At 62.0% G+C, this 57,671-nt stretch carries 41 protein-coding genes and 1 pseudogene (2 of these 42 running past the window's edge); 29 read left to right on the top strand and 13 right to left on the bottom strand.

Translation table 11 applies throughout. The annotated features are described in order from the left end of the window. The 15 genes from HAHE_RS16885 to HAHE_RS16815 form a co-directional block, all read left to right on the top strand. Positions 1 to 325 carry the 3' portion of a sigma-70 family RNA polymerase sigma factor gene (locus tag HAHE_RS16885; protein WP_338686065.1) on the top strand. The gene continues 218 nt to the left of window position 1, outside the view, so 325 of the gene's 543 nt are visible here — the last part of the coding sequence; the start codon falls outside the window, past its left edge; its stop codon occupies positions 323 to 325. Between the two features lie 4 nt (positions 326 to 329). Then, complete coding sequence (locus tag HAHE_RS16880) at positions 330 to 1,724, top strand: hypothetical protein (RefSeq protein ID WP_338686063.1); 1,395 nt, start codon at positions 330 to 332, stop codon at positions 1,722 to 1,724. Positions 1,725 to 1,853: 129 nt separating this feature from the next. Further along, the gene (locus tag HAHE_RS16875) at positions 1,854 to 6,848 is read left to right on the top strand and encodes a sulfatase-like hydrolase/transferase (protein WP_338686062.1); all 4,995 of its coding nucleotides are present in this window, start codon (positions 1,854 to 1,856) and stop codon (positions 6,846 to 6,848) included. 55 nt (positions 6,849 to 6,903) lie between these two features. Further along, positions 6,904 to 8,313 (top strand): sulfatase, encoded by a 1,410-nt coding sequence (locus HAHE_RS16870; protein WP_338686061.1) that lies wholly within the window; start codon positions 6,904 to 6,906, stop codon positions 8,311 to 8,313. Continuing rightward, positions 8,310 to 9,668, top strand: a complete 1,359-nt coding sequence (locus HAHE_RS16865) for a sulfatase (protein WP_338686060.1) — start codon at positions 8,310 to 8,312, stop codon at positions 9,666 to 9,668. Before HAHE_RS16870 ends, HAHE_RS16865 begins: the two co-directional genes overlap by 4 nt. 17 nt (positions 9,669 to 9,685) lie before the next feature. Continuing rightward, positions 9,686 to 11,305 carry an arylsulfatase gene (locus HAHE_RS16860; protein ID WP_338686059.1) on the top strand — a complete coding sequence of 540 codons (1,620 nt, stop codon included), beginning with the start codon at positions 9,686 to 9,688 and terminating at the stop codon, positions 11,303 to 11,305. A gap of 14 nt (positions 11,306 to 11,319) precedes the next feature. After that, entirely contained in the window at positions 11,320 to 12,297 is a 978-nt protein-coding gene (locus HAHE_RS16855; RefSeq protein ID WP_338686058.1) for a hypothetical protein, read from the top strand. 76 nt (positions 12,298 to 12,373) lie between these two features. After that, positions 12,374 to 13,375 (top strand): family 43 glycosylhydrolase, encoded by a 1,002-nt coding sequence (locus HAHE_RS16850; RefSeq protein WP_338686057.1) that lies wholly within the window; start codon positions 12,374 to 12,376, stop codon positions 13,373 to 13,375. A 272-nt stretch (positions 13,376 to 13,647) separates the two neighbouring features. Next, a complete protein-coding gene (locus HAHE_RS16845; RefSeq protein WP_338686056.1) occupies positions 13,648 to 18,801 on the top strand; it encodes a beta strand repeat-containing protein in 5,154 nt (1,717 codons plus the stop codon). 228 nt (positions 18,802 to 19,029) lie between these two features. Continuing rightward, on the top strand, positions 19,030 to 22,677 hold the full coding sequence (locus tag HAHE_RS16840; protein WP_338686055.1) for a hypothetical protein: 3,648 nt from the start codon (positions 19,030 to 19,032) through the stop codon (positions 22,675 to 22,677). A gap of 8 nt (positions 22,678 to 22,685) precedes the next feature. Beyond that, positions 22,686 to 23,339, top strand: a complete 654-nt coding sequence (locus HAHE_RS16835) for a hypothetical protein (RefSeq protein ID WP_338686054.1) — start codon at positions 22,686 to 22,688, stop codon at positions 23,337 to 23,339. A 118-nt stretch (positions 23,340 to 23,457) separates the two neighbouring features. Then, positions 23,458 to 25,059 carry an arylsulfatase gene (locus tag HAHE_RS16830; protein ID WP_338686052.1) on the top strand — a complete coding sequence of 534 codons (1,602 nt, stop codon included), beginning with the start codon at positions 23,458 to 23,460 and terminating at the stop codon, positions 25,057 to 25,059. 56 nt (positions 25,060 to 25,115) lie between these two features. Continuing rightward, positions 25,116 to 26,498: an arylsulfatase gene (locus HAHE_RS16825; RefSeq protein ID WP_338686050.1), complete on the top strand. Its 1,383-nt coding sequence runs from the start codon at positions 25,116 to 25,118 to the stop codon at positions 26,496 to 26,498. Continuing rightward, complete coding sequence (locus HAHE_RS16820; protein ID WP_338686048.1) at positions 26,495 to 28,564, top strand: beta-L-arabinofuranosidase domain-containing protein; 2,070 nt, start codon at positions 26,495 to 26,497, stop codon at positions 28,562 to 28,564. Before HAHE_RS16825 ends, HAHE_RS16820 begins: the two co-directional genes overlap by 4 nt. Before the next feature lie 8 nt (positions 28,565 to 28,572). Further along, positions 28,573 to 30,000: a sulfatase gene (locus HAHE_RS16815; RefSeq protein ID WP_338686046.1), complete on the top strand. Its 1,428-nt coding sequence runs from the start codon at positions 28,573 to 28,575 to the stop codon at positions 29,998 to 30,000. Positions 30,001 to 30,032: 32 nt separating this feature from the next. Here HAHE_RS16815 and HAHE_RS16810 read toward each other — a convergent pair whose 3' ends face one another. The 5 genes from HAHE_RS16810 to HAHE_RS16790 form a co-directional block, all read right to left on the bottom strand. Continuing rightward, positions 30,033 to 32,552 (bottom strand): ATP-dependent Clp protease ATP-binding subunit, encoded by a 2,520-nt coding sequence (locus HAHE_RS16810; protein WP_338686044.1) that lies wholly within the window; start codon positions 32,550 to 32,552, stop codon positions 30,033 to 30,035. Next, positions 32,549 to 33,655: a protein arginine kinase gene (locus HAHE_RS16805; RefSeq protein ID WP_338686043.1), complete on the bottom strand. Its 1,107-nt coding sequence runs from the start codon at positions 33,653 to 33,655 to the stop codon at positions 32,549 to 32,551. Before HAHE_RS16805 ends, HAHE_RS16810 begins: the two co-directional genes overlap by 4 nt. 17 nt (positions 33,656 to 33,672) lie before the next feature. Next, positions 33,673 to 34,191 (bottom strand): UvrB/UvrC motif-containing protein, encoded by a 519-nt coding sequence (locus HAHE_RS16800; RefSeq protein WP_338686041.1) that lies wholly within the window; start codon positions 34,189 to 34,191, stop codon positions 33,673 to 33,675. Between the two features lie 68 nt (positions 34,192 to 34,259). Beyond that, positions 34,260 to 35,129 carry a branched-chain-amino-acid transaminase gene (gene ilvE / locus HAHE_RS16795; protein WP_338686040.1) on the bottom strand — a complete coding sequence of 290 codons (870 nt, stop codon included), beginning with the start codon at positions 35,127 to 35,129 and terminating at the stop codon, positions 34,260 to 34,262. A gap of 60 nt (positions 35,130 to 35,189) precedes the next feature. Further along, on the bottom strand, positions 35,190 to 35,783 hold the full coding sequence (locus tag HAHE_RS16790; RefSeq protein WP_338686038.1) for a hypothetical protein: 594 nt from the start codon (positions 35,781 to 35,783) through the stop codon (positions 35,190 to 35,192). 31 nt (positions 35,784 to 35,814) lie between these two features. Here HAHE_RS16790 and HAHE_RS16785 point away from each other — a divergent pair, with 31 nt between their 5' ends. Further along, entirely contained in the window at positions 35,815 to 36,390 is a 576-nt protein-coding gene (locus HAHE_RS16785) for a 5-formyltetrahydrofolate cyclo-ligase (RefSeq protein WP_338686037.1), read from the top strand. A 4-nt stretch (positions 36,391 to 36,394) separates the two neighbouring features. On the opposite strand, the gene HAHE_RS16780 is transcribed toward HAHE_RS16785, so the two are convergent. Next, positions 36,395 to 36,766 carry an ApaG domain gene (locus tag HAHE_RS16780; protein ID WP_338686036.1) on the bottom strand — a complete coding sequence of 124 codons (372 nt, stop codon included), beginning with the start codon at positions 36,764 to 36,766 and terminating at the stop codon, positions 36,395 to 36,397. A gap of 86 nt (positions 36,767 to 36,852) precedes the next feature. Here HAHE_RS16780 and thiD point away from each other — a divergent pair, with 86 nt between their 5' ends. The 5 genes from thiD (at position 36,853) to pheT (ending at position 42,047) form a co-directional block, all read left to right on the top strand. Next, positions 36,853 to 37,650 carry a bifunctional hydroxymethylpyrimidine kinase/phosphomethylpyrimidine kinase gene (gene thiD / locus HAHE_RS16775; RefSeq protein WP_338686035.1) on the top strand — a complete coding sequence of 266 codons (798 nt, stop codon included), beginning with the start codon at positions 36,853 to 36,855 and terminating at the stop codon, positions 37,648 to 37,650. A 109-nt stretch (positions 37,651 to 37,759) separates the two neighbouring features. Next, positions 37,760 to 37,969 (top strand): 50S ribosomal protein L35, encoded by a 210-nt coding sequence (gene rpmI, locus HAHE_RS16770; protein ID WP_338686034.1) that lies wholly within the window; start codon positions 37,760 to 37,762, stop codon positions 37,967 to 37,969. 144 nt (positions 37,970 to 38,113) lie between these two features. Next, entirely contained in the window at positions 38,114 to 38,494 is a 381-nt protein-coding gene (gene rplT, locus HAHE_RS16765) for a 50S ribosomal protein L20 (RefSeq protein WP_338686033.1), read from the top strand. A 136-nt stretch (positions 38,495 to 38,630) separates the two neighbouring features. Next, positions 38,631 to 39,647, top strand: a complete 1,017-nt coding sequence (pheS, locus tag HAHE_RS16760; RefSeq protein ID WP_338686032.1) for a phenylalanine--tRNA ligase subunit alpha — start codon at positions 38,631 to 38,633, stop codon at positions 39,645 to 39,647. Positions 39,648 to 39,671: 24 nt separating this feature from the next. After that, entirely contained in the window at positions 39,672 to 42,047 is a 2,376-nt protein-coding gene (gene pheT, locus HAHE_RS16755) for a phenylalanine--tRNA ligase subunit beta (RefSeq protein ID WP_338686031.1), read from the top strand. 27 nt (positions 42,048 to 42,074) lie between these two features. Here the strand turns inward: pheT and HAHE_RS16750 are convergent, their stop codons facing one another. The 4 genes from HAHE_RS16750 to HAHE_RS16735 form a co-directional block, all read right to left on the bottom strand. Continuing rightward, positions 42,075 to 42,308 carry a hypothetical protein gene (locus HAHE_RS16750; RefSeq protein WP_338686030.1) on the bottom strand — a complete coding sequence of 78 codons (234 nt, stop codon included), beginning with the start codon at positions 42,306 to 42,308 and terminating at the stop codon, positions 42,075 to 42,077. A 75-nt stretch (positions 42,309 to 42,383) separates the two neighbouring features. After that, entirely contained in the window at positions 42,384 to 42,647 is a 264-nt protein-coding gene (gene rpsT, locus HAHE_RS16745) for a 30S ribosomal protein S20 (RefSeq protein ID WP_338686029.1), read from the bottom strand. 96 nt (positions 42,648 to 42,743) lie between these two features. Continuing rightward, the gene (locus HAHE_RS16740) at positions 42,744 to 43,373 is read right to left on the bottom strand and encodes a L,D-transpeptidase (RefSeq protein WP_338686028.1); all 630 of its coding nucleotides are present in this window, start codon (positions 43,371 to 43,373) and stop codon (positions 42,744 to 42,746) included. Between the two features lie 8 nt (positions 43,374 to 43,381). Further along, complete coding sequence (locus HAHE_RS16735) at positions 43,382 to 44,890, bottom strand: cellulose synthase family protein (RefSeq protein WP_338686027.1); 1,509 nt, start codon at positions 44,888 to 44,890, stop codon at positions 43,382 to 43,384. Between the two features lie 235 nt (positions 44,891 to 45,125). Here HAHE_RS16735 and HAHE_RS16730 point away from each other — a divergent pair, with 235 nt between their 5' ends. The 3 genes from HAHE_RS16730 to HAHE_RS16720 are packed head-to-tail and all read left to right on the top strand — an operon-like array spanning position 45,126 to position 47,616. Further along, positions 45,126 to 45,968, top strand: coding sequence for a hypothetical protein (locus HAHE_RS16730; RefSeq protein WP_338686026.1), 843 nt, complete (start codon positions 45,126 to 45,128; stop codon positions 45,966 to 45,968). After that, positions 45,965 to 46,795, top strand: a complete 831-nt coding sequence (locus tag HAHE_RS16725) for an NAD(P)-dependent oxidoreductase (protein ID WP_338686024.1) — start codon at positions 45,965 to 45,967, stop codon at positions 46,793 to 46,795. The genes HAHE_RS16730 and HAHE_RS16725 overlap by 4 nt, the downstream gene beginning before the upstream one ends. Further along, a complete protein-coding gene (locus tag HAHE_RS16720; protein WP_338686023.1) occupies positions 46,792 to 47,616 on the top strand; it encodes a hypothetical protein in 825 nt (274 codons plus the stop codon). Before HAHE_RS16725 ends, HAHE_RS16720 begins: the two co-directional genes overlap by 4 nt. Positions 47,617 to 47,665: 49 nt before the next feature. On the opposite strand, the gene bamA is transcribed toward HAHE_RS16720, so the two are convergent. Continuing rightward, a complete protein-coding gene (gene bamA, locus HAHE_RS16715) occupies positions 47,666 to 50,017 on the bottom strand; it encodes an outer membrane protein assembly factor BamA (RefSeq protein WP_338686021.1) in 2,352 nt (783 codons plus the stop codon). Between the two features lie 241 nt (positions 50,018 to 50,258). On the opposite strand from bamA, the gene tig reads away from it, so the two are divergent. The 3 genes from tig to clpX all read left to right on the top strand — a co-directional run bounded on the left by tig (position 50,259) and on the right by clpX (position 53,647). After that, the gene (gene tig / locus HAHE_RS16710) at positions 50,259 to 51,593 is read left to right on the top strand and encodes a trigger factor (protein WP_338686020.1); all 1,335 of its coding nucleotides are present in this window, start codon (positions 50,259 to 50,261) and stop codon (positions 51,591 to 51,593) included. Between the two features lie 2 nt (positions 51,594 to 51,595). Beyond that, entirely contained in the window at positions 51,596 to 52,291 is a 696-nt protein-coding gene (locus HAHE_RS16705) for an ATP-dependent Clp protease proteolytic subunit (RefSeq protein WP_338686019.1), read from the top strand. A gap of 78 nt (positions 52,292 to 52,369) precedes the next feature. Continuing rightward, complete coding sequence (gene clpX / locus HAHE_RS16700; protein ID WP_338686018.1) at positions 52,370 to 53,647, top strand: ATP-dependent Clp protease ATP-binding subunit ClpX; 1,278 nt, start codon at positions 52,370 to 52,372, stop codon at positions 53,645 to 53,647. Between the two features lie 19 nt (positions 53,648 to 53,666). On the opposite strand, the gene HAHE_RS16695 is transcribed toward clpX, so the two are convergent. Next, positions 53,667 to 55,655, bottom strand: coding sequence for a hypothetical protein (locus HAHE_RS16695; protein ID WP_338686017.1), 1,989 nt, complete (start codon positions 55,653 to 55,655; stop codon positions 53,667 to 53,669). Between the two features lie 207 nt (positions 55,656 to 55,862). On the opposite strand from HAHE_RS16695, the pseudogene HAHE_RS16690 reads away from it, so the two are divergent. Together HAHE_RS16690 and HAHE_RS16685 are read left to right on the top strand one after the other, a co-directional pair. Beyond that, positions 55,863 to 56,150: pseudogene (locus tag HAHE_RS16690) on the top strand (DUF4339 domain-containing protein); the annotation flags it as partial. A 54-nt stretch (positions 56,151 to 56,204) separates the two neighbouring features. Then, positions 56,205 to 57,014, top strand: a complete 810-nt coding sequence (locus HAHE_RS16685; RefSeq protein ID WP_338690829.1) for a TIGR00266 family protein — start codon at positions 56,205 to 56,207, stop codon at positions 57,012 to 57,014. Here HAHE_RS16685 and HAHE_RS16680 read toward each other — a convergent pair whose 3' ends face one another. After that, a protein-coding gene (locus HAHE_RS16680) for a TMEM43 family protein (protein WP_338686015.1) crosses the window boundary here: on the bottom strand, positions 57,015 to 57,671 show its 3' portion. The gene runs 504 nt beyond the window's last position; the window shows 657 of its 1,161 coding nt (coding positions 505-1,161); its start codon lies beyond the right edge, outside the window; its stop codon occupies positions 57,015 to 57,017.

Genomic DNA, 57,671 nt, shown 5'->3' with positions numbered 1-57,671 from the left:
GAACGAGCTCAACAAATCCGGGAGGCGCCAACGGCTTCTCGATGAGAATCTGACCACCCTGCTGATCGACTCGACCCCGACCGAAGTTGCTCCCGGCTCCCTTCAGGATGCCGACCTTCGCCACACGGCCCTGCGCGCCTGCCTCGAGAAATTGACCGACCGCGCCCGCAAAGTGGTCGATGCCCGATACTTCAAAGATCGCAACGCCACCGAGATCGGCGAGGAGCTTGAAATGAGTTCGGTCGCGGTGCGCAAGGTGCTATTCAACGCAAGACAGGCTCTCGCCACCTGCCTCCACGCCCACAAGGTCCACGACGCCACCTGAAGCCATGGAAACGAATCCCACGGAACCGACTTTCGAGGACCTGTGCTGCGAACTGCTGGACGGCTCGCTTGATGAGGCCGGTCGCGCCCGACTCACCGAACTCGTCAGCGAAGATCCGGAACTCCGGGCCAAGCTACAGGAGCAATTGGTGGTGTCCGGCGCATTGAGCCGGACCAATCCTGAGTTCAGCGACGAGCGATTCTCCCACGCCGTCTCGAACCACCTGCGGGCCGTGGGCGACGAGCCGGTCGCCCGCTTCCCGGAACGGATCACCCGCAAGATCCGGCGAGACCGCTTCCGCAAGCAGGCGGTGCTCGCACTGGCAGCCTGTGTCGCACTCGCGACCGTCCCCCTTGTCCTACTCAACCGGAAACCCGTGGAAAGCGTCGCGGTCGCCGTCCACCTGCCCGGCACCAGCGATGAGCTCGCGAGATCGGAGATCATCAAGGCCGGCCAGAAGATCGAGTTGGAAGTCGGCCGCATGATGCGCCTCGACTTCGGGAACGGTGCCGTCGTCGCCGTCGAAGGCCCCGCGGAATTCACGGTCCGCTCGCCGATGGAAATCGGGCTCAAGTCCGGCAACCTGAACGCGTGGTGCCCAGAGACCGCGCACGGCTTCCGGGTGGACACGAAGTCCGCGACCCTTACCGACCTCGGAACCTCTTTCGGGGTGTCCGCATCACCCGACGGCTCGGCGGACTTCATGGTCCTCGACGGCGAAGTGACCGTGTCTTCCGGCAAGGACCAACGCAACCTGCTCGAAGGAGGAGCGGTCCGGGCAACCCGAGGCGCCGGCCTGAGCGATCTCGCCTTCGAACCGTCTGCATTCTCCCGCACCTGGCCGATCGCCTCGGGCATCCAATCAACCGAAGGAGAAGTCATCCCGGCGCCGCCCAACACACCGGAAGCCGTGGCCAACCACGAGGATGACAACCACGTGATCGTCATCCCCGAAAAGCGGTCCTTCGTCCTTCCCGAGCGCCTGCCGGTGGACATCACCGAACCCGGTAGCCATGGCGGCAAAGCCGGCGCTCCGATCCACAGCCCGTCGACTCTCGAAAGCAAGGCAGGCACCCGCGCTCGAAGCTACCTGCTCCGCTACAACCCGGTCGGGATCCTCGACTTCATGGTCTTCAAAAGCTTCGAGGGCTCGGTCACCTTCGACCGGCCGGTGCTCGGCATCATCACTTCGACCGGCAAGCTTTTCGAGACCGACAAAATCACCACCAATGCCCCGCTGCCTCTGACCAAGGAGAATCCGGGGATGCGGGGCCCTGAAGCCGGCATCCGCACCATGCCCGACACCGTCACGCTCTCGTCGGACCGCAAAACCGTTTCGGTGATCTTCAATGCCGGCGAGTCGATCGACGAGATCCGCGTGATCACGGCCGCGGACTGATCCCGGCTCGATGACCGAATCGGCGTCATTGGATGGGAACAGCGGGCCGTGACCCGAAATACCCTTCCGAACGGCACACAGGCCGCCCATGCTGCCCATGGGCGACCCATTCCTCAACCCAGACCAATCATGAAACCCTTTGCCCTACTCGCGGCGGCCTTGCTGGCCGTGACCGCGGATGCCGCAGATCGGCCGAACGTCCTTGTCATCCTCGCCGACGACCTCGGCTTCTCCGACCTCTCTTGCTACGGATCGGAAATCGCGACTCCGAACCTCGACCGCCTCGCCTCGGGAGGAGCCAAATTCTCCGCGTTTTACAATTCGGCCCGTTGCTGTCCGTCCAGAGCATCCCTCGTGACCGGTCTTCATCCGCATGAAGCCGGCATCGGTTCGTTCACCACCCGGGAGCCTCGGAAAAACTCCAGCCCGGCCTACACCGGCCACCTGTTGCCCAACACCGCAACAGTTGCCGAAATCCTCGGAGATGCCGGCTACTCGACCTGGATGGTCGGCAAGTGGCACATGGGTGACCCCGGACCGATCGAGCGGGGTTTCCAGAACTACTATGGATACAAGAATTTCCAGGCGCACTCCGAGAACCAATGGGATCCGGATCTCTACGTCCGTCTTCCCCAAGGCACCAAGCCGGAAGTCTTGGTTCCCGGTGACGAGTTCTACGTGACCGATGTCTTCTCCGACTACGCCCTCGAGTTCCTTCGCCAGGCTCGGACCGGTGAGAACAAGGAGAAACCATGGCTGCTCTATCTCGCCCACTCGTCACCCCACTTCCCCATCCAGGCCCCGAAGGAGAGCATCGACCGCCATGTCGACACCTACCGCCGCGGTTGGGACGCTCTGCGCTCCGAACGTTTCGAGCGCCAGAAGAAACTCGGACTGGTGTCGGCCGATGCGGAGCTTCCTCCGCGCGCGCAGGTCCCGGTCGACCGCGAGGACATCGCCAACGGCTTCTCCGGCAAGCCGAACCCGGCATGGGACTCTCTCCCCGCCGACCGACGCGAGGATCTCGCCCGCCGGATGGCCACATTTGCGGCGATGGTCGAACACGTCGACCAAGGGATTGGACGCATCATCGCGGACCTCGAGAAGAACGGTGAACTCGACAACACGCTGATATTCTTCACCAGCGACAACGGAGCCTGCTACGAGTGGGGCCCCTTTGGATTCGACGAACACTCCCGCCGGGGCATTACCACCCTCCACACCGGGGCCGCCCTCGCGAAAATGGGCCAGGACGGCACGCACCATTCCTACGGCTCGGCCTGGGCGAACCTAGGCAACACGCCTTTGGACATGTACAAGCACTTCTGCCACGAGGGTGGAATCGCTTCGCCTTTGATCGTCCACTGGCCGAACGGTCTGAAGAAGCAGGATGGATTCGTCACCGAGCCTTCGCACATCATGGACATCGTGCCAAGCATCTGCGAGGCCACGGGCGCTGCCTACCCTGAGAAACGGAAAGGCACCGAGATCCAACCGGTCTCCGGTGTGTCCATCCTCGGTGCGGCGGCGGGCAAACCTCTCGCCGTCCGTTCGATTCCAATCGAGCACCAGCAAGCACGGGGACTGCGTCGCGGCGACTGGAAGATCGTGTGGGGCAAGCGTCAGCCTGAAGAAGTTCGTTGGGAACTGTACAACCTCGCTCACGACCGGTCCGAGCAGCATGATCTCGCGGCGGAGAAGCCCGAAATCCTGAATGAATTGGTAGCTGAGTGGGAAACATGGGCGCGCAAGGTGGGTGCCGAACCGTTCGATAAGCCCAAGAAGGAAGCCACGGCCGCTCCGGAAACCTCGCTCATTGTCAATCGACCCCTCTCGATCATTGCCGAAATCAAAGGCGGCAGACCCCATGGAGTCATCCTCTCCCAAGGTGGGGTGGAGCACGGTATCGCGCTCCACCTGATCGAAGGTCGGCCCGCTTTCGATGTGCGCGTGGACGGGAAGGTCACACGACTCGCTTGCAAGAAACCGGTCAAGGGTAACACGAGGATCGTCGCCAAACTCGACCCGGCAACGATGACACTCGCGGTCGACGGCGGCGAGTCGGTCACGATGCGTTCGCCCGGACTCATCCCGCACCAACCCAAGGATCCGCTTTGCATCGGCGAGGACACCCTGACTTCCGCAGGCGACTATCCGGCTCCGAACCGATTCACAGGAGGCACCATCGTCACCGCCACGGTCGAAGAGGGCGCCCCCGTGGCTGCTGCCGAGGTTGCTGCTCCGAACAACGGCAAGGCCACCTCGGCCATGATGACCGAGTGGGGCGAGAAGCTGAAGCCGGAGGACGCGTGGACCGAATACCCGCGCCCGGCATTCGCCCGCAAGCAATGGACCAATCTCAACGGCCTTTGGAAATACGCGGTCGCTCCCAAGAATTCGAACGCAGCACCCTCCAAGTGGCAGGGTGACATCCTCGTTCCTTTCGCCATCGAATCATCCCTCTCCGGCGTCGGAAAACGGATCACACCGCAGGACGCGATTTGGTACCGCCGCTCCTTCGAGGCCGACAAACTGGCCAATGGACAGCGCAAGCTCCTGAACTTCGAAGCCGTCGACTACCACTCCACGGTCTGGGTCAACGACACGATGGTCGGCGAACACATCGGCGGCAACCTGCCATTCAGCTTCGACATCACGGATGCCCTAAAGCCCGGCAAGAACGAGCTGACCGTGAAGGTCACCGACGCGACCGACACCGCCTTCCAACTCCACGGCAAGCAGGTGAGCAAGCCCGGCGGCATTTGGTACACGCCGGTTTCCGGCATCTGGCAGACCGTCTGGATGGAAACGGTTCCGGAGAAACACCTGGTCAGCCACAAGGTGACGACCACCATCGACGGCAACATCCGTTTCGCTTTTGACACGGAAGGCGACGCCGGCGACACGATGGTGGAAATCAAGGTCTCGCTCGACGGCAAGGCGATCGCGGCAACCACCGGCACAGCCAAACAAGCCGGTGTCAGGATTCCCGATCCCATACTGTGGTCGCCGGATTCCCCCACTCTCTACGACGTGGAGCTCCGCTTCGGCGACGACGTCGTCCATTCCTACGTCGGCATCCGTGAGTCGACCGTCGCCAAGGACGACAAGGGCCACTTGCGCTTCCTTCTCAACGGCAAGCCGATCTTTCACTGGGGAACACTTGACCAAGGTTGGTGGCCCGACGGTTTGCTGACTCCGCCATCGGATGAGGCCATGGTCTCCGACATCGAGTTCCTCAAGACCGCCGGCTTCAACACGATCCGCAAGCACATTAAGGTCGAGCCCCGGCGCTACTACTACCACTGCGATCGGCTCGGGATGATGATGTGGCAGGATCAGGTGTCCTCGGGCACCGGGAAACAGCGGGACGGCCACGTGAGCCCGAAGTGGACCCGGCTTCAGCCCAATCCTTCCGACGCCAAGTGGCCCGACGCCGATCACTCCCAGTATATGAAGGAGCTGGGCATCATGATCGACACCCTCCAACCCCACCCTTGCATCGTCCAGTGGGTGCCCTTCAACGAAGCGTGGGGCCAGCACCGAACCGAAGTCGTCGGCAAGTGGACGGTCGCCTACGATCCAACCCGCCAGGTGAATGTCGCGTCCGGCGGCAACTTCTTCCCCGTCGGCCATATCATCGACCACCACCAGTACCCCCACCCCGGCTTTCCCTTCGAACTCGGCGAAGGTGGACGCTTCGACAACTTCGTGAAGGTTGTGGGCGAGTTCGGTGGTCACGGCTTCCCCGTGAAGGGGCACCTTTGGGACGTCAAGGCACGCAACTGGGGATACGGCGGACTGCCGAAAAACAAGGAGGAGTGGATCGAGCGCTACAAGACCTCGATCTCCATGCTCGCCGACCTCCGGAACAAGGGCATCGCCGCAGGCATCTACACCCAGACGACCGACGTCGAGGGCGAGATCAACGGGTTGATCACCTATGACCGCAAGGTCCGTAAGCTGGCGCCCGAAGCGCTCGCGGAGATCCACCGCAAAGCCGGCATCACCGGTGATCCGGAAACCGCAGGCATGGCGCCGGTTGCGATCCCGACCGCCAAGGTCGCACCAGTCGCACCTGCGATGCCTCGCGCCGAAATCGAAGCCGGACTGAGATCCCACGACCGCGCGCTCTACATCAAGGAAGGCTGGATCCGCGATCCCTACATCACCCTCGGCCCCGATGACTTCTTCTACCTGACGGGCACCACCATCAACGACGAGGATCCGCGCGAAGAAACCGACCCCTACAACATCGGTCTCAGCGGAACTTCGGCCGTCGGCAATACCGTGCGCGTCTGGCGCAGCAAGGACCTGATCGATTGGGACTACTTAGGAACCCCCTTCACCCTCAAGGACAGCGCTCACCCGAAACCCGGCGATCGGGTTTGGGCCCCGGAAATGCACTGGATTCCCGAGATGGACCGATGGGCGCTCGTTCATTGCCCGAAACAGAAGTCCAACCTCATGCTTTCCGCCGGCCCGGAGCTTCGCGGTCCATGGAGCTCCCCGATGGGCAGGAAGTTCGCAGGCCATCACGACCCCTCGCTTTTCCATGACGGAGACCGGTGGTGGGTGCTGTCGGAAAACACGCGCGTGACCCCGATTTCGTCCGATTTCTCGAAATTCACCGGCAAGCCCGTCCGGATCGACCCATCGGGCTCGCGACCCGGGCCGGACGGCAACCCGATATCCCGCATCGGCCACGAAGGCGCGACCATGCTCAAGATCGGCGACAAATACGTCCACCTCGGCACCGCGTGGTCGACCGACAAAGGCCGCCAAGGCTCCTACAACCTCTACTACTGCGTCGCCGACAAGATCACCGGCCCTTATGGCCCCCGGAAATTTGCCGGCCGCTTCCTTGGTCACGGCACTCCCTTCCAGACCCGCGACGGCAAATGGTGGTGCACCGCCTTCTTCAACGCCAATGTTCCGCCGCTGCCACGGGACGGCATCGAGTCCCGTGACCTCGCCGAGACGGCACAGACGATCAACCAGCGTGGAACAACCATCGTCCCTCTCGACGTAAGGGTTCTTGATGACGGCGACATTTTCATCCGCGCAAAGGACCCCGCCTACGCGACTCCCGGCCCGGACGAAGTGCAGAAGTTCCCGCACTGATCACCGGGAGAATCGCCCGCACCGGCGGACTCCGGCCCAACCCCAATCCAAACCCATGGAACCCAAGACCCCTTGGGCAGTCCTCGCTGCCCTTGCCCTTTCCTCCTTCGCAGCGGTCGCAAAGGACTCGCCGAACATTCTCGTGATCATCGCGGACGATTGCACGTTCAGCGACCTTCCGGTCAACGGCGGCGAGAATGCGAAAACACCGAACATCGACCGACTCGCAAGCGAAGGTCTCGTCTTCGACCGAGCCTATCTCGGCATGTCGATGTGCGCACCCTGTCGCTCCGAACTCTACACCGGCCGGCTTGCCCATCGGAATGGCTGCGCATGGAACCACGGCACCTCCCGCACCGGCACGCTGAGCATCGTCCAACATCTCGGCAAGCTCGGTTACCGTGTCGGTCTGGCCGGCAAATCCCACGTCAAACCCAAGAGCGTCTATCCGTTCGAGAACGTGCCCGGCTTCGACGGCAACTGCGTCAGAAGCCCCACTCAACCCCACAGCCTCGACGGAGCCCGCTCGTTCATCCGCAAGTCCGACGACCCTTTCTGCCTCGTCGTCGCACTCACCGAGCCGCACGTGCCGTGGGTGATGGGCGACGCCACCGCGTATCCTCCGAAGAAGCTCAAGCTGCCGCCTTACCTCGCCGACACACCGGTGACGCGGAAGGACTTCAGTAACTACCTCGCCGAAATCACTTATATGGACTCGCAGGTCGGCGAACTGCTCGACCTGCTCAAGACCGAGAAGCACGCAGAAGACACGCTTGTGCTGTTCACCAGCGAGCAGGGATCCCAATTCCCGGGCAACAAGTGGACCAACTGGGACAGCGGCCTGCACACGACCGTGATCGTGCGTTGGCCGGGTGTCACCGAGACTGGAAAGCGGACACCCGCGGTGATTCAGTATGCCGACGTCCTCCCCACCTTCATCGAGGCGGCCGGCGGACAACCCGAACCGGAGATGTTCGACGGCAAGAGCTTCGCCAAGGTGCTCCGGGGAGAAACCGACACGCACCGCGACTTCGCCTACGGCATGCACAACAACTTCCCGGAGGGACCATCGTATCCGATCCGCTCGGTCACCGACGGCGAGTGGCGCTACATCCGCAACCTGATGCCCGACCGCCTCTACATCGAGAAGCACCTTATGGGCAGGACCGAACACAACGCCTACTGGCAGACCTGGGTGTTCAATTCGTTCCAGAACGAGGACACGCTGCGTCTGGTCGAACGCTACATGCAACGCCCCGCGGAGCAGTTGTACCATACCGCCGAGGACCGCTTTGAAATGACCAACCTCGCGGACGACCCCGCGCATGCCGAGGTGAAGCAGCGGCTGATCGCCGCTCTGGAAAAGAAGATGGCGGAACAAGGCGACCCCGGGAAAGAGCTCGACACGCCTGAGTCGTATCGTGCGGCTGCGGACGGCAAACCCCGTTTCGACAGCAAACCATGAGATTCCTACTCGTCCTGCTCGCATCCATTGGCGGCGCGCTCGCTCAGACCAAGCCGAACTTCGTGATCATCATCGCGGACGACTGCACGTTCACAGATCTCGAGATCCATGGCGGTCAGGCGAGGACTCCGAACCTGAAGAAGCTGTGCTCGGAAGGAATGACCTTCCAGCGTTGCTTCCAAGCGGCGCCGATGTGCTCCCCTACCCGCCACAATCTCTACACCGGACTCTATCCGGTGAAATCCGGCGCGTGGCCGAACCACACCCAGGCCTACCCGGAGGTCAAAAGCATCGCCCACCACCTTCAGGAGGCCGGCTACCGCACCCACCTTTCTGGCAAGCGGCACATCGGTCCGCAGAAGGTCTTCCCCTTCGAATACTCGGGCAACAACAACCCGGACATGGCGGCAGTTACGAAGTTCTTCGGTGAGTGCGCCGAAGAGAAGAAGCCGTTCCTGCTCGTTGCCGCCTCGAACGAACCCCACGCTCCATGGAACAAGGGAGACGCGTCGGCCTATCCTGCAAAGAAGATCGAACTGAGCCCGATCCAGGTCGACACACCGGAGACGCGCAAAGCGCTCGCGGCGTACTTTGCGGAGATCACCTACTTCGACACACAGGTCGGCGAGGTGCTTGAGGCGCTGAAGAAGCACGGACTGGAGGACAATACTCTGGTGATGATCCTCAGCGAACAGGGCTACCAACTGCCATTCGCGAAGTGGACCTGCTACGACAAGGGCGTCCGCAGCGCATGCGTCGTTCGATGGCCGGGCAAGGTCGATCCGGCTTCGGAGTCGGAGGCAATGGTCGAGTATGTCGACATTGTCCCGACCCTCCTCGACGCGGCCGGAGCCACCGCTCCCGAAAACCTCGACGGACGCTCTTTCCTTCCCGTCCTCACGGGAGAAAAGGACTCGCACAAGGACTACGTGTACAGCCTCCAGACGTCCAAGGGCATCCACTCCGGACCGGTTCACTATGGCATCCGCAGCGTTCGAGGAGAACGTTACCGTTATGTCCGGAACCTCAGTCCCGACGTGGCATTCAAGAACATCGCCTCGGGAACCGAACCGTTTCTCTCGTGGATCGAGGAGGCCAAGAAGGGCGACGAACTCGCCAAGGAGCTCACGCATGACTATCTGCACCGGCCCGCGGAGGAGCTCTATGATTGCGTGAAGGACCCCTTCAACCGCCACAACCTCGTCAACGACCCCAAACTGGCGCCGGTCCTCAAGGAGCTCCGCGGCCGGCTCGATGTCTGGATGGAATCCCAGGGTGACGAAGGCCAGGCCACCGAGGAACTCGCCCTCACCCGCATGCCCGGCAAGCGCAAGAAGGCGAACAAGAAGAAGTAGCCTCCGACCCGATCACGATGACCCGACAAATCCTCCTCTCGGCCTGTTGCCTCCTGACGGCCGCCCTGAATGCCGCCGAACGCCCGAACGTCATCCTGATCATGGTTGACGACATGGGCTACTCCGACATCGGCGCGTGGGGCGGCGAGATCGATACGCCGAACATCGACTCGCTGGCTGCCAACGGGCTCCGCTTCACGCAGTTCTACAACTCCGCCAGATGCTGCCCGACCCGGGCAACCCTGATGACCGGGCTTCACCCGCACCAGGTCGGGATCGGCCACATGACCGGTGAGAACAAGGGCAAGGCGGGCGACATTCCGCCCGCCTACGCCGGCAACATCAACGACTCCTGCGTCACGCTCGCGGAAGTCGCGAAGTCGGCCGGCTACGCGACCTTCATGGCCGGCAAGTGGCACCTCGCCGGAACCGACCAGAACGACTGGCCGCTTCAGCGCGGCTTCGACCGCTACTACGGCTGCATCTCCGGAGCGACCCACCACTTCCATCCCTACGACTGGCGGATCATCTACGATGGCAACAAGCCGCTCAAAGAGCTGAAGAGCACCACCGACCGGCCATGGTACACGACGGATGCGTTCACCGACCACGCGATCGGATTCATCAAGGACCACGAGGCGGGCGAAAAGAAAGACGATCCGTTCTTTCTCTATCTCGCTTTCACGGCGCCGCACTGGCCCATCCATGCGCACGACGAGGAACTCTCGAAGTATCAGGGCAAGTATGACGGCGGCTGGGACCAGCTCCGGCAGCAGCGATTCGAGCGTCAGAAGGCATCGGGGCTCCTCCCTTCCCATTGGACGCTTTCTCCCCGTGACGCCCAGGTTCCTGCTTGGAACGAGGTCGATGAGACGACCCGTGCCGCATCAAGCGCACGCATGGCGGCCTACGCGGGAATGATTGACCGGATCGACCAAAAGATTGGCGACCTCATCAAATCGCTCAAGGACTCGGGCGACTTCGACAACACCCTGATTCTCTTCCTTTCCGACAACGGTGCCTGCGCCGAAGTCTCGCTGACCGGAGTCGGCGACCCGGTAAAGGACCGCGCCCCCGAGACACCGCTCACCAAGCCCAGCTACGGAAAGTCCTGGGCCAACGCGTCCGCCACCCCGTATCGCCAATACAAACACTTCGCCCACGAAGGCGGCGCCAACACCCCCTTCATCGCCCATTGGCCGGCACGGATCAGCAAGGGTCGCGACTGGTATCGAGAGCCCGCCCAACTGATCGACGTGATGGCAACCCTGATCGACGTCTCGGGTGCCACCTATCCGAAGGAGCATGACGGCCACAGCATCACTTCCATCGACGGCGTCTCACTGACTCCCGCGTTCGATGGCAAATCGCTCGGCCGCAAGTCACCCATCTTTATCGAGCATGAAAACAATGCCTTCGTTCGTGACGGAAAGTGGAAGCTAGTCGGCAAGGGCGTCAGCGTTCCGGGCGGACCCAAGATGAACCTTTGGGAGCTCTACGACATGGAGAAGGACGGGACCGAAATGCACAACCTGGCCTCCACCATGCCCGACATGGTCAGGTCGATGTCCGGCGCGTGGGAGAAGTGGGCAAAAGGTGCCCATGTCTATCCCAAGCCCAAACGCCGCAAGAAGTGAGTCCGCTTCCTCCAGTGAAATCCTTCCTGTTTGTTCTGGCTCTGATCTATGCCACTCCCGCATCGGCCCAGTCCGTTCCGGAGCTCATCAAGCACTACTCCGGGCGAGCCGAGTGGGATGCATCCAAACACACCCTCACCTTCGCCAGCACGGGAACGATCCGGTTCGAGAAACCGTCGCACAAGGAAGCCTACTGGGATGTGCCGAAGGAGGTCTCGCGGATCGTGATCGGCCGCGATGTCCGTGTCACCGGAGCCTTCCACACACGCTTCGACTGCACCATCGCCGGTGAGGACCGCAAGACCTCGGTGGTTTTCGGAACCCCTGAGCAACGCTGGGCCGACAACCGCGGCGTGAAGCCCTTCGAATACTGCCAGTTCCAGAACCGGGGCGGAGTGCTGACGGTCAGCAACCTGACCGCGATCAACCCGTTCGCTTACTTCATCCGCGGCTGGGGCAAGGTCTGTCACGCGAAAGGGTGCACGTTCATCGACAACCGCGGCGGTTGGGCCAACCACAGCGACGGCTTCGCTGGCGGGCACGGCTCGACCATCGACGGCTGCCACTTCGCTACTGGCGACGACGCCATCAAGCTCTACTTCGACATCACGGTGACGAACACCACGATCGAGATGATCCAGAACTGTGTGCCCTTCCAATTCGGATGGGGAACGTATCAGAACTCGAAGAGCGAAATTTCGAACGTGGTCATCACCGGCACCCGCGGAAGGAGCAAGACTCCTCCGATCTTCCAGTGGAAAGAAGGATCCGACCGCAAGACCGTGCGGATCGACGGACTCAAGATCGACAATCCCAATGCCCGACTTTTCGACCTGAACGGCAAGGGGCGTCTGGATCTTGAGATCACCGGCGCGGACATTGCGGTGAAGGATTACGGGACTGCGCAATTCGACGGCCGACGCGTCATCTGCGGAACGCAGGAGCGCCTGAACCGCTACCGTTGCGGAGGAGACGCGAAGAGCGGCAACTGAGGCTCGATCCGGAACACCCGGGCCAGCGGAGAGATACCCTCATGGTGGCTCCAGACGCCGCCGTCAAACCCACGCCATGAGATCCTTCCTTCTTCTTCTCCTGCTGCCAACGATCACGCTGGCGGCTGCCCCACCCAAGCCGCTCTTCGCCGATCCCAACTACCACGGATCCTGTGACCCTGAAGTGGTTTGGAACACGCACGAGAAGGCCTGGTGGATCTTCTACACCGCTCGCCGGGCAACCCGGGAGTCCGGCACCTATGTCGGCACACCAATCGGTGTTGTCTCATCGCCGGATCTCGAGACCTGGAAGTTTCGCGGCTACTGCAGCTTCGACGGGGTCGCAGGCAAACCCGACATGCCCGTGACCTTCTGGGCACCGGCGGTGATTCGGAACGGCGATCGCTACCACATGTTCGTCACCTACAAGGACAACGCCAAACCGCCATGGGGAGGCAAGGGCGTGATCCGGCACTACTCGGCAAGTGCGGACGACCTGCTCAAGGGCTGGAAACTCGAAGGAGTTCCCGATTTTGCACAACCCGATCCGATCGATGCGTCGCTGGTGAAAGTCGATGACGGATTCCGGGCCTACTACCGTGTCGGCGGGAACGGAGGAATTCAATGGGCCACCAGCACGGACCTGTCGGTGTGGGAGAACCGGGGCAAGTGCCCGGGCGAAGTCAACACGAAGGCACGGGGATTCGGGTATCAGGAGGCTCCCTACGTGTTCCGCTTCCGCGAACGGTGGTGGATGCTGACCGATCCTCACAAAGGACTCGCGGTATATCACAGCAACGACGGCATTAAGTGGACAATGCAGCAACGGATCCTGGAGAATCCGGGATCCGGTAAGGAAGACGCGACACTGGCCAGACATCCATCGGTCGCGGTGATCGGAGAACGGGCCTTTCTGTTTTACCACGTCGAACCGAACCGTCCGTATCCGACTCCTCCGGCGGAAGAGCGGACGGTCACCCAGAAGAAATCCTTTCTCCAGATGGCGGAACTACGGGTCGAAGACGGTCGACTGACCTGTGATCGCGACACGGTGATCGAGTTACCACCAGTGCCGTAGCGAGAGGCCCCGGCCCGATTGGGGGCCGATACTCCGATTCTTTCAGAAATCGCACTTTTGTCGGAACACTTCGATCGACCGGCAAATCCCCCCATGTCATCGGCCCGTTCACGTACTGCACGGGCCGATTCAAAACCCAAACGAGCCGTTCCCCTCGGGGAACCCACCAACTGCCCGATAAAACCTCCTCCCCGGCGTCCCCGCAGCCGTGCTTCCAGCCGCCAAGCGAGGTCCCGAGGAGCGAACCCATCAAAATCCCAAGCCCAAAATCCATGAAACCCGAGCTCAGGCACGTACTGGCACTATCCTCCACCTTTTGCATCACCGGCGCGCATGCCGCCACCGACCTCTGGACCGGAGGCCAGGCGGACAACATCGCGTGGGGTCAACCCGCGAACTGGGATTCCGGCATCCATCCGGCCTTCGACAACGCCCAGGAAGTCATCTTTTACCAACTCGGCGCGGCCCATGCCGACCGCAGCAACATCGGTGCACACCGGATCATCAACAAGCTGACCATCAACGAGAACGTCGATGCGAGCATGTTGATCGCCACCGAGAACAACGGCGGGGCCGGCCAGCAACTTCGGTTTGACGGTGCAAGCGCCGGCATCTTCATCGACGCTGGCGCCGAGGGTCAGGTTCGTATCGGAGAAGCCAACGCGGCGAACGAGGGCCAGATTCGCATCTTCGACGGAGCCACCTTCTCCGGGACGGGCAAAGGCATCGACATCGTGCACAATGGAACCGGAGAACTGATTCTTTCCGGGACGGAAGTTTTCAACGAGAATGGCGGAGCTTCCGCCAGTGTGGCCAAGTCGGGCTCCGGTGTTCTGACGATTGACGGTAACAACTTCCTGAGCGGAACCTTGCACGTCCAAAACGGCCGGGTGAATTTCAACTCCGACGGATCCGGCGGAAGTGCCGGGATCACCTGGATTCTGGAAGATGGAGTGGACATAGGAAACACCTCGGGAGGCGGGGCAAATCTCGGCGACGTCGCAGGAATCACGATCCTCGGGGCATTCGACTACGTCAGCGAGGCGGACCGCAACCTGCTGATCGGCAACACCGGCTCCACCATCTTCACTCTCGAAGCCAATTCGACCATCGACGTCGGGAGCGGCGCCAACGCGAACCTCCAACTTGAGGGAGTGGTGGCCGAGTCGGGCGGATCATTCTCGATCACGAAGACCGGTCTCGGCATTTTGCGTTTCCGTGCGCCGATGAACCACACCGGCGGCACGATCGTTTCCGAGGGCGAACTCCACCTCGGCAACGATGGCGTCGGCACCACCGCCACACCTGGCACCGGCACCGTGACCATCAACAGCCCGGCCGTCCTCGTCGACCGCGGCGGAACCAACGACCGAAGCTGGGCGAACGTGATCACCGGCGACGGCACGTTGACGAAGCTCGACAACCACACGCTGACCCTGAGCGGAAACAGCACATTCTCCGGTGAGACCATCGTCGACCGAGGCGTCCTCCTTCTCACCGGCGCGACCACCGGCGGACCCTCGTTTTACACGATCAACAACGAGGGTACCCTCGCCGGTGACGGCGGCTCCACCGAAGGCGACATCGACGCCTCGTCGGGAGGTGCGCTCGATCCGCGGAAGGGTGGCTTCGCGATCGGCTTCGACAATGTTTCGCTCCACGACATTTCCACCGGCACGCTCGCGGTCGAAATCGATGGCGTCGGAGATCACGACAGCCTGACCGTCACGGGATCGCTTGATATCACGGACACCGTGCTCGACACGACCGGCAGCGACATCGTGCCGCCAACCGCATCGCCGATCACCATCATCGACGGCACCACCTCGCCGATCATCGGCACGTTCGCCGGACTTCCGGAAGCATCGACCTTCGTCGTCAATTCGCAGCTGTTCGAGATCACCTACCTTGGTGGAGAGGGCTTCGACGTCGTCCTGACTCCGCTGAACGACCCCGTCGTAGAAATAGCGGCGGACAGTGGTGAAGTCACCGAGGGCACTCCCGCAGGATTCACGCTCAACGCGCTTCCCACCCCGAGCGGGGCCGATATCACGGTCAACCTCAGCTACAGCGGGCTCGCCGAAGACGGCAGCGACTTCACCGGAGTCGCGTCGATTGACATTCTGGATGGCAACCCGAGCGCCGATCTTGATCTGACCACCATCGGCGACGGGGTACTCGAGGGAGCGGAACTCCTGACCGTCACCATCGACAGCGTGAGTGGTGCAGGATCCGTGGTCGGGCTCCAAGACAACGCGAGCCTGGTCCTGCTTGATGGCAACTCCTCACCGGTCGATGGCGACGCGCTCGCCCAGACGGTGATCGACGCCGGCTCGCCAGTCGCGCTGGCCGACATCCTCGTTTCCGACGAAGCGGGCGGCAGCTCGGTCGTCACGGGAACTTCGGTCGAACCGGCCTTCATCTATCGGGGCTTGGTGAACGAGGTCAGTTTCGGAGACGGCTTCACCGGGCTCGACAACTCCCAGAACGCGGCAGCGCAGGCGGGAGGGTCGGAAAGCGGCTTCGTGCTTTCGCCGAATCCCTCGGAGCCAGACGGTTTCTCGCTGGAAATCTCGTTCACCCCGCGCGCCGCAGACGTCGTCGGCGGCGGAAACCACCGCCATGTCTGGGATCTCGGCGGCACCGCCAACGGCACCGGCCTCTACCTGATCGACGGCATTCCCTACCTGGTGTCGAAAATGAACACCAACGGAGCCGCAGCTCCGGTATCCCTGAACGACACCGACTGGGATGGAAATGCAATCTGCGTGCCCCTGTCCGGCAGCCCGCTGCTTGCCAACCAACGGGTCTCGCTCGCGGTCAGATTCCTCCTCGACAGTGTCGAATACTCCCTCGACGGATCCGCCCCCACATCGGTTCCCCTGTCCAATCGCAACACCCTCAGCAACTGGCACGGCAACCCCGATATCAACTTCGGCGAGATCGACCCCGATAACGGAGGCCGCGCCGCCCTCTCCACCACTGCCGGGGACTTCGAAGTCGGGACCTATTCGAGCCTGACCGACGGCACGTCGGCGGTCACCTACTGCCGCTTCTGGAACAAGTCGGATGGCTCGATCTCCGCAACTGCCGGAACAGCGGAAACCGTCACCGCGACCCTGACGATCCGCAACTGGACCAGCGATGCAACCGAAGGATCCCTTTCCGCGAGCAGCGGCAACGGCGAGACCTATCTCAATGGCGTGTGGACCGCCTCCGGACTGGCGTCGGTCAACACCGCACTCGCCGCGATGGAATTCATCCCCGGAACCGCTCCGGTAACCGTTCTCGATGTCACCATCGACGATCAGACCTCAACCGGCGAAACCACCGGGACCATCATCATCGCCAACGCCGCTCCGAATACGGTCTACGTCGACGACAGCTTTGTCGCGGGTCGTGGCGACAGCATCACCGATGCCGACCTCGGCACGGGAGGCGACCAAGGAGCAACCTACGGATACGACGCCTTCCGAACGCTCTCCGAAGCCGTCGCGCTGGTCGATCCCGCGGGCACCATCATCATGAATGACGGTGACTACTCGGCCGACGGCGCCCAACTCCCCGGCACGGTCACCCTGCAACTCACCGACACGGTCGGCGGAGTGGTCATCGGCTCGCTCGGCGCGGATGAAGGCACCAGTATCGATATTCAGGGCAACGACCTGACGATCGGCGATGACGACCCGAATACCGACTTTATCGATGGTCCGATCACCGGTTTAGGCACACTCACCAAAGTCGGCACCTGCCGACTCAGCCTGCGGGGCGTGAACACCTTCGCCGGTCCCCTCACCGTCAGTGACGGGTTCCTTCGCATCGGCACCCTGCCCGGAGCTCCCCCGTTGCTCGGCTCGTTGACTTCCGACATCGTCGTCAACTCACCCGGTGTGGTTGAGTTCAACGCCTCGGAAACAAACCTGACCCTCACCCACTCGACTCTGATCAGCGGCGATGGAACCGTCGGTGCAACGGGTCCGGGCACGCTGATCCTCAATGGGCCCGCCAACACCTTCACAGGCGGATTTGTCCTCGGCTTCGGCATAAACTCCGACATCAACGAAGGAGCCGCTCTCGGAGGCCAGAACGGGATCGTCTCCATCAGCGACCCGGCCCAACTCGGAGCCGGCCTCATTGAGGCCCGGGGAGCGCAGCTTCGGACCACGGTTCCCGGACTGGTGATCGCCCAAGACATCGACATCTACGGCGGTGGCCTGCGGCTGGGCGGTGCGAACGACTTCGAGCTCTCAGGAACCATCACCCCGGTTGGCAATCTCCGGGGCATCGGCAACTACGGCTTGGAGGGCCGGACCTTCACCCTCAGCGGCACGCTCGATACCGATGGCAGCGGCGTTACCCAGCCTCTCGTGCTCGATGCTCTGGAGGGCGCCGACAACGGTGACTTCGTGATCACGGCCGACATCGTCGGCGCCGGGGCCTTCAACACCGGTTCATCCTTCGATGACGCCGTTGCGGCCTGCTCGGGTGCGCATTCCTACGCCGGGGGCAGCCTTCTCGAAGGCGGAACGCTCCTCGTCAACGGCACGCACACCCTTGGCGGCCCTTACAACGTCAACAACACCGCTACATTGGGTGGCAGCGGTTCGATCGACGCCCTGATCAACGTCAACGCCGGAGGGTCGCTCGCGCCGGGCACCAGCGTGGGCAGCCTCGCCGCCCAGTTCGGCCTCAACTTCGGCGACAACTCGACCTTCGAAGTCGAGATCGACAGCTCGGTTCCGTCATCCGACTCGGTATTCGCGACTGTTGGCGACGTGAGCATCGGCAACACCGTGGCGCTCTCGGTCACGGATATCGCCGGAAGCTCCTCGGTCCTTCCGATCGGCACCAAGCTCGTTCTCATCGACTACACGGGCGTCGCGCTGAGCGGAGAATTCGACGGACTCACCGAGGGAGCCACGGTCACCGCGGGCGCCAACAGCTTCACCATTTCCTACGTCGACAATAGTAGCACGGCGGTGACTTTGACCGCGGCCGGAGCCTCGTCGGCCTACACTGTGTGGGCATCGGGATTCCCCGGACTGGTCGGTGGATTCGAGGACGATGACGACGGCGACGGTGTGAGCAACGGAGCCGAGTGGTATTTCCACAACAGCGACCCCACGGTCGCGGAGAGCCTCGTCTCGCCACTTGGCAGCCCGACGGCGACCGGACCGGGAACCTACACCTTCACCCACCTTCGGCCCGTCGATTCCAGTGGTTCGACGGTGACCTACGAATGGTCCGCCGACCTTTCGACCTGGACCGGTAGCGGCGGCAGCGAGGCGGGTGTCACCGTGGATGTGGTGCCCGGAGTGACCGTTCCTGACGCGGACCCGGACTACGAGACCGTCACAGTCACCGTCACCGTCACGGCAGGAACTCCCGGGGCGGTCTTCAGCCGGGTCAATGTGACCTTTCCCTGATCTCTCCGGAGGCCAATCCCGACCCCAATTCACGGGGTCGGGATTACTTTTCGGGCAATAAAGTGACGCCGAAATCACAGAATGTGATCGGCTCGGAAAGCGGCGGCTTTCCCTGAAAAAACTTCGAACTTTGAGGTAACATTCTCGCTTTTTGAGCCATTACAAAGTAGTCACACTAGACTAACAGAGCTAGAGTGTCCCAAACCTCCGGTTTCGTTCCAAAAACCCATGAAAAAATCCATCTCTTCGCCCCGGCGGCCTGCCGAGGCGGGGTTTGCGCTGATCGTCACGATTTCGCTGATGATTCTGCTGACCCTGCTTGCGGTCGGTCTACTGACCTTGTCTTCGGTATCGGTCCGCGGTAGCGGTCAGTCGCAAGCGATTGCCGAGGCCCGTGCCAATGCCCGAATGGCGATGATTCTCGCGATCGGCGAATTGCAGAAGCACGCCGGGCCTGACCAGCGTGTCACCGCCACCGGCGCGATCCTTGAGGACGGTTCAAGCCACCCCCACTGGACCGGGGTGTGGGAATCATGGAAAGCCGGCTCGGGGACACCGAGCGGCGGAGACGAACCCAGCGATCACGCCACCATTCCGACGAGCCTTAATCGGGGGATGAGCCCGAGTTACACGGACCGGCGCGAAGACCACTTCCGTTCGTGGCTGGTCTCGCTGACTCCCGGACAAGCCGCTGACATCGATCGGGCCCGGGGTTCCAGTTTGACCGGAAGCCCCTCCCCCAACTCCTCGGACAGCGCGGTCGAGCTCGTGAGCGAAGGAACGCTCGGCACCGGGAACTCGGGTGATCACGTTTACGCCGGACTGGTCAACGTGAAGCCGTCGGAAGACAGCCAAGGTCGATTCGGATGGTGGATCGGAGACGAGAGCACCAAGGCCCGGTTGCTGGAGGACCATGCGGCAGCTGCCGGTGCGCAATCGATCGCCAACCGGATCTTCCGGCATCAGGCGCCCGGCAACACCGGCCACGGCCTGCTCGAGGGCTTCGAGGGTGTCGGTGATTCCACCGAGTTCTCGCTGGCCTCGACCCGGCCGACGCTGGATCTGCTCGACGGCGTCGTGCCGGACGTCGCCCGCGGCCGGTTTCATGACGCGACACCGCATTCGTTCGGCCTGCTTTGCGATGTCCGCGAAGGCGGCATGAAGCGCGACCTCAGCGGCTTGCTCGACCAGCCCATCAATCTCCGGGACAAGAGCGATGATTTCATGCTCTACCGTTTCGGGCGCGATGAGGACCAGGTCCCGATCCAGGACCTCGCGGCCTACTACCAGTTGTATCGCGAACAGGTGCAGTTCTCGTCCCGAGAAGTCCGCCGCGGCATCCATGTGAAGAACCCGGACTTCGGGCAGGGAGGCGACGCCTTCCGGCGCGAATACACCAATCTGTATCGGCTCCCGGTGCCGATCAAGGTGCAGTTCCTCCTCAGCCTGATCGCCGAGCCGAGGACCGCCGACGAGAAACGCGCCAACCCGCGCAATCGCGATTCCCACAAGCTCAACGTCGGCATTTCCCCCGCCATCACCCTGTGGAATCCCTACAATGTTCCGCTTGCGATGAATCTCGGTCCATCGACCGCCACACAGTTCCGTTTCTTCAATCTGCCGATGGCGATCCGCTGGACCAAGGAGGGCAAGGGCTACACCAGCACGACGGCGAACTCCATCGCCTGGCTCGCGAACGGTGCTGCGGCAGGCGATCGCGATACGGGCTTCACCGTCTACTTTTCCGGAACCCGCGAAGTAATCTTCGAACCCGGTCAGGTCCGGGTATTCTCTCTCGCCAACACCAGTCTCCGCGAACTCAAGAACTCGGACACCTTCGTAGCCAACCGCGAGGTCGTTGCCGGCTGGAATCCGGAACGATACATCCGCCTGAAGCGCTCCGACCGCAGTCAGAACACCCAGCACATTGAGCCCCCAACCGGCAGCGGCGACGGCGCGCTGACCTTCAGCGCAAACGACCGGATCTCCTTTACCATCGAGCCGAACGAAACCAGGGACCTCGCCAATGGCAGCGCCCTGCAGTTCTTCAATCGCCAATCGAGTGTCGGCGGCGCGCAGCAATGGATGGCCCGGCAGTATCAACTGGTGAGCCGCCTCTCGGGAGCCAAATCGAACTTCAACCGGGACATGATGGAGCTCGGGATGCCGGAAGGCGAAACGAAGCTTGAGTATGAGGCGAAGAGCGGCCGGGAGATCATCGCCGGCACGATCCCCTTCCTTCTTGTGAACCTCACCGCCGGCTGCGAGACGAGCGAACTCAGCAACACCGGTCCCTACGGTGGCCGGCATTTCGCTTCCCGCCCCTTCCTCCATTCCAGCCCGGTGGTCGGCACCGTCTTCATGGACCGCGAGGATCCTGACGGACTCTACCAGCACGGCTGGAACTGGTGGGTGGAAGACGTGAACTCGGCTTTTGAGGCGAACATCAGCATCGACCGGTCGAACAACGGTTACTACGGCGGCGGCTACACCGCGGAATCCGGAGCCACCCACATCGTGCAGCAAGAAGTACCGGTCGCCCCACCGATCTCGATCGCCGCCCTCAGCCACGCCCAACTCGGTGGCTACAGCCTCGGCAACTCCTACCTCGGACCGGGTGCGAGCAACACGAGCAACAACTTCATCGAAGTGACCGCCAGCGGCCAAGGCGGACTGTTCCCCCACACGGTCCAGGCGATCGGCAACTCCTACGCCCATCCCCACCTCTCGGCTGATCGGGCCTACGGCACATGGCGACGTCACTACTCGGAGGACCAACGCCCGGTCAACGTGACCTTCGCCGACCATTCCTACCTCGCGAACAAGGCGCTGTGGGACGAATACTTCTTCTCATCGGTCGCCGACACCCGAGGCACTGCCTTCTCAAGAGGCACCTCGTCCGGAACGCCACTCCAGAATGCCCGCGAGTTCTTCTTCAATGGCGAACGGCTTCCCAACAGCCGCATGACTCCCTACCTGGGCGATCTCGACGAGGACGAGCTCAGGAGTTTCTTCGACCGGAACCTGACCAACGACAAAGGCATCGACCTGCTCTCCTCCCACATGATGGTGGAGGGTCCCTTCAACATCAACAGCACGTCGGTCGAGGCGTGGCGCGCCCTCTTCGCCAGCCTCAAGGGCAAGAACATCGCCTACCTCGACGCCGAGCGCTCGCTGTCGGGAACGATCGACCTTTCGGAAGAGACGCCCGACGGAACTCCGGTCGCATCCTTCTCCCTGCCGAACGGGGAATCCTACCGCGAATCGAGTGACGATCCGGCGGAGCCCGCACAATGGCGGAGCTGGCGGGAGCTGACCGACGACGAGATCGACGAACTCGCAGAAGCAATGGTCCGGCAGGTCCGCCTGCGCGGTCCCTTCCTCTCTCTCTCGGAGTTCATCAACCGACGTCTCGACGGATCCGACAAGGAGCTCGCCCTGAAGGGAGCGCTGCAGGCAGCCATCGACGATCCTTCGGTCTCGATCAACGAGGGCTTCCGGTCGGCCAGCCGCACACTCGACCCGGCCGAGACGTCGGACATGCGACCCGCTTTCCCCGAAGCTCTCGAGGGGCCGGTCGCTTATGGTAGCGCCGCCTATGTGGATCAGGCCGACATCCTCCGCGGACTCGCCGGACAACTGACCCCGCGGGGCGACACTTTCGTCATTCGCACCTATGGCGACTCGCTCGATGCCTCCGGCAAGGTCCGGGCCCGGGCGTGGTGCTCGGCCGTTGTCCAACGGGTCCCCGATTATCTCGACGGAGGCGACGACGACCACCTCAAGCATTCGGAACTCCAGTCCGACAACAACCGCCAGTTCGGCCGGCAATTCCACATCGTCAGCTTCCGCTACCTTCAAGCCTCGGAGATCTGAGTCCGTTCATGAAAACCCTCATCGCACTGCTCCTTCTCACCGCCTTCGTCTCCGCGCAGGAAGGCAAGGTTTCGCTCAGATTCATCACCTTCCCCCGCGTGAAGGACGCCGGCCCGATCGAACTGCTTACCGGCAAGTCCGTTGTCCAACTCACCCCGCCGTCCAATCGCCTGTCGGATCCGGTCGAAGTCGCTGCGCAGGACCGCTGGCGCTTCGGCAAGAGCACGGAGGAGGACGGAAAACCTGCGTTCGATGACTGGGGAACCTGCAATGCGGGCAATGCCCGGAACCAGATCGTGATGCTGCTCCGAAAGGGACCGGCCAACGAGGACGGGTTCCACGTGGTCTGCCTCGACGACGGCCCCAAGCACTTCAAGCAGCGCCAGATGTTCTTCATGAACCTATCGCGGCAGCCGATCGCGGGAGAGGTCGGTTCGGTGAAATTCGCTTTGAAGCCCGGCGATCAAACCATCATTTCCCCAAAGCCGGACAAGGGTGAGGAGCTCTGCCATGCCACTCTGCTTCTCGAGCGGAAGAAAGGCTGGCACCCGTTCCTTTCCAGTAACTGGCCACTGACCAAGCAGACCCGCGGACTCATTTTCATCTACAACGACCCCCGGACGGCGAAGCTGCGCCTCCATACGATCCGCGACTTCCTCTGACGTTCTCCGATCGTCATGCCCCGGTGGATAATCCGGGAACACCGCCAGCGGGTGCCAAATCTCCCCGGTGACACCGATGTCCACCGCCGCTTCCGATTCCCGTTCCCCGTTTGCCACGATGTCGTACCCGTTGGCGATCCTGACGGCCCTCATGGTCACCCTCGCGCCAGCCTCTTTTGCGAAGCCGAATCTTCTGCTCATTCTCGCCGACGACCTCGGATTCTCGGACCTCGGCTGCTACGGCTCAGGAATCGCCACCCCGAATCTCGATCGCCTTGCCGCCGAAGGCCTGCGTCTTTCCAACTTTCATAATACGGGAAGATGCTGCCCCTCAAGGGCAGCGCTGATGACCGGAGTCTATCCTCACCAGGCGGGAGTCGGCCACATGCTGGGCCAGACGGACTTCCCCTCCTACGGGAAAGGGATCCGCGAGGATGTGGCGACGCTTCCGGAACTCCTGAAGAAGGAGGGGTACCATACCTTCATGTCCGGCAAATGGCACCTCGGATGGGAGGATACCTACTCACCGGACAATAGGGGGTTCGCTCGCTTCTTCGGATCGAGGGGCTACGTCGACTCCTACTTTACCGTCGTTCCTCGAACCGACATCTACCTGGACGACAAGGTCATCCTGCCGGCCGGCGAGCAAGCGACGAATCCGCTTCATCCGGATCGCGAGTTTTACACCACCGACACCTACACGGACTACGCGATCCATTTCATCGACCAGCATCTGGACCACTCTCCGGAACAACCGTTCTTCGGGTATCTCGCCTACAACGCCCCCCATTTCCCGCTCCATGCGAAACCGGAGGACACCGCCAAATACCGGGGCCGTTTCCGGGAACACGGCTGGGCACCGCTCCGACAGGATCGACTCAAGGGTCTGAAACGCGCCGGACTCCTCCCGGAAGAAACCCGAATCTCAAAACGGGATTCCCCGGACTGGGCCTCGCTGTCCGACGAGGTGAAGGACGAGTTGGATCTCAAGTTCGCACTCTACTGCGCCATCATCGACCGCCTCGACCGCACCATCGGCCGCGTCCTGGAGCACCTCGAAAGCAAGGGCGCGCTTGACAACACCCTCGTCGTTTTCATCTCCGACAACGGCTCTACCAAGGAAACCGGGATGTTCGGAATCGGCGGCCACAAGGTCAACCCGGGCAACTACGAGGATTGGGGTAGGAAAGGCGGCTGGACGTCATCGCTGGGCCAGGGATGGGCTAACGTGGCGAATACTCCCTACCGGCGCTACAAGCGTGAAGTGTTTCGTGGCGGCACCGCCAGTCCGGCGATTTTCTGGGCGGGAGAGAAGGTATCGGCGCGGCCGGCTGCGAACACGGTCAGCCACCAGGTCGCCCATATCATCGACCTCCTACCCACCTTTGTCGAAGTTGCGGGAGCAAGCGCACCGGACACCGAAGGCGAGTCGCTTGTTCCGGTCCTTCGCGGTGACGGCATCGGATCACGCACCCTCTTCTGGGAACACGAAGGCAACCGGGCGATCCAAGATGGCAAATGGAAGCTGGTGGCAAGCCGCGAGGAGGACTGGCAACTCCATGACCTGTCCGAAGATCCATCGGAACTCCATGATCTGTCCGAAATGGCCAAAGACCAGCGACTGGAACTGGAGAGCAAGTGGCAAGCATGGGCCGATCGTGTCGGAGTCCGGCCGTGGCCCGAGGTCGCCAAGAGTCTGGCGAAACACCGAAAGCCTTGATGTCCGGCTTGAAAACGATTTCCCGGATTCCCTCCTCCCACCGCTGGAGAAGAAGCGTGCGTCACATTGCTTTGGCATTTGCCGCGGTGTCGACCACCGCATCCGCCGAGCCTCCCTCGATCCTTCACATCATTGCTGACGATCTCGGCTGGAATGACGTCGGCTTCCACGGAAGCGAGATTCCGACCCCGAACATCGACCGGCTTTCGAAGCAGTCCGTCGTCTTCAACCGGTTCTACGTGTCGCCGATCTGCTCCCCCACCCGTGCTGGATGCCTGACCGGACGCTACCCTTTCCGCTTCGGCATTTGGAATGGCGTTTGCAACCCGCAATCACGCCACGGCTTGCCCGGAGACGAACTCACGATTGCGGAGTGGCTGGGAGAGCATGGCTATCGTCATCGGGGTCTGATCGGAAAATGGCATCTGGGGCTCGCCTCCACCAGGTTCCACCCGCTCGAGCACGGCTTCACCGAGTTCCTCGGGCACTACAACGGTGCCATCGATTACTTCAGCCACGAGCGCCATGGGGAACTGGACTGGCACAGGAATCATGAAAGCCTCCGCCAGGATGGATACTCAACCGACCTTCTTGGCGACGCGGCAGTCGAGTTCGTAACCAATCGCCCAACCCCGTTCCATCTGCTCGTCGCATTCAACGCCCCCCATTCCCCGTTGCAGGCGAAGCGTGATGATCTCGACGCAGTCGGTTTCGATTCCGCAGGTCCGCGATGTCCGAATACCGACAAGGGAATCGCGAAGCGGGAATCCGCACCGGATTACGGCGAGGAGGGCAAGGGCAACACGAAGCGCCAGACCTTCGCCGCGATGACCCGGTCGATGGACGAGAACATCGGACGAATCCTCGACGCCTTGGACCGCCGGAACATCGCCGACAACACCCTTGTCGTTTTCCATAGCGACAACGGCGCCGACCCGAAGCACGGCGGCAGCAACCAGCCTCTCCGCGGAAACAAATTCACGACTTGGGAGGGCGGTGTGCGGGTGGTTGCCCTGGCAAGATGGCCCGGCAAGTTCGATAAAGGGAGCCGCTTTGGCGGCCCGGTATGCTATCTCGACCTTTTCCCCACATTCGCCACGGCCACCGGAAGCACAGCTCCTGAAGGGCTTGATGGAACGGACCTCCTGCCTGCTTTGACGGGCCGCGGGGCGCTGCCGAAGCGTGAGATTCTCCTTGGCAAAGACACCGTGATCTCGGGCGAATGGAAGCGACGGGGAGACCAGCTCTTCGACGTGGAATCCGACCCTGAGGAATCCCATAACGTTGCGGACCTGCATCCACAGATCTTCACCCGACTCGGAAGCCGCCTCGCCCGATTCACCCGTCTCTCGGGACCGCCGGTCGAATCCTCCGCCACGAGAACCGGCTCGTGGCCACCCATTGACTGGAAGTTGCCTGAAGAACCCCCAAGCCCATGAAAGCCTACCTTGCTCCGTTCATCGCCCTTCTTCCGATACTCGGCACGGCCAAGCCCGTTGGCCCACTTTTCAATCGGGAACCGCTTGCAGACAAGCCGTTCTCCGAGCTCCCGCTGGGCTCGATCCAACCGCACGGATGGCTCAAGGACGAACTCGAGCGAATGGCGAACGGAATGACCGGCCACCTCGACGAATGGTATCCGGAAGTCTGCGGGGACCGGAATGCCTGGCTTGGGGGTGACGGTGATACATGGGAGCGTGGCCCCTACTGGATCGACGGACTCTACCCTCTGGCCCGACTTCTGAATGACGAAGCGCTCCAAGCGAAAGCCCAGAGATGGATCGAATGGACTTTGGCGAACCAGCGCGAGGACGGATACATCGGTCCCACCGAACTCTCCAACAACGAGCGCAGCGGGCCACCCCCGTCCGGAGCTCAAATCCTGGAGCCGGATGACTGGTGGCCCCGAATGGTGATGCTGAAGATCTTGCAGCAACACTACTTGGCCACCGGGGATTCACGGGTGATCGATTGCATGCGGCGCTATTTCCGTTACCAACTGAGGACACTACCGGAGGCTCCACTCCACGACCCTGGCAATCCGAAGAGCGGATCCTGGTGGGCCGCCCAAAGAGGAGGTGAGAACCTGATGGTGGTTCTGTGGCTCTACAACGTCACCGGCGATGCCTTCCTGCTCGAACTGGGACACCTGATTCACGAACAGACCGTTCCCGTCACCGAATGGTTCTCTCCGGGGCCTCAGAACCATATCCAGATCCGAGCCGACCAGGACCGACCTGCCCTGCACTGCGTCAATCTCGCCCAGATGATGAAGACGCCCACGATCCGTTGGCAGCAGGACAAGGATCCTCTCCATCTGAAAGCCACCGAGAACGCGTTCTCCGACATTCGAACCTTTCACGGTCAGCCGAACGGTCTCTACGGAGGGGACGAGGGAATGCACGGCGACGCTCCGGACCGCGGCTCGGAACTTTGCTCCGCAGTCGAGATGATGTTCTCGCTTGAGAAAATGTTCGAGATCACCGGGAACCCGCTTCATGGAGACCGTCTCGAGCGGATCGCGTTCAACGCACTGCCCACCCAATGCACCGACGACCATCGCTCCCGTCAGTATTTCCAGCAAACCAACCAGGTGCTGGTCGACCACGGAGATCGTGACTTTTTCAACGACGGCGGAGACCGCCTCGTTTACGGACTTCTTCAGGGCTACCCCTGCTGCACCTGCAACCTGCATCAGGGTTGGCCGAAGTTCACGCAGCACCTCTGGATGGCATCACAGGACCGGGGTATCGCGGCTGTCGCCTACGCTCCGTCCTCGGTCACCGCAAAGGTAGCCGACGGGAAGGAAATCAAGATCACCCAGTCAGGTGACTACCCGTTCCGGGAAACGGTAGTGATGACGGTTCATACCCCTGCTCCCGTCGATTTTCCACTGCACCTCCGGATCCCAGCCTGGGCTCCGACCGCCGAACTGACGGTCAACGGGGATACGCTCGCAGCTCCGAAGCCGGGAACCATGCACCCGCTCAAGCGGAAGTGGAAGGATGGCGACGAGATCCGGTTGCGCCTCCGCATGCCGGTGCGCATCACCCGTTGGTTCGCCAACTCGAGAACAGTCGAGCGAGGACCTCTGGTTTTCGCCCTCGATGTTAAATCGAGTAAGAAGGATGTCGTACAAACCGCGCCGGTAAATGTCCCCGACTCCGCCCCTCATCGCGGTTACCTCGAGTTTCGGCCTGACAGCCCATGGAACTATGCACTCCATGCCTCAGTCATCCGCCAACCCGCTCGGCACATCCGCTTCGAGTTCGCGGATTCCGTCGCTTCGAATCCATGGACTTCCGAAACCGCACCGTTGAAGTTGAAGACCAACGGAATTCGACTTCCCTACTGGACGATGGCCCGCCACTCGGCGGCACGGCCTCCGCAAAGCCCCGCGGAGCTGCCCGAGGGAGCGGAGCCCGAACCGATCACCTTGATCCCCTACGGAGCCACCACGCTACGCATCACGGAGTTCCCTTGGGTAGGACCGAAACGACGCTAGCCGGCCCGATGATGAAACCTCTCACTCTCGTCATGGCCCTGTTGGGCACCGGATCGGCCTTCGCCGCCGCACCGAACTTTGTTTTCTTCATCACTGACGACATCAGCCCGGCGGATCTCGGCATCTACGGGAACCGGAAGGTCCACACCCCGAACCTCGATCGGATCGCCCGAAAAGGGCTCGTTTTCGACAATGCCTACCTGACGATCTCCTCGTGCTCGCCCAGCCGGTGCTCCATCATCACCGGACGCTATCCTCACAACACCGGGGCTCCGGAGCTGCACCTCCCCTTACCCTCCGGGCAGCGGACGTTTGTCCAGGAGCTTCGCGAGGCAGGATACCACACGCTCCTGTCGGGAAAGAACCACATGGCGAAGCCGGACCAACTCGGCTTCGCCATGGCATCGGACAGCGGTCCATCCGGGTCCGAGAACTGGATCCGGCATCTCCGCGAGCGTCCGAAGGACCAGCCGTTCTTCTTCTGGTTCGCATCCCACGATGCCCATCACCCGTTTCAGCAGAACGCTCAGGCACCGATCTACGACCCCGCCGACGTGCCGGTTCCACCCATGCTCGCCGACGGACCGCTCACCCGCAGAGAACTCGCGAACTACTACCATGAGGTCAGCCGTACGGATACCTACGCCGGAAGAATCATCGATGAGCTCGAGCGTCAGGGAATCCTGGACAGCACCTATTTCATCTATTGCTCCGACAACGGCAGGCCGTTCCCGAGATGCAAGACCTACCTGTACGACAGCGGCATCCGAACGCCCCTTCTTGTCGTCGGTCCAAGGGTCGCTACCGGGCGGACGAAGTCGCTCGTCTCATCAATCGACTTCTCAGCAACGATACTTGACCTCGCCGACATCCCCATTCCCGAAACCGTGCAGGGCGCGAGCTTTCGCACGACGCTCTCCGACCCGACCTACAGCCATCGGGACGTCGCTTTCGCCGAACGAAACTGGCATGTTTTTCAACTGCACGAACGAGCCGTCCGCTCCGGAAAGTGGCTCTACATCCGCAACTGGTGGCCCGCGCGCCACAACGTAAGCGGTGAGAGCGCTTCATTCAGGTTCGGCGCCGTCCGCGAACTTTGGGAGCTTGCGGCACAGGGCGAACTGAGTCCGGGCCAAGCCCTGCTCACCGTCACCCCTCAACCTCCCGAGTTACTTTTCGATGTCGAGGCCGACCCCTTCCAAATGGTCAACCTAGCGGGCGAAACGAATCACTCCGACACCCTGCGGCGGATGAGATTGCTCGTTGAACAGTGGATCGAAGAAACCGGCGACAGCGTGCCAGCAAACCCAACGCCCGACCGACAACCGCTTCACCAATCCGATCAGCAGGCCAAGATCCGTCGCGGTGACCTGCCGGGAGCCGACAAGGGGGCCGAACGAATCAATCGACCGGGTCCAATCCGCACGGACCACTGAGCAGCCTGGGCGAGGTCGGTTGCCGTGCGATCCTAAACCCCCGCCTCGTCGGGTTCGGCTTTGGTCTCGACCGGTTCGAAGATCAGCTTCTCGCTACCCTCGGGGCATAGCACGCGGATCGAGTCGCCCGCTTTGACATCCCCGCGAAGGAGAGCCTCGGCAAGTGGATCCTCAAGATACTTCTCGACTGCACGACGCATCGGACGGGCGCCGTAGCTCGGATCGTAACCCTTGGTGACCAGCAGATCGCGGGCGGTGGAGTCGAGCACCATCGTGATCTCCTTCTCGAGCAGGCGTGCCGAGAGTTTCGTCACCTCGAGGTCGACGATCTTGTCGAGGTCCTTCTTCTCAAGCATGTGGAAGACGACCAACTCATCAAGCCGGTTCAGGAACTCGGGCCGGTAGTGTTTCTTCGACTCTTCGAGAATCTTTTCCTTCATCCCCTCGAAGTCCGCCTCGTCCTCGGCCATCGCACCGAAACCGAGCGCCGTCTGACGCTTCACGGTCGAGGCTCCGACGTTCGAGGTCATGATGATGATCGTGTTGCGGAAATCGATCTTCCGTCCGAGTGAATCGGTCACCATCCCTTCTTCGAGAATCTGCAAGAGCAGGTTCATCACATCCGGATGGGCCTTCTCGATTTCGTCGAACAGCACGACGGAGTACGGGCGGCGGCGGACGGCCTCGGAGAGCTGACCGCCCTCCTCATAACCGACATAGCCGGGAGGCGAGCCGATCAGGCGACTCGACGTGAACTTCTCCATGTATTCGGACATGTCGATCTGGATCAGGGAATCCGGATCGCCGAACATGAACTCGGCAAGATTGCGCGCGAGGTAAGTCTTGCCGACACCGGTCGGGCCGAGGAACAGGAACGAACCGATCGGACGGCGAGGATCCTTGAGATCCGCACGAGAACGACGCAGTGCCTTGGAGATGGCGATCACCGCCTCATCCTGCCCGATCACACGTCCGCGCAGGTCTTCCTCCATCTTCAGAAGCTTGGCGGCTTCCTTCTGCTCCATCCGCTGGAGCGGAACGCCGGTCCACTTTGAAACGACGGCCATGATTTCGTCCTCACCGACATCGACCACCGTCTCCTCGGAGGTTGATCGCCAATCGTTGATGATCTGCTCGAGTTCCTTCTTCGCGTTCTTTTCCTGATCCCGAAGCGCCGCAGCCTTTTCGAAATCCTGTTCGCCGATCGCGGCGATCTTGTCGCGGTTGATCTGCTCGATCGTCTCCTCGAACTCCTTGATCGACGGCGGCCGGGTCATCTGTCCGATCCGGGCACGCGCGCCGGCTTCGTCGAGAACATCGATCGCCTTGTCCGGCAGATACCGTCCGGTCAGGTAGCGCGCGGTAAGACGCACCGAGGCTTCGATGGCCTCGGGCGAATACTTCGCCTTGTGGTGGGTCTCGTACTTCTCCTGGAGCCCCTTCATGATCTCGATCGCATCGTCGATCGAAGGTTCCTCGACCTTGACCTGCTGGAAGCGGCGCTCGAGGGCGGCGTCCTTCTCGATGTACTTGCGATACTCGTTGAGAGTCGTCGCGCCGACGACCTGAAGCTCCGAACGCGAAAGGGCGGGCTTGATGATGTTGGAAGCGTCCATCGCGCCTTCGGCCGATCCCGCACCAACGATGGTGTGCAGCTCGTCGATGAAGAGGATGACGTTCTTCACCTTCTTGATCTCATCCATCACCGCCTTGATGCGTTCCTCGAACTGACCGCGGTATTTGGTTCCGGCGACCATCAGTGCGAGGTCGAGGGTGATGACCCGCTTCTCACGGAGAATCTCGGGCACGTTGCCATTGGCGATCTCCTGGGCAAGACCTTCGACGATCGCGGTCTTGCCGACACCGGCCTCGCCGATCAGCACCGGGTTGTTCTTCGTCCGGCGGCAAAGGATCTGGATCACACGTTCGATCTCACCTTCTCGGCCGATCACCGGATCCAGTTCGCCATCGGTGGCGAGCTTCGTCAGATCGCGACCGAAAGCACGCAGCGCGGGGGTCTTGGTCTTGCCCTCGCCACCACCACCTTCGGCTTCGGGACCCTCGTCCTCGAACACATCCAAATCGTCGTCGTCCTCATCCTCTCCGTCCGGATTGAAGTTCGGATCGATCTCCGCGAGGATCTCGTTGCGGGTGCGCTGGATATCGACCTCCATGCGGCGCAGCACGCGAGCGGCCACGCCCTCACCCTCGCGAAGCAGGCCGAGCAGGATGTGCTCGGTGCCGACGTAGCTGTGGTTGAGCGCCTTCGCCTCCTTGTTGGCCAGCGCCAGAACCTTCTTCACCCGGGGAGTGTAAGGGATGCTGCCGGAGACCTTCTGGCCATTCCCGGTGCCCACTTCCTTTTCGACCTCCATGCGCACGGTCTCGAGGTCGAGTCCCATCCGTTCGAGCACATTGACCGCGACCCCTTGGCCCAACTTGATAAGCCCGAGCAGGAGGTGCTCGGTGCCGACGTAGCTGTGGTTGAACCGGTCCGCTTCCTTGCGGGCGAGGGCGAGGACTTGCTGCGCTCTTGGGGTGAAGTTATTCATGCGATGCCGAGGTCTGGGGAGGTGTCGTCTTCTCCTCCGGTTTTCTTGATGAAACGAATATCAGGGGGTTGGAGGGTTTGCAACCGGGAGCGGATGATTTCCGCCCGGATTGCGTCGCGTTCTTCGGGGGAAAGCTTGCTGCCGTTGTGGACCTGAAGGTGCGCCGGCTGGATCTCCATCAGCAATTCGTCGCACAACGCCACCGTTTCCCCGGGCAAAAACCCGAGGTCTCCGCCGAGCCGGAGCAGCGACAGGTGGTTCAGCGCTTCCTTCGAATCGATGATCCATGCGTGTTTCAGCACACCATAACCCCGGCCGATCTTGTCGCAAACCATGTCGGGGTCATCTTCGAGCAGTTTTTCACGGGCATTCCGCTCGTGCTTGGCGACCTGCGCGATCACCCGCTCGAGACGGCGCAGAATCGTCGCTTCGCTTTCGCCCAGAGTCGACTGGTTGGAAATCTGGAACAGGTTCCCGAGCGATTCGGTCCCCTCACCGAAAATCCCGCGCACGGCGAGACCGATCTTGTTCACCGCCTGGAGCACCTGACCGATCTGATCGCTGATCACCAACGCCGGCAGATGCAACATGGAGGACGCTCGCATTCCGGTGCCCAGATTGGTCGGACAGGTTGTCAGGTAACCTAGAGCGGGATCAAAGGCATACTCAACCGCACCGGCGACTTCGTCGTCGAATTCGCTCAGGGTTTCGTAGGCCGCCGTGAGGTCGAGTCCCGGACGGATCGATTGCATCCGCAGGTGGTCCTCCTCGTTGATCATCACCGAGATCGATTGCCGACGCTCGATAACCACCGCGCTGCCTTCGCCGCGTGCGGCGTGTTCACGGCTGATCAGGTGGCGCTCGACCATCACCTGCTTCTGAACCGAGCTCAGCGACTCCAGCGGCTTCGAGAACCCGTCCTTCATGCAATCGAGGGCCTCGACGCATGGAAGCAATTCCTCAAGCACCTCCTGCCGCTGCCCTTTCTTGGCCCAACCGGGAAACGGAACGTTTGCCAGATTGCGGGCGAGTCGGATCCGTGAAGTCAGCACGACCGCATTGTCGGCCCCCTTGCCCGTCATCCAATCGGCAGGGTGCTTCATCAATGTCGCGAAACGCATCATGGCTCGGTCTCCTCCAAGGCGACTTCGATTTGCCGGATCTCGTCCCGCAAGCCGGCCGCCTCTTCGTAATTCTCCGCAGAAATCGCGTGATCGAGCCGCTCCCTCAGTTCCGTCAGCCGGAGTTTCCGCTGACGCATCTCCATCAGTCCGTCGGGGACCTTGCCGCAGTGGGTCGCCCCCTTGTGCATGCCGCGGATCATGTCGTTCACCTCGTCACGGAAAGCGACGTAGCAGTTGCCACACCCGAAACGTCGAATTCGCTTCAAATCCTCGAGCGTGAATCCGCACTCCGGGCAGCTCCGCCCCTTCGAAACCGATGGCTTCGGAGGCAGGACTGACGGCGTCTTTCCGACGGTTCCGTCCCCGAGGAGCATGTCGGCCAAAGCGAAGCCGGTGGGATCCGTCACACCGCTCTGCGCCGCACATTCATTGCAAAGCGCGACTTTCTTCACCTGACCACCCACCAATTGGGTCAAGTGCACCTTCGCCGGCTTGCCGCATTTGTCGCAATCCATGAACACCCCCAAGCTAAGGAGGGTCGGCGGGAATGCGAAACGAAAACCATTCCCGCACCCTGAAAAAGTCAGTCAATCGGGGTGCCGCTGGTCTGGGTCAGCTCGCGGAATGCCGCGAGGAATCGCTCACTGAACGGCCCGGGGCAGGCATTCCCGATTTCGCGACCGTCCAAAGAGGCTACCGGAATCACTTCGGCAGCCGATCCGGTCAGGAAACATTCGTCGGCCGTGAAGATATCGTAGCGGGTCAACGACGCCTCACGAACCGGCACATCGAGCTGGTCCGCCAACTCGAGAATCACGCGTCGCGTGATACCGTCGAGCGCGCCGTCCGATACCGGCGGCGTGCAAAGCACTCCGTCGCGGATCAGGAACAGGTTGTCGCCGGTGCACTCGGCGACGTAACCCTGCTCGTTGAGCATCACCCCCTCCATCGCACCGGCCTGGATCGCTTCGACCTTGGCCATCACGTTGTTGAGGTAATTCAGCGACTTCACCTGAGGCATCAACGCACCCGGAGCCGGACGCCGCGTGGCGCAGGTCGCGACCGCCATGCCCTCGCGGTAACACTCTTCAGGATAGAGCGTGATCGTCGATGCGATGATGAACATGCTCGGCTTCTCGCAAAGATGCGGATTGAGCCCGAGCCCGCCGGTTCCCCGGGTCACCACCAAGCGGACGTAGCCGTCGTCGAGATCGTTGGCACGGATGGTTTCAAGGACATGACGGCAAACATCCTCACGGCTCCACGACATTTTCAGCAGGATTGCCTTGGCTGAAGCGAACAGACGGTCGATGTGCTCTTCCAAGCGGAAGACGCGGCGATTGTAGAAGCGAAGGCCTTCAAAGACGCCGTCGCCGTAGAGCAGTCCGTGGTCGAAAACGGAGATCTTCGCCTGCGTTTCATCGACCAGTTCACCATCGAGCCAGATTTTCATGAATGTCCGGCCGCAGACTACGGCCCGGCCGACGGCTGGCAAGTGTCCGCTGTGCCCGAATCAGGGCAGCTCCGGATCGGGCGTTTCGACGGGTTCGGGAGCGGGTTTCACATCCGTCACGTCGTTCCAGTCGATGCGTCCGTGATCCAGACGCTGGATCTCGCTGGCATAGACCACGTCCTCGTTCCTCGGGTCGAACTCGGCGGCGAGCTCAACGAACATTCTGGCCAGCAATTGGTCGTCCGCGCCCCCTTGCTGGCGAAGCATTTGTGCGCGGGTGTAGAGCAACCGGGCCAGCACTTCCGCGCTGTAGTCGCTTTCCACCTTCTCCGGCACCATGCCGCGCGACAGCTGGTAGTTGGCGACCAACGCCTTCTTGTTCCTCGGCGACAGGTGGAGAGAAACCGCAAGCAGCCGTCTCGCCTCCGCGAGGGAGGCCACCGAGGCCTTGGCGTCGGCAACGCGGTTGATCGCATACGTCGCGAGATTCGTCGCGTACTCCTCCCTCTCGCGATCCAGCATTCCGAGCTCGTCGGTGAACAGTCCCGCACCGACTTTCGGTGGCTGCCATTGGAAGGCCGGCTTCTCGTCAGCCCGAAGCGCCGGCAAAGAGATCGCCAACGAAAGAATCACCACTTGCCCGAACCGGATCACGATTTCTATCGTTCCCCCCTCACTTCCCGGAATGCAAGCGGCAACTCCCTCATCGGACGACGACAAATCCACGTGGCGCCGGTGGCTTCGCGAACGCTTGCGTGCCGTCGTCGGACCCTCGGATCAATCCTTGGCGATCCGGACCCATCTTGAGGCGGCGCTCGCCGCGTCCGCACCTCTGAAGATCGCCACCTTCGCCGCGTTGCCGGGAGAACCGGAGCTGACGCCCTGCCTCTCCGCCGCAGCGGTCCACCTCTGGCACTTCCCGCGGGTCGACGGCGACTGCCTGCGGTTCTACCGGGTGGACGATGCCTGCCAGCTTGAACCGGGAGCCTACGGAATTCCCGAGCCATGTCAGGAATCGGAGGAAGTCCCGGTTGGCGAGTTCGATTGGATTCTCTGCCCGGGGCTTGGATTCGGACGAGACGGCTCGCGACTCGGACGAGGGAAAGGCTACTATGATCGTGCTTTAGCGGGCGCCCGCCCGGACGCGTGGCTCATCGGAACCGGCTTCGAGGAGCAGTTCGTGGAGGCACTGCCCTGCGAGGACCACGACCTACCGATGACCCACGCGCTCAGGCCGCGCGGATTCACCCCAATCCGCTGAGGGATCAGGCCCAGCCCGGCACCTCGAGCCGGAACTCCGGGATCCGGGTGAAGACCCACTCCCCGCTTTCCGTCCTGCCAAAAAACGCTCCCTCGACGACGGCGTTCACACCCGTCACATGGTAGCTGTTGTAGGAGAAATGTTCACCCGGCGAGAGAGAGGGCGTTTGCCCCACCACACCGTCGCCCTCGACGACCGCCATTTCTTCACCCTCCTGCACCACCCACTTGCGCCCCTCAATCGTTACCCGCTCGTCCGACTCGTTGTGGATCGAGATGAAATAGACAAACGGATGCGGCTTGTCCGCGGGCGCATCGAGAGTCGGCATGTAGATCACGTCGTCGACACTCACCCTCAGTTCCTTGAGTTCCCGCATTGGCGGGCATTTCAGGTTTCACCGGCCGGAATGCCAAATCCGAAATTCGCGGTTTCTCCGGAGACCAACGCGGGTATCGTTGCTCCATGGCCTCATGCCCGATCGCCCTGACCATCGCCGGCTCCGACAGCTCGGCGGGTGCAGGTCTGCAGGCCGATCTCAAAACTTTCCAGCACTTCGGGGTATTCGGCCTCACCGCCGTCACCTGCGTGGTAGCGGAAACCCCCCATCAGGTGCGATCCATCCACCCCGTGCCGCCGGCGGTTCTCCAGGATCAGATCCTTCTGTTGCTTGATCGCTATCCGGTAGCCGCCATCAAGACCGGGATGCTCTTCTCCAAGCCCCATGTCGTGGCGGTAAGCGAGATCCTTGCCCGGTATCCGGATATTCCCTTGGTGGTCGACCCGGTGATGATCGCGTCGACCGGGGATCCACTGCTTGAGAAAGACGCGATCGCCGCTTACCGCGACCGCCTGCTGCCCCGGGCGTCCCTCATCACTCCAAACCTCGATGAGGCTTCGGTGTTGTGCCGTGAGTCCTTACAAAGCGAGGAAGACATCGAACGGGGAGCCCGGATGCTTTCCGAGACTTTCGGCACGGACGTCCTGCTGAAAGGCGGCCACCTGCCCGGTACCGAATGTGCCGATTTCCTTCTGGCGCAGGGCTCAGGAAGTTGGTTCCGGAGCCCGCGTCTCGAGACAGCGGCCGGCCACGGCACCGGTTGCACGCTGTCTGCGGCCGTGACCGCGGGTTTTGCCCAAGGAATGGATGCCGCTGAGGCCGTCGCGCGAGCCAAGCGCTTTCTCGACCAAACCCTCTCGGAAGCCTTGGAATTCGGGCAAATCGCCATGCTCAACCAAGGCACGACCTTCCCCAAAGCCTGAAGCTGCCCGAAATCTGTCGGATCCGGCCGATTTTGCCGGCCAAATTGCCTGTCAGAATCCCCTACTTTTGCCTTGCCAACCCCGGGCCAGCTCCTAGTTTCGCCGCCCCATGGCTCGAACCGCAGGAAAAGCAAAGACCCGTAAGGCTGTCGCCAAGCGCTTCAAGGTGACTGGCACCGGGAAGGTCCTGCGCCGGAAACAGGGCAAGCGGCACTTGCTTCAAAACAAGAACCGCAAGCGCAAGCGTAACCTCGGAAAGGTGACGCTCGTTTCCGACGCCGACATCAAGAACGTGAAGGAAAACCTTCCCTTCGCCTGAACCTCGATTCGCAGCGACACAACCACGCCCCCGTCCGCGTCTCGGACGGCCTCCATCGCAGCCTGACCCGCAAGGGTACGAACGGACTGGCGAGACTGCGGGAGGAAGATATAACCAACGGCTCGTCCGACCCGAAACCGAAACATGCCACGCGCAACCAACAGCCCGGCCTCCCGCGCCCGACGCAAGCGCGTCCTGTTGCGTGCGAAGGGCTTCCGCGGATTCCGCTCGAAGCTCTACCGCTACGCCAAGGATGCGGTCCGCAAGGCCCACACCTATGAATACCGTGACCGCAAGAAGCGGAAGGGACAGTTCCGCCGTCTCTGGATCCAGCGCATCAGCGCCGCGACCCGGAACGAAGGCCTGACCTACTCCCGCTTCATCGAGGGACTCAATGCAGCCGGCATCGAAGCCGACCGCAAGATCCTCGCCGACCTTGCCGTGCATGATGCCGAAGCCTTTTCGGCCATCATCGAGCAAGCGAAGGCCGGTCTCGAAAAGAAGAAGAGCGAAGCCGCTGCCTGAGGCGCCTTCCAGCAAGCTTCTCCCGAACGCCGCCCGGCCTCCGCGCCCGGCGGCGTTTTTCGTACCATCCAACCAACTTCGGCCTCCCGCCCCATTGACCGCAGGCCACCCACCCGCTATTCCCGCCCCGCCGCCCATGAAGGACCAGATCGAAGCCACCCAGACCGAGGCTCTCGCCCGCATCGAAGCCGTCGCGGACATCCGCAGCCTGGAGGACGCCCGCGTGGGCATTCTCGGCAAACAGGGAAGCCTGACCAAGCTTTCCGCAGGGATGCGCGACGTGCCGAAAGAGGAGAAAGCCGAGGTGGGCCAGCTGTTGAATGCCGCCCGGCAGGCGATCACGGGCGCGCTTGAAGGCAAGAAGGAGGCGCTCCAGTCCGAGGCCGACGCCAAGGCTCTGGCCGGCATCGATCTGACGCTTCCTGCCCGCTCCCTGCACACCGGGTCACTCCATCCGCTCACCCTGATCCGGGACGAGGCGGTCGGCATTCTCCGGAGGATGGGCTTCGCCCTCGCCGATGGCCCCGAGATCGAGGACGAGTTTCACTGTTTCGACGCCCTCAACACGCCTGCCGATCACCCGGCCCGGAACGAGAAAGACACCTTCTACTTCGACTCGGGCAAATTGTTGCGCACGCACACCTCCAGCGTCCAGGTGCGGACGATGGAGGCCGAAGCGCCACCCATCCGCATCATCGCCCCGGGCTCCGCCTATCGCAGGGACGAGATCGACGCGACCCACCTGTCGGTCTTCAACCAACTCGAGGGACTCTACGTCGATACCGATGTGTCGCTCGGCGATCTCAAGGGGACGCTCGAGTATTTCTTCCACGAGCTTTTCGGCTCCGCGACCGAGGTCCGTTTCCGGCCTCACTTCTTCCCGTTCACCGAACCCAGCTTCGAAATCGACGTCAAACTCCACGCCAAGGGCCAGGCCCCGAAGTGGATTGAGGTCGCCGGTTGCGGCATGGTTGACCCGGCTGTTTTCGATGCCATCGGAGCATCCCGCAACGACGACGCCTACTCGCCTGAGAAAGTCACCGGCTTCGCCTTCGGAATGGGCCTCGACCGCCTCGCGATGATCCGCTGGGGCATCAAGGACATCCGCCTCCTCATCGAAAACGACACCCGTTTCCTCAAGCAGTTCGCCTGATCCCCCAACGGACTCTCCAACGTCATGAACGTTTCACTCAATTGGCTCGCCACGCACGTCGACCTCAAGGGCAAGACGCCCGAGGAACTCGATCAACTCCTGACCTTCGCAGGGGTGGAGGTGGAGGACATCCGCGTCACCGGGGTGCCGTCGGACAAGATCGTCGTCGCCCAGATCAAGGAAGCGGTCCAGCACCCGAATGCCGACAAACTGAAGGTCACCCAGGTCGATGCCGGCGAAGGTGAACTGCGGCAGATCGTCTGCGGCGCGAAGAACTACAAGGTCGGCGACAAGGTACCCTGCTGTCTGCCGGGAACCGACTTGGGCGGTTTTGTCATCGGCGAAACGAAGATGCGGGGCGTGGAGTCCAAGGGAATGCTCGCGGCCGCATCCGAGATCGGTCTCACCGATGTCGAGGACGGGTTGATGATTCTGTCCGAAGAGGCCGAGATCGGGCGGCCGGTGCGGGAGCTTTTCGATCGCGATGTGCTTCTTGAGGTCGAAGTCACACCAAACCGCCCCGACCTGCTCAGCCACTACGGGATGGCCCGCGAGATGGCCACGCTGCTCGAAGTCCCGCTCAAGGAACTTGAAGTCCCGGAGCGGAAAGCGACCACCAGCAGCGGAGTCCGGATCGAGGCGGAGGACGCCTGCCCCTACTACACGGCCGTCCGGATTTCCGGAGTCACGGTAGCGGAGAGCCCCGCATGGCTGAAAGAGCGGCTCGAATCGATTGGGCTGCGTCCGATCAACAACGTCGTCGATATCACCAATTTCGTCCTCCACGAAACGGGGCAACCACTCCATGCGTTCGATGCCTCCAAGGTGTCCGGCGATCTGGTGGTGCGCCTCGCCAATGATAGCGAATCGTTCGCCGCTCTTGACGGTGAGTCCTACGATTTGCAGCCGGACGACTGCGTCATCTCGGATGATGCCGGGGCCGCCCTGGCCTTGGGTGGTGTGATGGGCGGCAATGACAGCGGAGTCACTGAGAGCACCAGCGACGTCCTCCTCGAGTCCGCCTACTTCACCCCACCGGGGATCCGGCGCACCTCGCGCCGGACCGCTTTGTCTTCGGATTCCTCCTACCGGTTCGAACGCGGTGTCGATCCGGCCGGGGTCGTTTCGGCATCCGCATTCGCCGTTAAGCTGATCCTTGAGATCGCCGGCGGCTCCGCGGCGGCCGAAACCATGGTCGCGGGAAGCCCCCCCCAGCTCACCCAGCCGGTCGCGCTCGACCTTGCCCGACTCGACCAGTTGACCGGCTCGAGCATTTCCCATGATGACGCCGCGACGATCCTGACCCGCCTCGGGCTGACCCGAGGTGACGACGGCCGCTGGTCGGTGCCGTCGTTCCGTGCCGACCTCCAGCGCCATATCGACCTCGTCGAAGAGATCGTGCGCGTGCGGGGTCTCGATGCGGTGCCCTCGCGCCTCCGCGGAACCTTCGTTCCCTCCAGTCCGGTGGACAGTGACTACGACGCCGACATGCGGCTCCGGCACCGTCTGGCCGGACTTGGTTTCAACGAGTGCCAGACGATCAAGCTGATCTCGGATTCGCAAGTCTCGGACGCGTTGCCAATCAAACCACTCCGGGAGGGCGACACGATCCGGGTCAGCCTGCCGCTCAGCGAGGACCATGCGGTTCTCCGTCCCAGCCTCGTTCCCGGCCTGATCGCATCGGCCGAACGGAACATCCGTCAGGGCAGCCCGAGCCTACGGCTCTTCGAGATGGGTCGCTTCTTCCGCAACGCGGGTGGTGGAAAGGCCACGGATCTCGAAGCGGAAAGCCTCGCCATCCTGGTTTCCGGAGAACGGCAGCCGTCGGCATGGACGGGCGAAGGCGAGGCCGCCGACCTCTACGACCTCAAGGCGGTGATTCAGGCCCTGCTTCCGGGCAGCACACTCCAGTTCGCGCCTCGCGAGCGCGAGGGATTTGTCCTTGGGGCCGACATTCAGGCAGAAGGGCAGAACATCGGTTCGTTCGCCATGCTGTCGCCTTCGCGCCAACGTTCGATCGACGCTGCGACGCCGGTCTTCGTGGCCGATCTCGATTTGGCCAAGCTGCGCAAGCTTTCGGCGGTCTCGACCGATATCACCGAACTCCCCCAATTCCCGGGCTCAAGCCGCGACGCCGCGATCGATGCTCCCGCCGATCTCCCGAATGCCGAGATTGAGAAGACCCTCGGCAAGAGCAAGGAGCCGCTTCTCGTCGGTTTCGAGTGCTTCGACGTATTCCGGGATCCGAGCGGCGAGAAGCTTGCCGCCGACCGCAAGTCCATCGCCTACCGGATGCTCTACCGCGCCAGCGACCGGACGCTCAAGACGCAGGAGGTCGATGCGGCCCACGAGGCGATCCTCAAGCAGCTTGAGAAGTCGCTGCCGGTCCGCTTCCGTTGAACCCGATCGTCAAGCGGAGAAAGCCCCCTAGCTCAGATCGGAGCTGGTAACGGAGGTCTGCTCACGCGAGCCGAGCACATTGGCTTGCTCGACCACCCGTTCCGGCTCCGCATCGAAGCGGAAGCTGTGGCAATTCGGGCAAAGCACGACCTGATGCCCGACAATCGAGTCACAGCCTTCACAAACCTTGTAGCCGCCGGGATTCGCGGCGATTTCGGCAGCCTTTTGCTGGCGTGATGTCGAGGGAGAGGAGTCAGGCATGGCGTGAACAAAAAAGAAGCGGCACCGGAAACCGGGGCCGCTTCGGAAAATGGGATTCGGAAAGCCCGAGATGGCTTAACCCACAGCGGCGATCGCCTTGGCAGTGCGGCTCTTGAGATTGGCGGCCTTGTTCTTGTGGATCAGGCCCTTCTTGGCGGCCTTGTCGACTGCCGAGGAGAACTTGGAAAGCGACTCGGTCGCAGCCTTCTTGTCACCAGCCTCAACGGCGGCAAGCGTCTCCTTGCGAAGAGTCTTGATGGTGGTCTTACGCTGGCGGTTGCGCTCGGTGCGGACCTTGGTCTGACGAACGCGCTTGAGGGCTGACTTGTGGTTGGCCATGAGGAATAGAGAGATCGGTCGTGAGCACCGTTTCCGGCGCGGGGGCGGGAATTTAGGAATTCCGGCCGGGTTGTCAAGCTTGTCTGACGCCCGGAATCACTGATTCTGGGCCATCCCGAGAAATCGGGCGTCCTGATGCTTCTGGGCGTATTCCCGGCCTTCCCGAGTCGTCAGCAACGAACCCCGGATCACCCGGACCTCGGCGCCCTCGCCGACCCGATTGTAGAGGTCGATCACGTCGCGCATTCCCATCCGGATGCAGCCGTAGGAGGCCGGGCGGCCCAGGCGCCACTCCTCGGGGGTGCCGTGGATGTAAATGCAGCGGCCGAAGGTATTGCGGTTGTGGGATTCCTTGCCGGTCAGCCAGAGGATTCGGCTGACGATCGGATCGCGGCCCGGCGCATTCGGTTTCAGGACCTCTCCGGTCGCCCGACGGCTCTTGAAAACCATGCCTTTAGGAGCTCCGTCCCCCACCTTTCGGGCCACTTCCATCCGGCCCAGAGGCGTGCGGTTGCTGCCACTCTGCGAACCGAGACCGAATTTCGAGGTCGAGACCGTGTAACTCTTGAGCGGCTTGCCATCCCGAACCAGCAGCATTTGCTGATCGCGAACGCTGACGAGCATCTTGTTGCGGGTATCCTTGCCGGCGCCGCAGCTGCTCAGGCCGACAGCGGCCGCCAGAAGAACGAGGGATGAGATGAGGTGGCGAAGAATCGCGAGCTTCATGGGTGAAATCAGCTTTCGTCCACTTCGGCGGTCTGGACGTCCATTTGCCGTCCCGAAGGCAGAAGACGCGCCAAAGATGATACGGAAGTGTAAAAGAATCCGACCGGGAAGGGAAGCAGAAGAATCGCGGAGGACCAGCGGCCGTCGATGGCCGCCTCGACCACCACAAACAGGAAGAAGAAGCCGAACAGCAACTCGACAACCGGAGTCAGCGTCTTCATCGCCTTGTAGCTGCTCTTCTTCCAATCGGTCTTGCGCTTCTGGTCGATGCCGTACTTCGGCGTCCGCACGAAGGCCGACTGGTGGTTGAAGATGGCCTCGAGAACCGCCTTGGCGTTGTTGATCGACATCCCGATTCCGAGGGCGAGAAGCAGAGGCAGATAAGGAATCTCTTTCCACCAGCTATCAGGGCGGAGCGCCTTTTGCGACGTCAGGTAGAAGAGGATGACCGAAACCGACGCGAAGAAGAAGATCGGGACATTGACGATGTAATAGGTCAATGGTCCGAAATCCGGTGCCGCGTGCTGGTTCGGATAGATCAGGAAGCACAGGCAGATCAACATCAGGTAGGCGAAGTTCGACGTCAGGTGGGCCGTCGCCTCCATCTTCACAACAAACGGCACCTTGCTGCGCCAGATGGCAGGAAGGACCTTCTTGCAGACTTGGATCGAACCCTTGGTCCAGCGGTGCTGCTGGCTCTTGAAGCCGTCCATGTCGACCGGCAGTTCGGCCGGGGTTTCCACTTGGTTGAGGAAAATGAACCGCCAGCCCTTGAGTTGGGCGCGGTAGCTCAGGTCCATGTCCTCGGTCAGCGTATCGTGCTCCCAGCCGCCGGCATCGGCGATACACGACTTGCGCCAGATTCCGGCGGTCCCGTTGAAGGTGAAGAAGCGGCCGCTGCGATTGCGGGCCGTTTGCTCCAGTTCCAGGTGCCCGTCGAGGAACATCGCCTGGATGCGGGTCAGCAGGTTGAAGGTCCGGTTGAGGTGTCCCCAACGAGTCTGAATCATCCCGATGCGGTCATCGGCGAAGTAATCGATGGTCTTCCGCAGGACGTCGGGATTCGGCACGAAATCGGCGTCGAGAATGAATAGATACTCCCCTTTCGCGAAGCGGGTGCCGTTTTCGAGCGCGCCGGCCTTGAATCCGGTGCGGTCGGTACGGTGGATCAGTTCGGCATCGAATCCGCGGGCCTTGAGGCGCTCGACGCCGGCCCGACAGATTTCGGTCGTCTCATCCGTCGAATCGTCGAGGACCTGGATCTGCAGCTGGTCCTGCGGGTAGTCGAGATTTGCAACCGAATCGAGAAGACGGTCGACGACGTGCAATTCATTGAAAACGGGGAGCTGGACGGTCACCAGCGGCGGCGCCTCGAAACGCTTGGTCGGCTGCGGCTGCTTCCTCGCGTGTTTCAGGTAGAGGTAGACGATTGCGAGCCGATGCATCCCGTATCCCGAAAGCCCGAGAAGGACGAGGACATAGCATGCATACCAGAGCGGTGAGGACCAAAGTTCCATATCGAGGTTTCGGGTGGAGGATGGCTGGTCGATGCGACCGCTGGACTTCCCTAATGACGCATCCGGCGCAAGAAATGCGGGACGGGCGCGGTCGCTGGGATGGAATCTCGCGGCCGGGCGCAACGCCAACCCGGGGCCGGAGGCCAGCAGGAATCGGGCCACCAGTCAAGCCTTGAGCACGGCTGTAGCGCTCATTCGCGTTGCTTTGGCGCCGCCTTGCTGCAAGATTCTGGGCGTGTCCCACACCTTCTCCATCCTGACCATGCTCGCCCTCGCCGCCAGCCTTCCCGTGGCAGCTCAGGACGAGACTCCTCCCGGCAAACCCGAAATTCCTGCGGATCTCCTCGATGACCCCCATGTGCGGGAAGAGCTGGCGATCAACGAATTTACGGCTCCCTCGATTTCCCGGATCTTCGACTCGCTGGAATCGTTGGCTCCCCTGCCGTTGGCTGACCACCCGCGAACGAAACCTGAGAAAATGCCGCTCAACCGGGCGGATTTGGCGGTCGAATTGGGTTTCCTGATCGCCGACGGGTTTCTGGTGGTTCAGGTCGGCGAGCTCAAGAAGGTCGAGGATCTGGCGTCCGAACTGACCCGCTACGCCAAGGCCCTCGGGGCCGGAGACCGGGTGAATCGCCACGCCGCAAGCCTCTTGGACTCGGCCAGGAAGGGTGAGGTCGATCAACTCAAGAAGGAGCTCTCGGAGACCCAGAAGGATGTCGAGTTGGAACTCGTGACGCTCCGCGATGCCGATTTGGCCCACCTGATTTCCCTCGGCGGCTGGATCCGGGCTCTGCATGTGGCCTCCGGGGCCGTCGAGAAGCAGTTCAGCGACGAGCGGGCGCGGGAGATCATGCGTGAGGATATCGCCGACTACTACTCGTCAATCGTGGGTTCGCTGGAGCCCCAGATCGCCGAGCGACCGAACTACGTCGAGATGCGCAACGTGCTCTCCGGAATGCGCTCGGAGATGCTCCTTGAAGACGGCAAAGCTCCGAAGAAGGAGCAGATTTCCGAAATTCACAAGCAGGCCGGGCACCTGGTGGATCTGGCGCTGAAGCGGGAGGTGGGTCCGTGAGGATCGGAGTTTTCGGTCTCGGAATCATCGGGTCACGCACCGCTTCCCGGCTCCAGTCCAATCCGGATCACGAAGTCCGGCTGTGGAACCGGACGCCCAAAGGGCTGGATGGCGAAGTCGATCAGGCGGCGGGGGCCGCCGAGGGGGCCGAAGTCGCCGCGCTTTACCTGAAGGACTCGGGAGCGGTGCGGCAGGTTATTGAGGCGATACAGGACTCTCTTCCTGCCGGTGCGCTCCTTCTCAACCACTCGACCGTCGATCTCGAAACGACCCGCTGGCTCGAGTCGCAATCCGAAATCCGCGGATGGAGGTTCCTCGACGCGCCGTTCACGGGCAGTCGGGACGCGGCTGCCGATGGCAAACTCGTCTACTACGCAGGCGGTGAGATGTCGTTGATCGATGAAGCCACCCCCCTGCTGCTTGAGACCGGACGGGAGGTCATACCCTGCGGGACCGTGGGGCAGGCCACGATCATCAAGCTGGTCACCAACCTGATTTCGGCCTGCACGGTCCAGGCGCTTTCCGAGGCGATGGCCACGGCGATGGCTCAGGGCATCAAGCCTGAGACCTTCGCCAAGGCCGTGAACTCGAATGCCTGCGGCTCGGTGCTTTCCGGCATGAAGCTGCCGACGATGGCCACCGGAGATTTTACCACCCACTTCTCGCTCGACAACATGCTCAAGGACAGTCGCTACGTCCGAATGTTGGCCGAGGGACTCGAAACACCGGCCATCGATGCCGTCAGCGCCCGAATGGCGGCCTTGTGCGAGGCGGGAATGTCGAATCTCGACTACTCCGCCTTGATGGCCCCTTACCTGAAGCCATGAGCGAGGTCCGAGCCCTGTCTGCTGAGACCCCGGGTATTCTGTCTTTCCGGGGGCCGGATGCGGTTCGGTATCTTAACGGACAGCTCACCCAGTCGACCGCCGATTTGGGAGACGAATCACGGCCATCATGTGTCACCGACGCCAAGGGCCGCCTCCAATTCATGGTCCATGTGCTCGCCGGCCCAAACCCCGAAGAGCTGTGGATCACGTGTCAGCCCGACCAGGTTGCCGGCCTTCGGGACCGACTTGAGCGCTACCTCATCGCCGATGATGTGGAAGTCAGCGATTTGACCGGCAGCTGGACCCGGATCCATGCGGACTCGGTCATCGACGGAGCGGCATTCCGCCGAGCGAGCCGCGGAGTTTTCGGCGACGGCCTCGACCAATGGTGGCACGGCGGAGAGGCTCCGGCGGTTCAGGAAATCGACTCTGATGTGGTGGAAAACCTGCGGGTCGAAGCGGGAATCCCGGCTTGGGGAAAAGAGCTGAGCGAGGGAATGCTTCCTCCGGAGGCAGGTTTGGACCGGACCGCGATTTCTTACGCCAAAGGCTGCTACATCGGTCAGGAGGTCCTTTCGCGGGTAAAGTCGGCCGGTAAACTGAATCGGCGACTGGCCCGCCTCCGGTTGGATGCAAGCGTCCCTGCGGAGACCGCGCTGAGCCTCGACGAAACCGAAATCGGGACCATCACAAGCGTCGCTCCGCACCCGTCTTCAGACGGCACCGTCGCAGCACTCGGCTGGATTCGGAAAGCCGGGTTCGACCGCGACGCTTTCGGAGTTCCGGGCGGCCTGACCGCCCGGTTCGTCGGCTGGGCATGAAAAAGGGGGCACGTTCACCCGCACCCCCTCTTCGAAAAACCGCTCCGGATCAGTATTCGTAACTGAGCGAGAAGTTGAAGCGTCCTCCTTGGTCGGCAATCGGATCCGGGCTCTCGATCGGGAAAGCGTAGTCCAAAGCGATCGGCACCGGGCTGACCGGCAGCTTCAGGCGCACCCCGATACCGATGTCGTGGTATAGGTCGCTCGGATCCGGATCCCAAGCCGAGCCGTTCACGAAACCGAGATCGTAGAAGGCAGCGAGGCGGACGTTGTCGATGATCGGGACGGTGTATTCGACGGAAAGGAATCCGAGCGATTGCCCGCCAACCACCTCGCCGGTGACCGGGTCACGAGGACCGACATCGCGGAACTCGAAGCCGCGCAGCGTGCGAGCCCCACCGAGATACAGACGGTCGAAAACCGGGACCGTGCCGCTGGTCGCATCGACGAAGGCCAGTTCCCCGTTCAGCGACAGGATCGAGTCCCACTTCAGGTTCCAATACTGTTGGCCGCGGATGGTCAGGCCGTAGGTGTCGACGTCGCCGCCAAGGAAGGTGCCGGCAACACTGACACCGACATCCAGCTTGGAGCCTTCGCGGGTTTCGATCAGCGCGTCACGGCTATCGTAAATCCAGTTCGCGCTCAGGGCGCTGCGCAGGTAGTCACCGGCTTCGGGAAGAAGCAGGGACGGCGGACCTCCTCGACCGACGGAAGCTGCCGAAAGGACAGCAACGCCGGGATCCAGGTCGATTTCGACATTCTCGATGCGGTACTCGGCGCGCAGGTAGGTGCGCTCGGTGAGCGGCTTGCGGATCGAAACCGCGGCACCGGCATTCGTCTGCTCGTAGAAGTCCGAGAAATACTGGGAGTCGCGGTAGAAGAGCTCACCGGTAAGAGCGAGCTGGCGACCGAGGAACCAAGGCTCGGTGAGCGAGATGCCGAAATCCGTCCGCTCCGAACCGAGGCGGAGGTTCATCGCGAACCGCTGACCGCCGCCCGTGAAGGACCACGGATTCATGATGTCGAAGTTGGATTGCTCGAGGTTCACGAAGCCCACGATGTTGTCGATCGAGCTGAAGCCGATACCCGCCGAGATCGATCCCGTGCGGCGCTCCTCAACCATGATGTCGACATCGCGATAGCCACCCCCGCGGCCGCTCGGCGATGAACTCACCTGGACGTCGGAGAAATACTGGAGACCGTCGAGACGTGACTTGGTCGTGTCGAGCTCCACCGAGTTGAAGTAGTCGTCCGGCTTGAGCGGAACCTCACGGCGGATCACCCGGTCCTGCGTCTTGATGTTGCCTTGGATGTTCACGGATCCGACCCGGAAGCGTCGTCCCTCGCTGATCCGGTAAATCACGTTCACCTGGTTCGGTCCCGCATCACGGATGTCCGGCGTCACTTCGGCGTCGGCGTAGCCGCGCGATCCGTAGTAGCTGCGGATCGTGGTCATGTCGGCCCGCATCTTCTTGGAGTTGTAGGCGTCGCCGCCCTGGAGGGTCATCGCCGGATAGAGTTCGTCTTCGCTGAAAACGCTCATCTTGCCGAAGCCGACACCCTTCACCGTGTACTTCTCACCCTCGTTGACCGGGATCACAAGATCGACCCGGCCGTCTCCGACCGGCTCGCGGCGGACACCCGGGCTGCTCGCACGCAGGTAGCCCTTCGAGCGGTAGTAATCGAGAACCGCATCGAGGTCGGCGTCGAGCTGGTCCACCTCGAAGCGGCCGGCCTTGGTGAAGAAGGAAAGCAGGCCCTTTTCCTTCACGCTCATCTGGCGACGGAGGGTGCGGTCATCGAAGGTGTTGTTGCCTTCGAACCGGATGTCGCGGATCTCGTTCTTCTGTCCCTCATCGATGATGAAGATCAGCTCCGAGCCCGATCCGGTCGCGGCCGGCTGGACGCGGTAAGAAATGCTCACGTCCGGGTAACCGGCTTCCTCGTAGTGGTTCTCGAGGTTGTCGCGAGCATCGAGGATCATCTGATCACTCAGCGCCCCACCTGCCTTGAGTTCCGAGGCCTTCGCCAGCTTGGTGTCGGAGAATACGGAGTTGCCGACGAAACCGACGCCGACAATCTCGCTGCGGGGAACCACTTCGTAAACGACCCGCACGCCATTGCCGACCGGCTCGGCCAGCACGCGGACGTCATCGACAAAACCGGACTCGTAGAGCGACTTGATGTCGCTGTCCACGGTATCGGTCATGTAGGTCGATCCGGCCCGCAACTGGATGTAGTTGCGGAGGCGCGCCTCATCCACCGCCGCGCGGTCTCCCTGATAGCGGAAATCGACAGCCGTCACGTTCTTGCCCTCAAAGTCCTGGGCCGAGGCCGGAGCCGTCGCGATGCCGAGGACAAATGCTGTTGCCAGAACCACTTTGCACGCCCTCTCGAGCATGCCCTTAATACCAGAGGACGATGAAAAATCCATGTGTCGCAGCGATGGCGTGGATCAAACCCGCCCCGCCCCCGATGCGTCAAGGACCATGTGGACGCCATCGGGCCGTCCCGCAGACCCCGCGGAACCCGCACCTTCGCTTTGACAAGCCGCTCCCGGACTCCTTAGGTTCCCGCCCCCGGCCGCGGGGGACCCCTTCCCCGCAACCCGGAAAACCCGCTCCGACCCGCCTTTCCATCCCATGAACATCACTGTCGAAAAGCAGCCGAACTGCACCGCAACGCTTCGAGTGGAAGTGCCCTCCGACGCGGTCAAATCCGAGCGCGACCGGATCGTCGCCGCCTACGCCTCGCAGGCCCGGATCCAGGGTTTCCGCCCCGGCAAGGCCCCCCGGAAGGTCATTGAGAAGCGTTTCGGTCAGGAGATCTCTGGCGAACTTGAGGAACGCCTCGCCCGCAAGGCCTTCGACGAGGCTCTCGAAAAGGAGCAACTCAAGGTGCTCAACTTCGGCCAGCCGTCGTCATTCAGCGAGACTTCCGACGGCTCGGTGACCTTTGAGTCGCTCCTGACTCTCGCTCCCGACTTTTCCCTGCCCGACTACAAGGGCGTCACGGTCGCGGCTCCCTCGGCCGAGATCACCGATGAGGAGGTCGACCAGAACCTCGAGTCCCTCCGCGAGCGCTTCGCCGACTACTCGGACATCGAAGGCCGCGGCGCCGAAATGGGTGATCTCGCGGTGATCGACTACACCACTACCCTCGACGGCACTCCACTTGAGGAAGCGGTCGGCAAGCCCGTTGGCCATCTGTCGGGCCGCGAAGGCTTCTGGCTGAAGATCGACGAGCAATCTTTCCTTCCGGGCTTTGCGGCCCAACTGGTCGGACTGAATCCCGGAGACGAGAAGTCCGCGACGGTCACCATTCCCGACGATTTCCCCGTTGCCGATCTGCGTGGCAAGGATGTGGTGGTGGAACTCACCCTGAAGGAACTGAAGCAGGTCGAACTGCCGGAAGTCGACGACGCCTTCGTCGAGAAAATCGGCGGCGGCAAGACCGTGGCGGAACTCCGCGAACTTCTCGGCAAACAACTCGAGGCGGAAAAGAAGCGCAAGATCGATGACTCGAAGGTCAATCAGATCGTCGAGTACTTCAACGGCCTCGTGGACTTCGAACTCCCCGAGGAACTGCTCCGTCACGAAACGCAGAGCCAGGCCGACTCGCTCGTCAAACGCGGCGTCCAGTCGGGCATGAGCGAGGATGACATCTCCGCCCAGCAGGAGGAGATCTTCGCGACCGCCGGCATGCAGGCACGCACCAACCTGAAGACCAACTTCATTCTCCAGGAGATCGCCCGGGTCGAGAACATCAGCGTCACCGACCAGGAGCTCGTCGGCCACATCGCCCAGATCGCCCAGTCGCGGCAGGAGAACCCGAAGAAGTTCATCAAGCAGTTGCAGCGCGAGGGACGCATCCCCGGCATCCGCAACTCGATGCTGGTGGGCAAGGCGATTGACTTCGTGCTGGAGCACGCCACCGTCGAGGAAACCTCCGCCGCGCCGGAGGAGACTTCCGAATGACCATGAGTGATTTCCCCGCTTCCCTGCCCCAGGCAGCCGGCCCGAAGAACAACTACTACGTTCCTGTCGTCATCGAGCAGGACGGCCGCGGCGAGCGGTCGTTCGACATCTACTCGCGCCTGCTCAAGGACCGGATCATCTTCATCGGCACGCCGATCGACGACTTCGTCGCCAACTCGGTGATCGCCCAGCTGCTTTTCCTGCAGATGCAGGATCCGAAGAAGGACATCCACATCTACATCAACTCGCCGGGTGGTTCGGTAACGGCCGGACTTGCGATGTATGACACGATGCAGTTCGTCACCTGCGACGTGAATACCTACTGCATCGGGATCGCCGCCTCGATGGGCTCCGTGCTTCTGACCGCCGGAACCAAGGGCAAGCGCTTCTGCCTGCCGAACTCGCACGTGATGATCCACCAGGTCTCCGGTGGTGCCCAAGGTACGGCCTCGGACGTCGAGCGGACCATCGGCTTCATGTTCAACCTCAAGAAGCGCCTCAACGGGATCCTCGCCCACCACTCCGGCCGCACGGTCGAGGAGGTCGAGCGCGACTCCGACCGCGACAACTACATGACCGGTGAGGAGGCCGTGGCCTACGGCTTGGTCGACAAGGTCCTGGAGAGCCGCAAGGAGCTCCCCGACGCCGTCAAGGACGCGGTCGAGGAGTCGGATGACGGAAAAAAGAACGACGACTGACCAAAGTTCCGCTATTCTTTCAGGGTGTCGTGGGCGTCACGCCTCCGGCACCCTTTCTTATTCCCAACCCGATCATCGATGGCACGAGCATCCAACCTCACGATGTGCTCCTTCTGCGGAAAGAGTCACTCGGAAGTCAAAAAACTCATCGCAGGGCCCGGCGTCTACATCTGCAACGAGTGCGTCGAGGTGTGCTCCAACATCCTCGACAAGGAGCTCTCCGGCGGCGAAGGCCCGCCCAAGTCGCATGCTCCTGGACCGGCCAGCCGCCGCCTGCTGCCGCCCGCCGAACTGCGGCGCCGCCTCGACGAATTCGTGGTCGGTCAGGAACAGGCCAAGAAGGTTCTGTCGGTAGCTGTCTACAACCACTACCAGCGGCTCCGGCAAGGTGACGCTCTGGACGAAGGCGAATTCGCCGATGTCGAGATCGAGAAGTCGAACGTCCTCCTCCTCGGACCGACCGGGTCGGGCAAGACCCTTTTGGCCCGCACCCTCGCACGTTTGCTCGACGTGCCCTTCTGCATCGTCGATGCGACGACTCTTACGGAAGCCGGCTACGTTGGCGAGGATGTCGAGAACATCATTCTGCGTCTGCTCCAAGCGGCCGACTTCGATGTCGAGCGAGCCGAACAGGGCATCATCTACGTCGACGAGATCGACAAGATCGGCCGCAAGACGGACAACGTTTCGATCACCCGCGACGTCTCGGGCGAAGGGGTCCAGCAGGCGCTTCTCAAGATTCTTGAGGGCACGATCTGCAACGTGCCGCCCCAGGGTGGCCGCAAGCACCCGCAGCAAGAGTACATTCAGATCAACACCGAGAAGATCCTCTTCGTCTGCGGTGGCGCGTTTGTCGGCTTGCCCGACATCATCCAGCGACGCCTCGGACGCAGCGCTCTCGGTTTCCACGGGATCCAGGGCAAGGAGGACGGCGAGTCCCCCGACGCGCTCGATCAGGTCCAACCGGAGGACCTCCTTCACTTCGGCCTGATCCCGGAGTTCATCGGACGACTTCCCGTGATCTCGTCGCTCCGCCAGCTGACCGAGGAGGAACTCGTAACGATTCTGACCGAGCCGAAGAACGCCTTGGTCAAACAGTACTCGAAGCAACTCGCGCTGCTCGACGTGAAGCTCAAGGTCACGAAGGACGCTCTCCGCGCCCTTGCCGAGGAAGCGGTGCGCCGAGGAACCGGTGCCCGTGCCCTGCGCTCGATCTTCGAACGCCTGATGCTCGACCTGATGTACGAACTGCCGTCCCGCGACGATGTCGAATCTGTGACGATCAACCGTGCGGTGGTGACCGGAGAACGGCCACCTGTGATCCGCAAGCGCCGCACCGACAAGGACGCCGCCTGACGACCCGGGCCCGACAGACTTACTTCGCGGCGGTGAACTCGATCACCCGGACCGCCTTGGCCGGGAGCTTGATGCTCAATGCGTCGCCGTATCGGACCGCTTCGGGCAGGCCGTCCGTATCGCCCGCCAACGGCGATGTCACGCGGTAGCCGAAATCCTTGGTGCCCGCGGGCAACCCGAACCCACGGTCGAGCACCACGCTGTAGGTCTGTGGCTTGTCGGACGGATTATGGACCGATAGGTAGCCGCTTTCGCCGACCCAGCCGGTGTAGCCATACGCCTCGCCCTTTGCCGGATCGCCTCCGTGCATCCGTGAACGTTCGAAATTCGGGAACACCTCTTCCACCCACTTCATCGCCTCGGCGAGCACCTCCCAGTCGCTTTCGCTCAGCTGGAAGGTCTTCAGGTAGAGCTCCACGAATCCCGTACCCCGGGAAAGGTTCATGTAGAGATAGCGACGGAAGACATCGGGCTCCTCGCCGGTGGAGGTCTTCTTCGGCTCGTGGTTGAAGATCGAGTGGAGGGGAAACTGGGTGTTGTCACGTTCGGCTGACGCGAGCTGGTAGTAGCGTGCATCACGATAGACGAGCTCGCCGGTGCGATCGGCTCCCCCGGCCGCGTCTCCGGCATTGATCATCCACACCGCATCGATGTGCTGCAGCCACCACGAGCTGAGGAAGGCCCCGTTGGAGATCACGATGTAAACGTCGGGATTCGCCTCCGCCATCTTGGCAAAGATGGCCATCAACCGTTCCGACCCCAGACTCAGGTAGCGCTCCTTGGCTTCGTCGTGCTTCTTGTCGTTGAGTTCAGGTTCCGACCCCTTGAAGCCTTCGACCTTGAAGGTCCGTTGATTCAGGTGGCCGAACACCCCATCGAGTTTGAAGTAGGAAACCCCGTCCCCGGCCAGAGCCACCATCCGCTCTTCCAGAGCCTTCATATAGTCTTCCCCGGTCATCGACATCCACGGATCCAGCGACTCCCAACCGGCCTCCCTCATCTTGCCGATCGCCCCTTGGGCACCGAAGAGGCAGCCCGGGCTCAGCCAGAGTCCCAACCGGGAATCGGCGGCCCGTGTGGCAGCGAACGAGCGGGCGAAGTCCTTGTCGAATTTCCCATTCACCGGCCACACACCCGACTTCGTCCAATCGGCACCGGTGTCCTGCCAACCATCATCGATCACATAGGCCCTCAGCGGATGAACGCCTCGGTCGATCACCAACTCCTCGTGGACCTTGGCGACACTCGCAGCGAACTTCTTCGCGTCCACGCCGCGGCTGTAGTCGAACCAGGAATTGTACTGCGTTTGTAGTCGAAGCGGACGTGCCCGGGTCGCGTCGATGTAGTCGAAAAACGCATCCTTCAGAAAGTCCGCCCGGTCGGCCACGCCCCAGACGGCAGGATGGGATTTGAGAACCTGGCCTTTAACGAGCGGGCGATCCGTGAGATAGCGGCACTTGATACCCGCCCCTTCAGACGTGTTCCGCGCGGCCGGAAACTCTACACCCCACCAGGTCGCCGAAGGCTCCGCATAGACCGGCTGCCCGAGCGGAGGCCGCCACTTCGACGGGCCGCGTGCCGTAAACTCATCCGCGTGATAAGGTTCGAACGCACCCGGCAACCGGATCTCCTCGACCGCGATTTCCCGAACCACGACATCTTCCTTTGCATGGATGGAGATCTCCTTTCGCATCCACGGCTTCTCTCCCTCCAGCCAGTAGCGAACCTGAAGATCCACCGGCAAGTCCGAACCCGAGAGCTTTGCGAGCACCTCTTTCCGACCTTCCGCCTTCGAGGAAACGAGCGATTCGACCTCGAAATCACCGGCCGTCAATCGGCGCTCCTTCCCGCTTCCGTCCGTGAGCGAGATTGCGAACTCGTCGCCTCCCGACTTCGTGTCCACTCCGAGGATTCGGTTGCCGAGAAGCTTCGTCCCGAGGGTGCCATCCGTAACGACGACTTCCCGTGACAGGAACCGGTTGCCCAGCACCACAGCCTCGTCGCCCAAAGCAACAGGCGCGCACGCGGTCACCAACAAGGCCCACCCCACCATCGTTCCTTTGACGGACTTCGAGCCTACTTTTAGAGCACAGCCGGTGGGACGGGGTGACAGCATCATTCTTGGGTTGGGTAGCGAATCAGACATGGGACGAAGCCCCGTCTAAACTCCCCAAAGGAGGTTCTTCTGTCACGAAACAGGTCGAAAAGCGCCCATATGAGCCAATTTTCAGCACGGAGGCTCCACACAAATCTTCGGGCAAATCACAGCCTCCCCTTCCCTTGCCCACTTCCTCAAGCCATTGGAAAACCTGGAACCGATTGTAAGTTCGCATCTCTCCCGGGCCGTGCTAGGAAGCTCGGCGACATGGACGTTTGGCACTATCTCGACAAAAGCAACCAGACCAAGCAGATCGTGGAAGAGGAGCTTCTTCCCTTGGTCAATTCCGGTGAAATCACTCCGCAGACGAATGTCTGGAAGACCGGTATGGCAAACTGGCAGCCGGCCGGAACGGTGCTGCCGCAGATCTTCGCCGACGTGCCAAGCAATCCTCCACCCATGCCCGCCGGCACCCCGCCGCCAGGCCAGCGAAGCCATGAGGTCGACTACGAATTGTTCGGAGACGACATGCAGATCGTCGAGGTCGAGCTGGATCCCGGCGAGACCGTCATCGCGGAAGCCGGTGCGATGAACTATCTTGAGGAGGACATCACCTTCGAAGCGAAAATGGGCGACGGTTCGGAGCCCAACCAAGGCATGATGGGCAAGCTGCTCTCGGTCGGAAAACGCGCGCTCACGGGCGAGTCGATCTTCATGACCCACTTCACGCACCATGGCTCCTCAGGCAAGCGGCGGGCAGCGTTCGCTGCACCCTATCCCGGGAAGATCATTCCCATGAACCTCGCCACAATGGGCGGTGGCGTCACCTGCCAGAAAGACGCGTTCCTTTGCGCGGCTTACGGCACCAAAGTCAGCATCGCGTTCAACCGCAAGCTCGGCGCCGGCTTCTTCGGGGGCGAGGGCTTCATCCTGCAGCGCCTCACCGGCGACGGCATGTGCTTCATCCACGCCGGCGGCACCATCATCAAACGGGAGCTCAAGGGCGAGACACTGCGGGTCGATACCGGCTGCCTGGTCGCGTTCACCGACGGCGTCCAGTACGACATCCAGCGCGCCGGCAACCTCAAGAGCATGTTCTTCGGGGGCGAAGGCCTGTTCCTCGCGACCTTGCGCGGACACGGCACGGTATGGCTTCAGAGCCTGCCGTTCTCCCGGCTCGCCGACCGCGTGCTGCAGAACGTCGGCAGCGGCGGCAAGGGCGAAGGCTCGGTCCTCGGAGGACTCGGAAATCTTCTCGACGGCGACTGATCAGGCCATCCCCGGAGGCGGAGGTGGCGTTCCCGCCGCCTCTCGCCCCTTGGCCAGCTTCCTCACGATCAGGACGAAGCAGCCGACCCCGACGACCAGCAGCGGGATTCCGATCATCGGACGGAACGCGATCCAGCTGATCGCGATCACCACGAAGCTGATCCCGAGCGAAAGCAACAGCGAGACCGCCGCACCTGCGGCTCCTACCAGCGAGCCGACGAACGGGATCACATCGGCAAGCACGGAGAGCGGCTTCAGCAGCATCGTGAAGCCGATGAACATCGCGAACACGCCCACGCCCCGGAGGATCCAGCGAAGCATCTTCGCCTTCGCCTCTTCCCCTTCGACCACCTGCTCGGCCGTGAGCAACCCGGGATAGAGGAGAAACTTGGTCTTCCCGTTCTTTGCGGTGTATTTGTCAAAGGAGTCACCCTTCTGGACGGCCATCACGCTCACATCATCCGGTCGGGTGATCCGGAAGGTCACGCGTTCATCCCCGACTTTCGGTTGCGACGGGACTCCCGTGTAGAACACGCCGTCCTCGATGCTCCCCGTCGTCGCGAAATCGTCGGGCAACTCGCTGAGGGTGTAGCGTTCGGACCAGTCCATCTGGGAAATGAGGCCGGAAGGCAGCATGAACGCTCCAAGCGTCACGTT

The sequence above is a fragment of the Haloferula helveola genome (assembly GCF_037076345.1).
Taxonomy (GTDB): domain Bacteria; phylum Verrucomicrobiota; class Verrucomicrobiia; order Verrucomicrobiales; family Akkermansiaceae; genus Haloferula; species Haloferula helveola.
This window is presented reverse-complemented; position numbering and strand designations above follow the sequence as displayed.

Bases quoted from the DNA above. Each gene is read 5' to 3' on its own strand.
- HAHE_RS16880 (WP_338686063.1), top strand. From the start codon at position 330: ATGGAAACGAATCCCACGGAACCGACTTTCGAGGACCTGTGCTGCGAA.
- HAHE_RS16735 (WP_338686027.1), bottom strand. From the start codon at position 44,890: ATGGAACTTTGGTCCTCACCGCTCTGGTATGCATGCTATGTCCTCGTC.
- HAHE_RS16805 (WP_338686043.1), bottom strand. From the start codon at position 33,655: ATGAAGCACCCTGCCGATTGGATGACGGGCAAGGGGGCCGACAATGCG.
- HAHE_RS16685 (WP_338690829.1), top strand. From the start codon at position 56,205: ATGCCCGCCGGCACCCCGCCGCCAGGCCAGCGAAGCCATGAGGTCGAC.
- rpsT (WP_338686029.1), bottom strand. From the start codon at position 42,647: ATGGCCAACCACAAGTCAGCCCTCAAGCGCGTTCGTCAGACCAAGGTC.
- HAHE_RS16865 (WP_338686060.1), top strand. From the start codon at position 8,310: ATGAGATTCCTACTCGTCCTGCTCGCATCCATTGGCGGCGCGCTCGCT.
- HAHE_RS16740 (WP_338686028.1), bottom strand. From the start codon at position 43,373: ATGAAGCTCGCGATTCTTCGCCACCTCATCTCATCCCTCGTTCTTCTG.
- HAHE_RS16820 (WP_338686048.1), top strand. From the start codon at position 26,495: ATGAAAGCCTACCTTGCTCCGTTCATCGCCCTTCTTCCGATACTCGGC.
- HAHE_RS16720 (WP_338686023.1), top strand. From the start codon at position 46,792: ATGAGCGAGGTCCGAGCCCTGTCTGCTGAGACCCCGGGTATTCTGTCT.
- HAHE_RS16860 (WP_338686059.1), top strand. From the start codon at position 9,686: ATGACCCGACAAATCCTCCTCTCGGCCTGTTGCCTCCTGACGGCCGCC.
- HAHE_RS16875 (WP_338686062.1), top strand. From the start codon at position 1,854: ATGAAACCCTTTGCCCTACTCGCGGCGGCCTTGCTGGCCGTGACCGCG.
- HAHE_RS16850 (WP_338686057.1), top strand. From the start codon at position 12,374: ATGAGATCCTTCCTTCTTCTTCTCCTGCTGCCAACGATCACGCTGGCG.
- rpmI (WP_338686034.1), top strand. From the start codon at position 37,760: ATGGCTCGAACCGCAGGAAAAGCAAAGACCCGTAAGGCTGTCGCCAAG.
- tig (WP_338686020.1), top strand. From the start codon at position 50,259: ATGAACATCACTGTCGAAAAGCAGCCGAACTGCACCGCAACGCTTCGA.
- HAHE_RS16840 (WP_338686055.1), top strand. From the start codon at position 19,030: ATGAAAAAATCCATCTCTTCGCCCCGGCGGCCTGCCGAGGCGGGGTTT.
- HAHE_RS16800 (WP_338686041.1), bottom strand. From the start codon at position 34,191: ATGGATTGCGACAAATGCGGCAAGCCGGCGAAGGTGCACTTGACCCAA.
- HAHE_RS16750 (WP_338686030.1), bottom strand. From the start codon at position 42,308: ATGCCTGACTCCTCTCCCTCGACATCACGCCAGCAAAAGGCTGCCGAA.
- thiD (WP_338686035.1), top strand. From the start codon at position 36,853: ATGGCCTCATGCCCGATCGCCCTGACCATCGCCGGCTCCGACAGCTCG.
- HAHE_RS16870 (WP_338686061.1), top strand. From the start codon at position 6,904: ATGGAACCCAAGACCCCTTGGGCAGTCCTCGCTGCCCTTGCCCTTTCC.
- pheS (WP_338686032.1), top strand. From the start codon at position 38,631: ATGAAGGACCAGATCGAAGCCACCCAGACCGAGGCTCTCGCCCGCATC.
- clpX (WP_338686018.1), top strand. From the start codon at position 52,370: ATGGCACGAGCATCCAACCTCACGATGTGCTCCTTCTGCGGAAAGAGT.
- HAHE_RS16845 (WP_338686056.1), top strand. From the start codon at position 13,648: ATGAAACCCGAGCTCAGGCACGTACTGGCACTATCCTCCACCTTTTGC.
- pheT (WP_338686031.1), top strand. From the start codon at position 39,672: ATGAACGTTTCACTCAATTGGCTCGCCACGCACGTCGACCTCAAGGGC.
- HAHE_RS16785 (WP_338686037.1), top strand. From the start codon at position 35,815: ATGCAAGCGGCAACTCCCTCATCGGACGACGACAAATCCACGTGGCGC.
- rplT (WP_338686033.1), top strand. From the start codon at position 38,114: ATGCCACGCGCAACCAACAGCCCGGCCTCCCGCGCCCGACGCAAGCGC.
- HAHE_RS16835 (WP_338686054.1), top strand. From the start codon at position 22,686: ATGAAAACCCTCATCGCACTGCTCCTTCTCACCGCCTTCGTCTCCGCG.
- HAHE_RS16815 (WP_338686046.1), top strand. From the start codon at position 28,573: ATGATGAAACCTCTCACTCTCGTCATGGCCCTGTTGGGCACCGGATCG.
- bamA (WP_338686021.1), bottom strand. From the start codon at position 50,017: ATGCTCGAGAGGGCGTGCAAAGTGGTTCTGGCAACAGCATTTGTCCTC.
- ilvE (WP_338686040.1), bottom strand. From the start codon at position 35,129: ATGAAAATCTGGCTCGATGGTGAACTGGTCGATGAAACGCAGGCGAAG.
- HAHE_RS16780 (WP_338686036.1), bottom strand. From the start codon at position 36,766: ATGCGGGAACTCAAGGAACTGAGGGTGAGTGTCGACGACGTGATCTAC.
- HAHE_RS16810 (WP_338686044.1), bottom strand. From the start codon at position 32,552: ATGAATAACTTCACCCCAAGAGCGCAGCAAGTCCTCGCCCTCGCCCGC.
- HAHE_RS16830 (WP_338686052.1), top strand. From the start codon at position 23,458: ATGTCGTACCCGTTGGCGATCCTGACGGCCCTCATGGTCACCCTCGCG.
- HAHE_RS16705 (WP_338686019.1), top strand. From the start codon at position 51,596: ATGAGTGATTTCCCCGCTTCCCTGCCCCAGGCAGCCGGCCCGAAGAAC.